This is a genomic window from Jeotgalibacillus alimentarius, assembly GCF_000829445.1.
Classification (GTDB): domain Bacteria; phylum Bacillota; class Bacilli; order Bacillales; family Jeotgalibacillaceae; genus Jeotgalibacillus; species Jeotgalibacillus alimentarius.
Window position 1 is genome coordinate 1 of sequence record NZ_JXRQ01000016.1, and the last position, 57671, is coordinate 57671.

Below are 57671 nucleotides of genomic sequence, written 5' to 3' on the forward strand. Positions count from 1 at the left end.
TGGTAAGATCCCTGAAAGATGATCAGGTAGATAGGTTCGAGGTGGAAGCATGGTGACATGTGCAGCTGACGAATACTAATCGATCGAGGACTTAACCAATTAGGTGATTCTCAGACATCTCCTTACTTTGATGTACGTATCCAGTTTTGAAGGCGCGAGCCTTATGTCTAGTGATGACAGCGAAGAGGTCACACCCGTTCCCATGCCGAACACGGAAGTTAAGCTCTTCAGCGCCGATGGTAGTTGGGGGTTTCCCCCTGTGAGAGTAGGACGTCGCTAGGCACTTTGAAAAAGTCTTTCCTTTAGGAGGAAGGCTTTTTTTGTGCTTGTAAAAAGCGAAGGAAGGGCCAGAGACTTAAATGCATATAGGGCAAAGAGCCGGAGACCTGAAGGCATGGCCAAAGGCTAGAATCCCCAGTGCATCCAAGACAAAGGGCCAGAATCCTAAGGTCATTAACAGAAGAAAGTTTCCATCGAACTCAAGGTTATTTCTTTCATTAGATCAAATCATTCCTTTTCCATACGTACTGTCATTTGAACTAGTCAATAGTGATCGTCTCCTTTACATACACAGGTCTGAAGTGTATTCCTCATCATGGTTCTGAGAGGTGAAAAAATGCTTAATTCGGTATTGAATCGTTTAATGAAGCTCCAAACGGGTATCGTAATAGAGTGAAACAAGATAATATCCATTACTGAAAAGGTGGTATGTCTACAATGAGTAAAAGCGTATTGATGGTATTAACAAACACGAGTGAAATTGATAGTGATCATCCGACGGGCTTATGGCTATCGGAATTTGCTGAACCTTATGTTGAATTTAAGAAAAATGGTTATGATGTAACAGTGGTAAGCCCTAAAGGCGGCGGAATTCCGCTTGATCCGAACAGTCTGGATGACGGTGAGAATCCAACAGAATGGAAGCAGGCTGAAGAAGAGCTGCAGAATACTGAGAAGCTCTCCAGTGTAGTATTTGAAAATTTTGATGGTATCTTCCTGCCGGGTGGACATGGTACAATGTTCGACCTGCCGAATGAACCTCAATTACAGGACGCATTGGCGCACTTTGCAGAGAATAATAAAGCGATCGGTGCTGTATGTCACGGACCGGCCGGCTTTGTGGATGTAGAGTTGTCTGATGGGACTTATCTTGTTAAAGGTAAGAAAATGACAGGCTTCACAGATGAAGAGGAGAAAGAGACTGGTTTAGATTCTCTTATGCCATTTCTTCTTCAGTCAAAGCTTGAAGAGCAGGGCGCTCATTTTGTAGCTCAGGGTAACTGGACAGAGCATGTTCTGACTGATGGTAAGTTTGTTACAGGGCAAAACCCTCAGTCCAGCCAAAAAGCTGCTGAAGCTTTTGTAAAAGTCATCTAATAATAAAGCGCAAATCCTTAATATAGGGTTTGCGCTTTTATGATTATTTAAGAAGTTCTTCAAAAACCATCTGAACAGCAGTTCCTTCTTCAAACGTAATGAGGTTAACAGGATCTCCGTTGATGATTGACTGATGGAAAGATAACAGCAGGGTCTCAGATGCCGATATGGATCTTTCCTGAATCAATTGCAGCGGCTGATCGGCTGTAGCATATTTTAGTTCTGACCACTGATCAAGTGAGAAGACACCTTTTGTTCCGTAGATTCTGTACGTTAAGTCGTCTTTCATGCCAATTCCACTGTGTCCATTGATCAGGAGTGGAACGTGTCCTGCTGTTCCCAGGGCGATGACACTTGTTTCGCTCAGTTCTTCGGTCTCAGGAAAATGTGTTTCATTTGACGTAATGGCGACTTTCCCAAATAACCGTTGGGTCAATTGAATAAAATGAGGTGTGATCTCTCTGATGAATCCGCCCTGTTCACGTTTTGCGATCCAGTCATTTTGCTGCCAGAAGCGTGGCCATGTTTCAAATCTCATGGTCAGTTCAATGCGGACGATTTCACCGATTGAGCTGAGCTTTTCTTTTAAGAGGGCGACTTCAAGACTGTAGTGCAGTGGAAAGTGGATCGCGTTGATCACTTGTGCTTCTTTAACAGTTGCAGACATTTCTTCTGCTTCTTCAGTAGAATTAGCAAGCGGCTTTTCACACAGGATTGCGATTCTGCGCTTTGCGGCAAGCAGAGCATAGTGATGATGGTGTTTTGGCGGTACTGCTATATAGACAGCGTCCAATGAGCCATATTCAATCATCTCTTCAGCATTTATATAATGAATGGCTTTCAGGCCATGTTTTTCACTTGTCTGTTTCATAAGTTCTTTATTGACGTCGCTGATTGCTGAGACGGTAAAGCCTTCGTGCTGTTCAAATGCCGGGATCAGTCGCTGTCCGATTGCGCCCAGTCCTATAATTCCGATGGATAACTCCTGCATGATCTTCACTCCTGTATAAATGATAAGACAATTATATCACTTAGGCACACGAAGTTATGAAAAGTTCACGATTTGAGGCGTAATGTTCTTTACATTTTCTACTGAGCCTAGTAGGATTGCTTTTAGGATTTGAAAATATCGGAAAAGAGGAGAAGTTATTTGCTTGAAAACAGCTTGGTTATGGTAGCGATCATTTTTTCAATTAATATTTTTTATGTATCGTTTTTTACTATTCGCATGATTTTGACATTAAAAGGATATCGCTATTATGCTGCAGGAGTCAGTATGGTGGAGGTTGTGATATATGTAGTCGGATTAGGACTGGTGCTTGATAATCTGAATGAGATACAAAATCTGATTGCCTATGCAGTAGGTTACGGTTTGGGTGTCATTATTGGCATGAAAATTGAAGAGAAGCTTGCACTTGGTTATATTACAGTTAACGTGATTACGACGGATAATGGTCTTGAACTGCCTAGAAAGCTGCGTGAACTTGGTTATGGCGTGACAGACTGGGAAGCGAATGGGCTTGAAGGTGACCGGTTTGCCATGCAGATTCTCACACCAAGGAAATATGAATTAAAGTTGTATGACCGTATAAAAGAAATTGATCCAAAGGCATTTATGATATCATACGAGCCAAAGGCTATTCATGGCGGATTCTGGGTGAAAAGTGTGAGAAGAAGAATGTCGCAGGAGGAGAAGAATGAGCAAAAAGTGGTTTGATGTTGAAGAGAGTGAGTCAATTGGTGACTGCCTTGATCGAATGGCACAGGAAGGTTATACACCTGTGAGAAGAATGGAAGAGCCTGTGTTCAAAGAAGTAAAAGATGGATCTTCTGTAAGACAGGAGCCAATCAGACAGAAAATTAGGTTTCAGGGTCAAAAAAACGAACAATGAAATGTTCAGAAAATACAATGTTCGCTTTTAGTGTTGACGTTCTGATGTCACCTTGTTATGATGATTACGAAATCAATTGAATGAACGGCCTCATATAAAATCGGGAATATGGCCCGAAAGTTTCTACCCTGCACCGTAAATGACAGGACTATGAGGGAAAGAGTCAGGCACACCCGCATATTCTGCAGGTCTCCTGACATTTGTCAGCAGCTTTCCTTCATTAGTAATAATGAAAGAAAGCTGCTGTTTTTTATTTATCTTCATAAGTGATCGCTTTAGTACATGTTTAGATTCAGCTGTTGATTGTAGTGGAGGACGGAGGCTAACCGCCCAGGGCAGGAAAGCGTAGTCCTCCACGGAGATCACCAGCAGTTATAAGAGAAATATACCCGGATGGAGTGAGAGGATGTCAGCACTGGTTAGCGTCATTATGGGAAGTACGTCAGACTGGCCATCAATGAAAAAAGCATGCGAGAAACTTGAAGAACTGCAAGTGCCTTATGAAAAACAGGTCGTAAGCGCTCACCGTACGCCTGACCTCATGTTTTCATTTGCAGAAGAAGCCAGATCACGCGGCATCAAAGTAATTATCGCAGGTGCAGGCGGAGCAGCTCACCTGCCTGGAATGGTCGCAGCAAAAACAACGCTCCCGATCATCGGGGTACCGATTCAGTCAAAAGCGCTGAACGGACTGGATTCGCTTTTATCTATTGCACAAATGCCAGCAGGTGTACCTGTAGCAACCGTAGCGATTGGAGATGTCGGAGCAGCTAATGCCGGTATTCTGGCAGCTCAGATGCTGTCATCATTTGACGAAGCGCTTGCTGAAAGAATTGCTGATATGAGAAAGAAGAGTGAAGAAAAAGTACTTGAAAGCAGTGGTGATCTCGTATGAAGAACATGATCATGCCACCGGCTGTGATCGGTATTATAGGCGGTGGCCAGCTTGGCAGAATGATGGCGATTGCAGCTAAAGAGATGGGTTTTAAAATTGCCGTTTTAGACCCTTCTGAGAATGGTCCGTGTGCCCAGGTCGCAGACTTCACGATTCTGACAGCTTATGATGATGAAAAAGGTCTTGCAAAGCTGGCAGAACTCAGTGATGTCATCACTTATGAATTTGAGAATATAGATTATGAATCTTTGAAAAACCTGTCTAAAAAAGCATATGTTCCGCAGGGAGCAGAGCTGATTAAAGTGACACAGAATCGACAGTTTGAAAAAGATTCTCTAACGAAAGCAAATGTTCCGACTGCTTCTTATAAAATCATAGAAAACGAACAACAATTATATGATATGATAGGAACGTTCGTTTTTCCGATGTTATTGAAGACCATTACAGGTGGTTATGATGGAAAAGGTCAGGTAAAGCTGAATAGCGAGGATGATATGGCGGAAGCAGCTCAGCTGATCCGTCAAAACGGAACATGTATATTAGAAGCATTTGTCGATTTTGAGTGTGAGATCTCTGTCATTGTTCACAGAAACGCACAGGGCGAGACAGTGACACAGCCAATCGCTGAGAATATGCATGAAAGCCAGATCCTACATGCTTCCATTGTTCCGGCAAGAGTGAAAGAAAGCATTAAAGCAGATGCGATCAGGCTTGCAAAGCAGGTAGCTGATCAGCTTCAACTGGTTGGTACGCTTGCTGTTGAGATGTTTGTCGGAAAAGAGGGAGAGCTGTATGTGAATGAGCTCGCTCCGAGACCTCATAATTCGGGGCACTACTCAATTGAAGCAACTTCCGCATCACAGTTCCGTCAGCATATCAGAGCGGTTGTGAACTGGCCGCTGCCTGAATCAGATTTATTGAAGCCCGCAGTGATGGTGAACCTTTTAGGACAGCATGTTGAGCCTGCATTAACAGCAATTGCTGAGTATCCACACTGGTCACTTCATTTGTACGGAAAAGACGAAGCAAAATTGAACAGGAAAATGGGGCATATCACGATATTGACAGACGATCTTGAGAAGACGCTTCAGGAAATTGAAGCATCAGGTGTCTGGACCCCTGCAGTCGAGGAGGCACAACGATGATTGAACGTTATACGCGACCTGAGATGGGTGCGATTTGGACTGAACAAAACCGTTTTGAAGCATGGCTTGAAGTTGAAATTCTGGCTTGTGAAGCATGGTCAGAGCTTGGAGATATTCCAAAAGAGGATGTACAGAAAATACGCGAGAATGCATCTTTTGATGTCGATCGCATTAAAGCTATTGAAGAGGAAACGCGTCATGACGTGGTCGCATTTACAAGAGCGGTTTCTGAAACACTTGGTGATGAAAAGAAGTGGGTACACTACGGCCTGACGTCAACAGACGTTGTTGATACGGCATTATCTTATCTACTGAGACAGGCGAATGAAATCCTGCTTGCTGACCTTGAGCGTTTTGTAGAGATTCTAGCTGAAAAAGCGAAAGAACATAAAGATACAGTCATGATGGGGCGTACACACGGTGTTCACGCTGAACCGACTACATTTGGACTGAAGCTTGCTCTCTGGTATGAAGAGATGAAACGTAACCTGGACCGCTTTAAGCGGGCAGCTGAAGGTGTTGAATTCGGAAAGATGTCAGGTGCTGTAGGTACGTACGCGAACATTGATCCATTTGTTGAATCTTATGTATGTGAAAAGCTTGGCTTAACACCTGCACCGGTTTCAACTCAGACACTGCAGCGTGACCGCCATGCAGATTACATGGCAACTCTTGCACTGATTGCAACTTCAATTGAAAAGTTCGCCGTTGAAGTCCGCAGCCTGCAAAAGAGTGAAACGCGTGAAGTGGAGGAGTTCTTTGCAAAAGGTCAAAAAGGATCTTCTGCTATGCCTCATAAACGAAATCCGATCGGCTCTGAAAACATGACAGGCCTTGCGCGTCTGATCAGAGGATATATGCAGACAGCTTACGAGAACGTACCGCTTTGGCATGAACGAGACATCTCTCATTCATCAGCAGAACGTGTCATTCTGCCGGATGCAACGATCGCACTGAACTATATGCTGAACCGTTTTGGCAACATCGTTAAAAACCTGACAGTGTTCCCTGAAAACATGAAGCGCAACATGGACCGCACGCTCGGCCTGATCTATTCACAGCGCGTATTACTCGCACTGATCGACAAAGGCCTGTCACGCGAAGAAGCGTATGACACAGTCCAGCCAAAAGCGATGGAAGCATGGGAAAAGCAGGTACACTTCCGAGAGCTAGTTGAAGCAGAAGAGAAAATCACTTCAAAACTGTCACCGGCAGAAATCGAAGACTGCTTCGACTATACTTACCACCTGCAGCACGTTGATACTGTTTTTAAGAGAATTGGGCTTATATAAGTAACCCGGCACAGCGGGGACGGAGTTTACTGTGCCACTTTTAGAATCATTCTAAAAGTGAATCACCAAGCTCCGTCCCTCCTGTGACACCTAAATCATGTAAATAACCACTTCGCAACATAAATAATCCCAATATTCCGACATCTGAAAGGAGTTCACTCCCTTGGAAAAACAACAGCTTCTCTATGAAGGTAAGGCAAAAAGGCTTTATCAGACTGATCAAAAAGATATTCTATGGATTGAATATAAGGATTCTGCTACAGCGTTCAACGGTGAAAAGAAGGAGACGATCAGCGGCAAGGGTGTGTTGAATAACCTGATTACGAGTCTTCTGTTTGAAAAGCTGAAAGCAGCAGGCATTGAATCTCATTTTGTTAAAAAGATTTCTGATCACGAGCAGCTGGTAAAGGCTGTAGAGATTATTCCGATTGAAGTCGTCGTGAGAAGCACGGTGGCCGGAACGCTTGCGAAGCGGATTGGTCTGGATGAGGGAACAAAGCTTCCGAAAACAATTGTGGAGTGGTATTACAAGGACGATGATCTCGGTGATCCGCTCATTAACGAAGATCACATTGAAGTACTTGGCCTTGCTTCAGCTGAAGAGCTGACACTTTTAAAAGAAAAAGGACTTCAGGTAAGTGAGGTCATGACAGCATTTTTCAAAGAAATCGGACTTGATCTGATTGACTTTAAGCTTGAATTTGGCCGTGATGAGCATGGCGGCATTCTGCTGGCTGATGAGATTTCACCTGACACGTGCAGACTATGGGATATTGAGACTGGTGAAAAGATGGATAAGGATGTGTTCAGACGTAATCTGGGCAGTCTGACTGAAGCTTATGAAAAGGTATTAAACCGACTGGGAGGCGTCAAATCATGATGAAAGTTAAAGTTCACGTAACGTTAAGAGAAAGTGTACTGGATCCGCAGGGAACAGCTGTTAAAAATTCGCTTCACGCAATGAATTATCATGAAGTGCAGGATGTACGAATCGGGAAGTACCTTGAGCTTCTAATCGAACCGTCTGATCGTCCGATTGAAGAGACAGTGAAGGAAATGTGCGAGAAGCTGCTCGCTAATACAGTTATTGAGAACTATGAGTTTGAAGTGGAGGAGGCCGTTACACAATGAAGTTTGCGGTCATCGTATTTCCGGGATCAAACTGTGACATCGATATGTACCATGCAGTAAAAGATGAGCTGGGCGAGGAAGTGGAATATGTCTGGCATGATGCAACTGACTTAAGTCAGTATGATGGTATTTTACTGCCAGGCGGATTTTCTTATGGAGATTATCTCCGGTCAGGTTCTATTGCACGCTTTTCAAATGTAATGAGTGAAGTTGTGAAGGCTGCTGAAGAAGGTAAACCTGTGCTTGGCGTATGCAATGGATTTCAGATTCTGCTTGAAGCGGGCTTACTGCCTGGTGCAATGCTCCGCAATCAGGGGCTGAAATTTATCTGTCGCCCTGTCGAACTTGAAGTTGTCAATAACGAAACCATGTTTACAACATCCTATCAGTTACATGAGCGCATTACAGTACCGGTTGCTCATGGTGAAGGGAATTATTTCTGCGACGAAGACACATTAAAGCAGCTTGAAAAAAACGGACAGATTGCTTTCCGATACGCAGACGATAATCCGAATGGAAGTCTGCTTTCAATTGCAGGCATTACGAATAAAGAAGGCAATGTACTTGGCATGATGCCGCACCCTGAACGAGCGGTGGATGGGCTGCTTGGCAGTGCAGATGGCCTTAAATTATTTCAATCAATCGTAAAACACTGGAGGGACTCTCATGTCGTTAATGCTTGAACCGGCACAGCAGCAAATCAAGGATGAAAAAATTTACCGGGAGATGGGTCTGACAGATGAAGAGTTCAGTCTGGTTGAGAAGATCCTCGGAAGATTACCTAACTATACAGAGCTTGGATTATTTTCGGTTATGTGGTCAGAGCACTGCAGTTATAAAAATTCAAAGCCTCTTTTAAGGAAATTCCCAGTAACGGGTGAGCAGGTTCTTCAGGGACCGGGAGAAGGAGCTGGAATTGTTGATATTGGAGACGGCCAGGCAGTGGCATTCAAAATCGAGAGTCATAATCACCCATCTGCGATCGAACCTTACCAGGGAGCTGCGACGGGTGTGGGCGGCATTATACGCGACGTATTTTCAATGGGAGCTAGACCCATTGCGATACTCAATTCCCTACGCTTTGGAGAACTGGATTCTCCTCGTGTTCGGTACTTATTTGAGCAGGTAGTCGCTGGTATTGCAGGCTACGGTAACTGTATCGGGATTCCGACTGTCGGCGGGGAAGTGCAATTTGACCGTTCATATGACGGTAATCCGCTTGTAAATGCAATGTGTGTCGGACTGATCAATCATGATAAGATCCAAAAAGGTCAGGCAAAAGGTGTCGGCAACACAGTCATGTATGTAGGCGCAAAAACAGGCCGCGACGGGATCCATGGCGCAACGTTTGCTTCTGAAGAGTTAACTGAGGACTCAGACGAAAAGCGTCCAGCCGTTCAGGTAGGCGATCCATTTATGGAAAAGCTGTTACTTGAAGCGTGTCTTGAACTGATTAAAAATGATGCGCTGATCGGCATTCAGGATATGGGTGCAGCAGGACTGACAAGCTCATCAGCTGAAATGGCAAGTAAAGCAGGTTCAGGTATTGAGATGAACCTTGACCTTGTCCCGCAGCGTGAGACAGGTATGTCAGCGTATGAAATGATGCTCTCTGAATCACAGGAGCGTATGCTGATTGTCATTGAAAAAGGACGTGAAGCAGAAATTCAGGAGCTGTTCCACAAGTACGATCTGGATGCTGTAGCAGTTGGAACGGTTACAGATGATAAGCGTCTCCGCCTTTTACATGAAGGTAACGTCGTAGCGGATGTGCCGGTTGATGCATTGGCAGAAGATGCACCGGTATACAACAAGCCTTCTAAAGAGCCTGCTTACTTCCGTGAATTCCAGGCAATTGAAAACACTGAGCCTGAAGTTGAAAACGTTGAAGAAACGCTGCATGCATTGTTGAAGCAGCCGACCATTGCAAGTAAAGAGTGGGTCTATGATCAATATGATTATCAGGTGCGCACAAACACAGTTGTAACCCCTGGATCTGATGCAGCAGTATTACGTATCCGCGGCACTGAAAAGGCGCTTGCAATGACAACAGACTGCAACTCACGCTATTTGTACCTTGATCCTGAGACAGGCGGAAAGATCGCAGTGGCAGAAGCAGCACGTAACATCGTATGCTCAGGCGGACGTCCGCTTGCGATCACAGACTGCCTGAACTTCGGCAGCCCGGACAAGCCGGAGATTTTCTGGCAGATGGAAAAATCAGTGGATGGCATGAGTGAAGCATGCCGCGTGCTGAATGCACCGGTTATTGGCGGGAACGTGTCTTTATATAACGAAACAAATGGTACAGCAGTCTATCCGACGCCGGTCGTTGGCATGGTTGGGCTGATTGATAAGCTTGATCATATTACGACTCAGGCTTTCAAAGAAGCAGGAGACGCAGTTTATCTGATCGGTGATACAAAAACTGAATTCGGTGGAAGTGAGCTGCAAAAGCTGACTGCCGGAGAGATATCAGGAAAAGCACCGGACCTTGATTTATCAGTGGAACAAGCCAGACAGGAAAAGCTGTTAACTGCGATCCGTCAGGGACTTGTCGCATCAGCTCACGACCTTGCTGAAGGAGGCCTTGCTGTTGCATTGGCTGAATCTGCATTCGGAACGGGACTTGGTGTAACAGCAGAAACAGACGGGTCAGCCGTCACAGCCCTATTCAGTGAAACACAGTCAAGATTTCTTGTATCAGTGAAACCTGAACACGAACAGGCATTTCAAGAAATAACAGGCGCAAAGAAAATCGGAGAAGTAACTGCACAACCTGTGTTAAAAGTTGTGCATAACGGTACAGCTGTTATCGACCAGCCGGTTGATAAATTCGAGGAAAGCTGGAGAGGAGCAATCCCATGCTTGCTGAGCTAAAAGGATTAAATGAGGAATGCGGCGTATTTGGTGTCTGGGGCCACGATCAGGCGGCCCAGATGACTTATTACGCGCTGCAGAGCCTTCAGCACCGTGGTCAGGAGGGAGCGGGAATCGCTTCTTCTGACGGAAAAACGGTCAATTTTGCAAAAGGTGAAGGGCTTGTAACGGAAGTATTTAATCAGGAAATGCTTGATGAACTAAAAGGTCACGGCGCAATCGGCCATGTCCGCTATGCAACAGCCGGCGGTGGAGGCTATGAAAATGTTCAACCACTTGTCTTCCGTTCACAAAGCGGAACACTGACACTTGCACATAACGGTAACCTGGTTAACGCCAATCAGTTAAAGCATCAGCTTGAGCGCCAGGGCAGCATTCTTCAGACAACCTCTGATACAGAAGTACTTGCCCATCTGATTAAAAGAAGCGGCTATGCTTCACTTGAGGAACGTGTGAAAAATGCCCTTACTATGTTAAAAGGGGCGTATGCTTTTGTCATTATGACAGAGACGGAATTAATGGTTGCGTTAGATCCGCACGGCTTAAGACCACTGACGCTTGCAAAAGTCGGTAACGGTTACGCAGTGGCATCTGAGACATGTGCATTTGATATTATCGGAGCAGAAGTGATCCGTTCAGTTGAACCGGGTGAGCTATTGATTATCAATGATGAAGGCATCCGCTCAGAGCGTTTTTCTTACGCCACGAATCGTGCGATCTGCTCAATGGAATATATCTATTTCTCACGTCCTGACAGTGACATTGACGGAATTAATATTCACTCTGCAAGAAAACGTCTCGGCAGACAGCTTGCACTTGAGTTTCCGATTGAAGCAGATGTTGTGACAGGTGTACCTGATTCCAGTATCTCAGCAGCGATCGGTTACGCAGAGGAAGCTTCTATCCCTTATGAAATGGGATTAATCAAGAACCGTTATATCGGACGTACCTTTATTCAGCCTTCACAGGAACTGCGTGAACAGGGTGTAAAAATGAAGCTGTCTCCTGTACGCGGTGTTGTAGAAGGGAAGCGCGTTGTCATGGTGGACGATTCGATTGTACGCGGCACAACCAGCCGCCGGATCGTGAAGATGTTAAAAGAAGCTGGTGCAACTGAAGTACATGTTGTCATCAGTTCGCCGCCGATTAAAAATCCGTGTTTCTACGGTATCGATACCAGTACGCATGAAGAACTGATTGCATCTAAGCACTCAGTCGAAGAGATCAGAGAGCAGATTGGCGCTGATTCCCTGTCATTTTTAAGCGTAGAAGGGCTTGTTCAGGCAATTGGCCGCAGTGATGAGGGCGAGAATCGAGGACACTGTCTTGCATGCTTCACGGGTAAATACCCGACAGAGATCTATCCTGATACGCTTCACCCATACGAAAAAGAACTGGCGCACTAAGCGCATTCAAGGAGGAACATTCATGTCTGATGCCTACAAACAGGCCGGTGTTAATATTGAAGCCGGATATGAAGCAGTAGAACGAATGAAAAAGCATGTGCAGCGCACTGAACGGGCAGGAATCATGGGTACGTTCGGGGGATTTGGCGGTATGTTCGATCTGTCAGCGCTAAATTATAAAGAGCCCGTACTTATTTCCGGAACAGACGGTGTCGGCACGAAGCTGAAGCTGGCGTTTGCGATGGATAAGCACGATACGATCGGAATTGACTGCGTTGCCATGTGCGTCAATGATATCGCTGCCCAGGGAGCAGAGCCGCTGTATTTCCTTGATTACCTCGCAGTGGGAAAAGCAGAGCCTGAAAAAATTGAACAGCTTGTAAAAGGCATTGCAGATGCATGTGTGGATTCGGGATGCGCATTAATCGGTGGTGAAACAGCTGAAATGCCTGGTATGTACGAAGAAGATGAGTATGATATGGCCGGGTTCGCAGTTGGTGCAGCTGAAAAGAGCAGGATCATTACAGGTGAGGCGATACAGCCTGGTGATGTATTAATAGGTCTGCCATCAAGCGGTATTCACAGCAATGGCTTTTCACTTGTGAGAAAAGTACTCCTTGAAGAGAATCAGATGAAGCTCAAAGATCAGCCGGCAGGCTTTGATATGACACTTGGAGAGCTGCTGCTGACGCCTACACGCCTTTATCCAAAAGCCGTACAGACTGCACTTGCAGCGGGTGAAATCACCGGCATGGCTCATGTAACAGGAGGCGGATTCTATGAAAATCTTCCGCGCATGCTGCCTGAGGGAACGTCCATTGAAGTGAACAATTACAGCTGGCCGGTGCTGCGGGTATTTGATCTGATTCAGGAGGCCGGAAAGCTTTCAGACGATGAAATGTTCAGCGTATTTAATATGGGTATCGGTTTTGTATTTGCAGTGAGACCTGATTATGCAGCAGCTGTTCAGAGAAAGCTTGCAGATTCCGGTGAGGAAAGCTATGAGATTGGCCGGGTAACTGCTGAGGATGGAAAGAAGGTACGTTTTATATGAGCGGAATTAAATTTGCAGTCTTTGCATCTGGAAGCGGATCGAACTTTGAAGCCATTGCTCAGGCTGTGCGTGACGGCAGGCTTCAGGGGGAGCTGGTCCTGCTTGTAACTGACAAGCCCGGTGCCTACGCAGTCAAACGCGCAGAAGCACTCGGAATCAAGGTTTGTGCACACAATCCGAAAGATTTCACATCAAAATCAGCATATGAGACAGCAATTCTTGAAATGCTTCATCAAAAAGAAGTAGAATGGCTGGTATTAGCAGGGTATATGAGACTCATCGGCACAGTCCTTCTTCAGGCCTATCCGAAGCGGATCGTGAATATCCATCCGTCACTGCTGCCTGCATTCCCGGGGAAAGATGCCCTCGGTCAGGCAATCGAAAGTGGCATGAAGGTAACGGGTGTGACAATTCATTATGTAGATGAAGGCATGGATACAGGACCTGTTATTGTTCAGGAGCCATTTAAAATTCCGGATGGCTGGGAGCGGGATGAGATTGAACAGGTGATTCATAGCATTGAACACCGTCTGTACCCTGAAACACTTAACAGGCTTTTTGCTGAAGCATTGGAGGAATCAAAATGACAAAACGTGCATTAATCAGTGTGTCTGACAAAGCAGGCATCGTGGAATTCGCAGAACAGCTTCAAACACTTGGATATGAAATTCTATCTACAGGCGGTACAAAAACGCTGCTTGCTGATAACGGAGTGGAAGTGAAGGCAGTTGAAGAGGTTACAGGCTTTCCTGAGATTCTTGAAGGCCGCGTAAAAACACTTCACCCATCTATTCATGGCGGGCTTCTTGCAAAACAGGATCAGCCTGACCATCAGCGCCAGCTTGAAGAACAGGGGATTGAGACGATTGACCTTGTCTGTGTCAATCTCTATCCGTTCCAGCAGACGATCGCAAAACCGAACGTATCATTTGAAGATGCAGTTGAAAATATTGATATCGGTGGTCCTACAATGCTTCGCGCAGCTGCCAAGAACCATGCATACTTAACGGTTGTAGTTGACTCAGAGGATTATGAAAAAGTAATAGAAGAACTGAAAGCAGGCGAAGTGTCATCCACATTCAGAAAACGCCTTGCAGCGAAAGTGTTCAGACACACTGCAGCGTATGATGCGTACATTGCACAATATCTCACTGAAGAATCCGGTGAGGAAAATCCGGAAAGAATTACAGTCACCTATGAGCGTAAGCAGGATCTGCGCTACGGTGAAAATCCTCACCAGAAAGCGGCATTCTACCGTAATCCGCTCGGGTCTGAGTTTTCTATTGCACATGCAAGACAGCACCACGGAAAAGAACTTTCCTACAACAATATCAAAGATGCGGATGCTGCACTTCAGATTGTAAAAGATTTTGATGAAGCAGCTGCTGTTGCAGTTAAGCACATGAACCCATGCGGCGTTGGAACAGGAGACAGCCCGCAGGAAGCATTCCAGCGTGCATTTGAAGCTGACTCCACGTCAATCTTTGGCGGGATTGTTGCTTTTAACCGAGGAGTGAATAAAGAAACTGCAGAAAAGCTTTCAGAAATTTTTCTTGAAATCGTCATCGCACCGGCCTTTTCAGACGATGCGCTTGAAATTCTGACGAAAAAGAAAAATATTAGACTGCTGACTGTGCCTTTTGACCGTCACCTGAAGCATGAATACATCTATACCTCAGTTGAAGGCGGACTGCTTGTACAGGATCAGGATCGTTACACGCTTGACGATGCGAACCTGAAAACTGTGACAAAGCGCGAGCCGACTGAAGAAGAGTGGGCAGCAATGAAAACAGCCTGGAAGGTGGTGAAGCACGTTAAGTCGAACGCAATTGTCGTTGCTGAACCCCATATGACACTGGGCATCGGTGCAGGACAGATGAACCGTGTCGGAGCAGCCAAAATCGCGCTTGAACAGGCAGGCGAACGCGCGAAGGGAGCTTCGCTTGCTTCAGACGCTTTCTTCCCGATGAATGACACAGTTGAGGCAGCCGCTAAAGCTGGTATCACTGCGATTATTCAGACGGGTGGGTCGATTAAGGATGAAGAATCGATTCAGAAAGCTGACGAATACGGCATCGCGATGGTTATGACCGGAGTACGTCACTTTAAGCATTAATCTTTGTAATTAACTTCTCTATTTACGTAAGAGGTCCATGTCAAAGCCGCTTACAGAATATATTTAAGCCGGCTTCTCAATGGGGCCGGCTCTTTTTAAAATTTAGCTATGTTAAAGTTAAACGTTGTATGCGCACAACTGGTGATTGCAGCGGAAATCACCAGTCCCCTTTAACAGAGCCTTTAAATATAGTATCAGGAGGAATCATCATGAATGTACTGGTTATCGGACGTGGTGGGCGCGAGCATGCGCTTTGTTATAAATTTTCGAAGGATGCTTCAGTCGATAAAGTGTTCTGTGCACCGGGGAATGCCGGTATAGCAGAACATGCGACATGTGTAGATATTAAGGAAACTGATCAGCATGCGCTTGTGGAGTTTGCGAAAAGTAACGATATTGCACTGACAGTGATCGGTCCTGAGCAGCCGCTCTCAGAAGGGTTGGCTGATGCATTCGCAGCTGCTGAATTAAAAGTTTTTGGCCCTTCCCAAAAAGCGTCTGCAATAGAAGGCAGTAAAGCTTTCGCAAAAGAACTGATGAAAAAATATGATATACCAACAGCCGGTTACGAAACGTTTACTGACTTTGCGGAAGCATCTGTCTACATAAAGCAAAAAGGTGCGCCAATTGTGATAAAAGCTGATGGTCTGGCAGCGGGTAAAGGTGTCGTTGTAGCCATGAATGTAAAAGAAGCGCTTCAGGCAGCAGAAGATATGCTTGAACATAACCGTTTCGGTGCATCCTCTGCGAAAGTGGTTGTAGAAGACTTCCTTGATGGTGAAGAATTCTCATTTATGTGTCTGGTGAACGGGAACAGGATTATTCCGCTTGCACTCGCGCAGGATCATAAGCGAGCGTATGACAATGATGAAGGGCCTAATACAGGCGGTATGGGTGCTTATTCACCTGTTACCCATCTTCCGGCTGAAACTGAGGAAACGGCAATGAAGGAGATCATCAAGCCGGTTGTAGAAGCGATGGAGAAAGAACAGCTTGATTTTACAGGTGTATTGTATGCAGGACTGATTCTGACTTCAGAGGGGCCAAAAGTGATTGAGTTTAATGCGCGCTTTGGAGACCCTGAAACCCAGGTGGTACTGCACAGGTTAAAATCTGATCTGGCACACCTTTTATTAAGTCTCTTAGATGGTGAAGACGGCAGTACAGAATGGTCAGATGAAACAGTAGTCGGAGTGGTCATTGCATCTGAAGGGTATCCAGGTGACTACCAGAAAGAACAGCCGCTTGCATCAATATTAAAAGCAGATACATTCTTTTACCATGCCGGAACGAAAATGTCAGATGATGAAATCGTTTCTGATGGGGGAAGGGTGCTCCTTGCAGCTGGAGCGGGAGCTAATGTGGAAGCTGCACAAACGCAGGTTTATCAGGCATTGCAGAGCGTTCACTCAGACCATTTCTTTTATAGAACAGACATAGGTAATAAAGCATTAAAGAGAAGTTAGAATATTCTAATTTAATGACTTAAACGGAGTAATTGAAAGGAATTACCTGTAAAACATTCTTTTTGCACCTGTAACCGGGGTTTTTAACACTTGCTTCATCACGTTCTTGGATTATAATGAGAATACGATAATTCTCTATAAAGAACAAAAAGAGGTGATCACATGGTGCGAAAAGAATGTCCTAAGTGTACGCGTTCCTCTTATAGCAGCGGTACGCGTGAAGTCTGGAACTGTCCGGTCTGCGGAGAAGATCTGACAGCCTATCCTTCATTGAGAGCAATCTCTTATTACGAGCTGAATCAGTCGATTCGTCAATCTGCGTACCACCATTCTCCAAAATAACCCAAAAGAGTATTGTAACACAAATTTAATGTTGAAAAAGTCAGAATATTTAGGTATATATGACTATTTATTTGCTGGGAAACGGGTGCTAATATATATTAATAGCACATATAATTTTATTTATCAAACTTTTAACCCGATGTTTAGCCCAATGCTGCAATCGCTTTGAGAGAACAGAAAAAGGCAAACCACCTGAAAAGATGGGACGCAAAGCTAACGGGTCTAAGGCCAATATAAAGAAAAAGGGAGCTATGACGGCTGAGCCGCCTGAAGTACTGTAGAAAGTATTTTAGGAGGGGAATGTGATGGGTCGGAAAAACGAAGTTGATGTCGAGTGGATGGCGCTGATTGAGGAAGCTGTACAGGCAGGTATTTCGCCCGAGGAAATTAAGAAATTTCTTGAAGGGGCAAGCATGAACAGCTGGGGAAGGAATGATTTAGTTGTTGGTTGAACCGGATTTAAGACGATAAAATAGCCTGTGCATCAGCAATGTGCTGCACAGGCTATTTTTGATTGATCCGCCATTTATTAAATTCAATAAACTCTTTGAATTGTTCTTTTGAAATCCCTGATTCCATTGCAGTCTTTGCAAGGTTAACCCATTCACTGTCTACGTTTTTCTCACCACTATCAGGATCCAGCAGAGAATTTACCGTGACTCCCAGGACCGGAGCGATCTTTTCCAGAAATTGAATGGATGGATTTTTTTGAAGATTTCTTTCCAGAGAACTGATATATGATTTTGCTACTCCTGCCTGGTCAGCCAGTTCAGTCAGCGACATTTTTTTTTCTTTTCTTAAAGACTTAACGCGATCTCCAATCATCCCAATCACTCTCTTTGCTCAAATATTCTTGTTTTTATCATATCATACAAATGAAAAAAGACCACTGATAACTGAAAGGTGAGCACTCTATATTTCTGAATATTTTGTTTTATTTATTAGAATCCCCTTACTTCCTCAAATTGAAACACCATTTAAATATTTTTGTCAACATATCGATTTTTATATCATAAAACAGGAATCATATATACTTTCTTAAAATAATGTTCAATTATGCACATTATCATGAAAAAATCACATTTCTTTTGTGCGGTGACGCGTAAAATATGGTAAGATGAATGAAACTTTTGAGGATATTATTGGAGTGATGAGAGTGGAACAGAGATTCCCATGGAAGATCAGTCATTTGAGGGACCATTCTGCTATTCTGGATGGGACAGCATCACCTGATCTCGTATTGACAGACGCACATTATCTGAATTCATCTCTTCATCAGTGGATGAAGGGTAACATATGGATTTACCAGGACAGAATTGTCTATGCAGGAAGCAGCATGCCTGAAAAAATGAATGGTACTGAAATCATTCAGCTGAAAGATAAATGGATCGTGCCGGGCTATATTGAACCGCACGTGCATCCGTTTCAGCTGTATAATCCGCAAAGCTTCAGCGAGTATGCAGCTACGCGTGGAACAACAACATTTATTCAGGATAATCTTATGCTGCTATTATTATGCGACAAAAAGAAAGCGCTTCCTTTTATGCAGCAGTTCAAAGCTTCGCCGCTTAATTATTACTGGTGGAGCAGACTGGATTCACAGACTGAGCTGAGGAATGAAGAAGATGTTTTTACCAATGGTGAGGTTTTATCATGGCTGGATGATCCAAGTGTCCTGCTTGCAGGTGAGCTGACTGCATGGCCGAAGCTTGCTGAAGGGGATGACCTTCTTTTGAGCTGGGTCCAGGAAGCACGCCTTCGCTATAAAAGAGTAGAGGGACATCTGCCGGGAGCATCTGAGAAGACAATCGCTAAAATGACCCTTTTTGGTGTGACGGGTGATCATGAGTCAATGACAGGTGATGACGTCTGGAAGCGTCTTGAACAGGGGCTTGCAGCGACATTGAGACATTCATCAATCAGACCGGACCTTGCAAAGCTGATTCGCGAGCTGAAGGAGAAGCAGTTACATTCATTCGACTCGCTGATGATGACAACTGATGGCTCAAGTCCATCATTTTATGAAAGCGGTGTCATGGATCAGCTGATCAAAATTGCAATCGATGAGGGTGTTGAACCGATTGAGGCATACCATATGGCAACATATGCAGTGGCGAAATATTACCGGCTTGATTATATGCAGGGAATGATTGCTACTGGCAGACTTGCTACATTAAATATTTTGAGCGATCCTGAAAACCCTGTTCCTGAATCAGTCATGTCTAAAGGGAAATGGATCAAAAAAGATGACGTAGTACAGAAGCAGGAATTCGAGCCTGACTGGTCTTCCATCAAGCCTCTTGATATTAACTGGGATATTGATCATGATGACCTGCAATTTTCTATGCCATGTGGAATGAATATGGTGAACAACGTCATTACAAAGCCTTATTCTGTATCAATTGATGCCAGTGTGAACGAATTGTCCAGGGATCATGATGAAAGTTTTCTGATGCTGCTCGACCGGCATGGTGAATGGAAAATCTGTACGCTGATCAAAGGCTTTGCATCTGATCTAGGCGGCCTGGCTTCATCATTTTCAAATACAGGAGATATTCTGCTCATCGGTAAAAGCAAGCAGGATCTGATAGACGCCTTTAACAGAATGAAAGAAATTGGTGGGGGAATCGTACTCACGGACAAAGGGAAAAGGCTCCATGAAATCCCGCTGGCACTTGGCGGTGTCATGTCAGATCAGCCTATGGAAACGCTGATAGAACAGGAGAAGAAGCTGAGGAGCGTATTGAATGATTGCGGGTATGATTTTGATGATCCGGTATATACATTACTGTTTCTGAGCTCGACTCATCTGCCTTATTTAAGGGTGACTCAGCGGGGAATATATGATGTAAAGAAGAAAACGGTACTCTTTCCAACGATAATGCGTTAAAATGTAAAAGAGTCCTAATTTCAGCTGAGCACACGTTTGCTCTTACAATACTTTTAAAAGGAGCTGTATCTGTCTGATGCAAATCGATAAATTAAGAGGGAAGGAACTGGACCAGCTATGTGAAGCCGTCCTTTCACTTAAAGACAAAGACGAAGCCTACCGATTCTTTGATGACTTGTGCACAATAAATGAAATACAATCTCTTGCTCAGCGCCTTGAAGTAGCACGGATGCTGCGTGATGGGAATACCTATCATAAAATAGAAACACAAACAGGTGCAAGCACCGCAACCATCTCACGTGTCAAACGCTGCCTGAATTACGGCAATGATACGTACGCAATGGTGCTTGAACGCGTTCATCACAATGATGACAGCGGAGAAGAGAAAGAATAAGTCAGTCCAAAGCCCCCTGAAATCAGGGGGCTTTTTGATTCGTTCAGAACTTCCTGCCCACTTCTCTTTTAGAGACCGTTTTTCGGTGCTATAATAGGACGGATAATGAGTGTTCGAATGGAGGATTTGGCATGTACGATGTCCGGGAATGGAAACATGTTTTTAAACTGGACCCTAATAAAGAAATATCAGATGAGGCGCTTGAGCAGATCTGTGAATCCGGAACAGATGCAGTGATGGTTGGCGGATCTGATGGCGTGACACTTGAAAATGTACTTGATCTCATGGCGCGCGTGCGCAGATATACAGTTCCCTGTGTACTCGAAGTATCTGCACTCGAAGCAATCACGCCAGGCTATGATTTATATTTTATCCCAACCGTGTTAAATACAAATGATCCAAAATGGTTTAAAGGGCTGCATCATGAAGCAGTAAAAGAGCATGGGGATCTGATGAACTGGGAAGAAATTCTCGCAGAAGGCTACTGTATCCTGAATCCCGACTGCAAAGCAGCCGCACTTACGGGAGCAGATGCAGCGATCAGTGATGAAGAAGTGATTGCCTATGCACGAATGGCTGAACATCTGTTTTCACTTCCGGTTTTTTATATGGAGTACAGCGGAACCTATGGAGACCCTTCACTTGTGAAAAAAGTCAGCGGTGAACTGGGCGATACCGTTTTATTTTACGGAGGCGGCATCAAAAGCGAAAAAGATGCACGCGAAATGGCAGCTTTTGCAGATGTCATCGTAGTTGGCAACATTATTTATGATGATTTAAAAGAAGCGCTGAAAACAGTTTTAGATTAAAGCTTTAATAAAGTCCGATATTATTTTATTACAGCTGGTGATTGTAGCGGAAGGGGGACGACTCCAGCAGGAGAAGCGTGACAGGTGAGACCCCACAGCGCAAAGCGCGAGGAGGCTCACCGCACGCCCTGCGGAAAGCGTTCCCCCTGGAGCGGAAATCATCAGCCAACTTCAACAGAGCTTAGATTAAAGTTGTCCGGTAACTGAATTCCGGTCTATAATAAGAACAAACGTTCGAGGTGGTGCGACAATGCAATTTTTAACAGACCGTCTGCTTAATGGAATGAATCCGGAGCAGGCAAGAGCAATTAAAGCGACAGATGGACCTCTGCTGATTATGGCAGGAGCGGGTTCAGGGAAGACTAGAGTACTGACACACCGGATCGCGTATCTGATGATTGAAAAGGGTATTGCGCCATATAACATTCTGGCCATTACCTTTACGAACAAAGCTGCGCGTGAAATGAAAGACCGTGTAGGAAACATACTTGGCGGAGCAGCTGAGGATGTATGGATTTCGACGTTTCACTCCATGTGTGTGAGGATTTTAAGAAGAGATATAGACAGAATCGGTTATAACCGTAATTTTACAATCCTTGACTCAACTGATCAGCAGTCTGTCATTAAGCGGATTTTAAAAGACAAAAATCTTGACCCTAAGAAATTTGATCCGCGCGCAATTTTGTCTGTCATCAGCTCAGCAAAAAATGAGCTGACAACGCCTGAGCAATATGCCAAGGATGCGGGCAGTTACTACGATCAGACAATCAGTGTAGTGTTTACTGAATATCAAAAGAGACTGAGAAAAAACTCGGCGCTTGATTTTGACGATCTGATTATGCAGACGATCCACTTATTTGAGCGTGTACCTGAAGTGCTGGAGAACTATCAGCGCAAATTTCAGTATATCCACGTGGATGAGTATCAGGATACAAACCGTGCGCAGTACCTGTTAGTCAAACAGCTGGCGTCACGCTTTAAAAACCTGTGCGTTGTCGGTGACTCTGACCAGTCGATCTATCGCTGGAGAGGTGCGGATATTACAAATATCCTCTCTTTTGAAAAAGACTATCCAAACGCTACAGTCATTTTACTTGAGCAAAACTACCGTTCAACTGAGAAAATTCTTGATGCAGCAAATGCTGTGATCCAGAACAATCCGAACCGTAAAGCGAAAAATCTGTGGACGGATAAAAAAGGCGGACAGAAAATTACGTATGTCCGCGCTGACAGTGAACAGGGAGAAGGGCAGTTTGTCGCCGGAACAATTAATGAAATGGTCCGATCCGGTAAGAGAAAACCATCTGACTTTGCGATCCTTTACAGAACGAACGCACAATCCCGTGTAATGGAGGAAGTACTCATGAAGTCTAACATTGAGTACAACATAGTCGGCGGGACAAAGTTCTATGACAGAAAAGAAATCAAGGATATCCTTGCTTATCTTCGTCTCGTGGCGAACCCTGATGATGATATCAGTCTGATCAGAATCATTAACGTGCCAAAGCGCGGAGTAGGTTCCACCTCTCTTGATAAAATTGCAAACTATGCACGTGATAATGAGATGTCTATGTATAATGCACTTGAACTTGCGGATTTCATTGGACTGAGCGGAAGAGCAGCTAAAACAGTGCTTAAATTCCGTGATTTCATTAAGAACTTCACTCAAATGCAGGAATACCTATCAGTTACGGAATTAGTAGAAGATATTATCGATAAGTCCGGTTACCGTGAGTCGCTTCAGGCGGAAAAAACAATTGAAGCACAGAGCCGCCTTGAGAATATTGATGAATTTCTATCTGTGACAAAAGAGTTTGAAAAAGCAAGTGACGATAAGAGCCTGATTGCTTTCTTAACGGACCTTGCACTGGTTGCAGATATTGATCAGCTTGATAAGGACGATGCACCAGCAGATGCTGTGACATTAATGACGCTTCACTCTGCAAAGGGACTTGAATATCCGGTTGTCTTCTTAATGGGACTTGAAGAAGGTGTCTTCCCGCACAGCCGTTCACTGATGGAAGAAGCTGAAATGGAAGAAGAAAGACGACTTGCCTATGTAGGTATTACACGTGCAGAAGAAGAGCTTTTTATTACGAATGCACAAATGCGTACGCTGTTTGGGCGGACGAATATGAATCCGGTATCCCGTTTTATCGCGGAAATTCCGGCAGAACTGCTTGAAGAACCACTGCAGAAAGAATCTGTTTCTCCTGGCAGAAGCTTTGGCTCACCTGCAAAACCAAGCCCGAGAAAAGCACCTGTCAGACGGCCGGCTGCGCGTAACACAGGCGGCAGTGATATGGGATGGAGCGTGGGTGACAAAGCGCAGCATGGCAAGTGGGGTACAGGAACAGTTGTCAGTGTGAAAGGAGAAGGAGATTCGATGGAACTTGATATCGCATTTCCAAGTCCAACCGGTGTGAAAAGACTGCTGGCAAAATTCGCACCTGTGAATAAAGTCACTTAAGGAGATGAAGTTGTGAGTGAGTCTGTTGATAATAGAGTACAGGAGCTGCATGATCTGCTGAACCAGTACAATTATGAATATCATGTACTGGACAAGCCTTCTGTACCTGATGCTGAATACGATCAATTATTAAATGAATTAAAACAAATAGAAGCAGAACATCCTGAACTTGCTACTTCAGATTCGCCGACCCAGCGTGTAGGGGGTGCAGTGCTTGAGCAGTTTTCAAAAGTAACGCACCGCACATCCATGCTCAGTCTTGGCAATGCTTTTAACGAAGAAGATCTGAAAGATTTTGACCGGAAAGTAAGAGAGGTAGCGGGTGACGGAGCAATGTACAGCTGTGAACTGAAAATTGATGGCCTGGCCGTATCCCTGCGCTATGAAGATGGATTGTTTGTGCAGGGTGCTACAAGAGGGGATGGATCGGTTGGGGAAGATATTACAGCTAACCTGAAAACGATCAGGTCTATCCCGCTGCGTCTGAAAAAGCCGTTATCAATAGAAGTACGCGGCGAAGCATTTATGCCGAAATCCTCATTTTTAAAACTGAATGAAGAGCGTGAGAGAAAAGAAGAAGCGTTATTTGCTAATCCGAGAAACGCCGCTGCAGGATCACTCAGACAACTCGATCCGCGCATTGCGGCTTCAAGAAATCTGGATATCTTTTTGTATGCGATAGGTGATCCCGGAGATACAGGTGTCAGATCTCAAAGCGAAGGCATGAAGCTGCTTGATGAGATGGGGCTTAAAACAAATCCGGAACGCAGAATGTGTAAGTCTATTGATGAAGTCATGAACTATATTCACGAGTGGACTGAAAAAAGAGCGGATCTCTCTTATGATATTGACGGAATTGTCATTAAAGTGGATTCACTGGATCATCAGGAAGAGCTTGGTTTTACAGCCAAAAGTCCACGTTGGGCAATTGCTTACAAATTTCCTGCTGAAGAAGTCGTAACAGTGCTGCATGATATTGAATTAAGTATTGGCAGAACAGGGGTAGTCACGCCAACTGCACTGCTTGAGCCGGTCAGAGTAGCCGGGACTACAGTTCAGCGTGCGTCACTGCATAATGAAGATCTCATCCGTGAAAAAGATATCCGGATCGGGGATCATGTTGTGATTAAAAAAGCCGGGGATATTATTCCGGAAGTCGTCAGTGTGATCACTGAAAAGCGCACAGGTGAAGAAAAAGAGTTCAATATGCCAACCCATTGTCCTGCATGTGACAGTGAGCTCGAGCGGCTCGAAGGCGAGGTAGCACTCAGATGCCTTAACCCGAAATGTCCGGCACAGCTTCAGGAAGGTCTGACTCACTTTGTATCCCGGAACGCAATGAATATCGATGGACTTGGCGAAAAGGTTATTGCCCAGCTCTATCAGAGTGAATTAATCCGGGACGTTGCGGATTTGTACACCTTAACAAGGGAGCAGTTGATCGGTCTTGACAGAATGGGAGAGAAATCAGCTGACAATCTGCTAAAAGCGATTGAAGCATCCAAGGAAAACTCAATGGAAAAGTTGCTCTTTGGTCTTGGCATCCGCCACGTTGGTGCTAAAGCTGCGAGAACTATTGCTGAACATTTCCATTCATTTGATGCGTTAAAAGAAGCAACAGCTGAAGAATTGTGTCAGATTGATGAAATTGGTAACAAAATGGCCGATGCAATCGTCACATACTTTGAGAACGAAGAAGTCCTTGAGTTAATTGAAGAACTTAGGGAAAACGGTGTTAACCTTGCTTATACTGGACCTGTAAAGAAAAAAGCAGAAGAAATTGATTCAGCTTTTTCAGGTAAAACAATTGTCTTAACAGGGAAATTAGCTCAATTGACACGTGGTGATGCGAAAGAGAAAATAGAACTGTTGGGCGGAAAAGTAACCGGCAGTGTCAGCAAGAAGACAGATCTGCTGATTGCCGGAGAAGATGCCGGGTCCAAACTGACGAAAGCACAGGATTTAAATATCCCTGTGTGGGATGAAGACAGACTGGTCGAAGAAATAAGAAAACAAGAGGTGTAGCAGTTAAAATGAAAAAATGGTTAGCCGCTGTGACGGGTACTGCACTGCTGATGAGCGGCTGTATGCCGTCTTTTCAACAGGAAGATGAAGTCGTGCAGGAAAATGCCCCGGAAGACAGTGAAGAGCAGACGGTGATTATCCCTAATTTCCAGATTTCTGATGAGTATTACCGTACATTGCTTCCATATGAACCTTCTCCTTCAAGGGGAATGGTTGTTAATAACCTGAACACAAATTACGATATTGCTGAGTTTGAAAATGGATTGATGCGTGTAGCGCAGCAGAATTTTTCACCTGAAGAGTATTTTTTCCAGGCTGGACAATTCCTCGAGAGTGACACAATCTCCAGCTGGCTCAATCGTGAATTTACTGAAGAGCAATTGACAGAATACGGTATGGAGCCTGAAGAGAATATTGGGTTGAATCCTCTGGATAACGGTGAAGGATCCCGTGCTGAACGTGCAGAAAGAAGTCCAATTCTGCTCGCACATATTCTTGAACATAATTATTTTGTCAAATCATCAGAAGATGAATCAAAAGTCAGATTAGGCGGCATAGTCATCGGCCTTGCCATGAACTCTGTTTATTATTACAACAATGATGGCGACCCGTATGGTCCTACCTTTGAGGAAAACATTCCTCAAAGCAGACTGGAAGAAGAGGGAAAGGCGATCGCTGCTGAAGTCGTGTCGAGAATCCGTGAAATCGCAGCAAATGATCCTGAAAAAGCAGAGCTGGCTGATGTACCTGTGACTGTAGCCCTATTTAAACAGGAACCGAAAAGCACAGTGATTCCGGGGAACTTTTTTGGATTCGCCACTGCTGAAGCCGGCAGTAATGAACTTGGCGGATGGAATGCAATGAACGAGAATTACGTTCTGTTCCCTTCAGAAGAAGCACGCGACAGCTACCGGAATGATGAAACAGCCTTTTTGAATTTCAAACAGGATATCGAAACGTACTTCCCGAATTTTAACAGCGTAATCGGAACAGGGCTGTATCGTGGCGATCAGCTTTCACATTTAAAGATTGATATTCCGATACAATTTTACGGAAAGTCAGAGATCGTCGGCTTTACACAATATATTGCCGGGAGATTAATAGATTTATTCCCTGAGTACTTTGATATTGAAGTGAGTATCACATCAATCAACGGACCTGAGGCATTGATTATTAAAGAACCTGAAGACACTGAACCATTTGTTCATATTTATGAGCAGTAAGCTGTGGAAGTCACTGTTTATAGTGCAATGAAAAAAGACTGAGACAAGTTGTCTCAGTCTTTTTTATGAGATACTGCTGTCAGAGCTGAACGAGCGCCTTACGCTTTTCAATAGATCCAGCTTCAGCAGGCAGCTCCTCGGGTCTTAAGCCACCCTGAGAAAATGGGGAAGGTCGCCCATTTCTCCCAGGTAGTCTTATGCCTGTCGGAGCTAACCGCCTGCTTACGCTTTTCATGCTACAACCCCCAAATTTCATCTGCATACTGCCTGATCGTCCGGTCGCTTGAAAAATATCCGGAGCGGGCGATGTTGTGAATACTTGAATTCAGCCAGCGTTTTTTATCCTGATAAGCTTCAGCAGCTTTCTCCTGCGCCCGTACGTATGCATCAAAGTCTTTTAACAGGAAATACTGGTCATTTTCCATCAGCAGGGAATCAGAGATCATTTCAAAATCATAGAACGTATCCGGGAAAAATCCGGAAGTGAACTGGTCGATGATTTTCTTCAATCTTGGATCACCGTGGTAATAATCATATGAATGATATCCGCCGTGCTTTTCATACTTCATCACTTCCTGAGCCGTCAGTCCGAAGATGAAGATATGTTCAGGACCTGTCAGCTCCTCAATCTCAACATTGGCACCATCAAGCGTGCCGAGTGTTAATGCCCCGTTCATCATGAACTTCATATTCCCGGTTCCTGACGCTTCTTTACTTGCAGTAGAGATCTGTTCACTTATATTTGTAGCCGGAATGATCTTTTCAGCAAGTGATACTCGGTAGTTCTCGAGAAAGACAACGGTTAAGTAATCCTTTGAAACCGGATCGTAATTAACCAGGTTTGCAACAGAATGAATCAGCTTAATTACTTTCTTAGCGTAATGGTAGCCGGGTGCAGCTTTTGCACCAAAAATAAATGTTTGAGGATGAGGCTTAAATGAGCTGTCCTCTTTCATTTTGTTGTAAAGGTGCATGACATGCATAATATTTAACAGCTGTCTTTTATATGCATGAAGTCTCTTGATCTGAACATCAAAGATCGAGTCAGGGTTGACCTGAATCCCGTTTTTCTCCTGAATCAGATCAGCCAGTATACGCTTTTTATCGTGCTTGATCTGGTCAATCTTATATTGGAAAGCAGCATCATCTGCGTGCTTCACAAGGTCATTCAGCTTTTCAGTATCCTTCACCCATCCTGTCCCGATTGTCTCGTTGATCAGGGATGTTAATTCAGGATTAGCCTGCAGAAGCCATCTTCTATGTGTGATCCCGTTCGTTTTATTGTTAAAACGGTCCGGGTAAAATTCATGGAAGTTTTTCATCTCACGCATTTTCAGAATTTCAGTATGCAGTCTCGCCACACCATTAATGCTGTGGCTGCCGACGATTGAGAGGTGGGCCATTTTAACAAATCCATGTGCGATCACAGCCATTGATTCTATTCGGTCCCAGTCACCCGGATAAGCCTCCCACAGATCTTCACAAAATCTTCTGTTGATCTCTTCAATAATCAGGAAGATACGGGGGAAGAGCGGTCTGAATAAATCTACTGACCACTTTTCGAGCGCTTCTGATAAAATCGTATGGTTCGTATAAGAGATAGTTCCGGTGACAATACTCCACGCTTCTTCCCAGCCCATACCTTCTTCATCCATTAGAATTCTCATTAATTCAGGGATTGCGAGGGCAGGGTGTGTATCATTGATATGAATAGCGACGTGCTCATGAAGCTCCGTCAAATCATCATGATCCTCTTTATAATCACGCAGTATACTTTCAAGACTTGATCTGACAAGAAAATACTGCTGTTTTAATCTGAGAATCTTTCCTTCATCCGACATATCGTCAGGATAAAGAAACTCTGAAATCTGCTCAGTATCCCGCTTATACTGCATAAAGTCTTTATGTGGCGGGAAGTGCTTTGCAGGTTCGGCGCCCCATAGACGAAGCGTATTCACACGTTCGGTATCAAAGCCGATGACCGGCATATCAAAAGGCACAGCAAGCACGGTTTCTGCTTTCTCATGGGTAAAGATCATCCGGCCGTCTTTTTCAGTCCATTTAACTTCGCCCCAATAAGGAACTTCGACTGCAAGATCAGCCTTCCTGATCTCCCATACATTCCCGTTTCTCAGCCATTGTTCAGGGAGCTCCACCTGATACCCGTTTACAATCTTCTGTTCAAATAACCCATGTTTGTAGCGGATACCATGTCCGTGACCTGCAAGTGATAATGAAGCCATTGAATCAAGAAAACATGCAGCCAGACGGCCGAGACCGCCATTACCAAGGCCTGCATCAGCTTCAGCCTCTTCAAGTTCACTTAAGTTAATACCCAGATCAGACAGACCATCTTCAACCAGGTCTTTAACACCCAGATTCACCAGGGAGCTGACAAGCAGCCTGCCAAGAAGGAACTCAATTGATAAATAATAGACTTCCTTATGGTCGCCTTTACGTGATTCTTCATTCGATGCAATCCAGTTCGTGCTGACATGTTCCCGCACCATCATACCGAGAGTCTGATACTGATGCTGGAGTGTTGAGTGTTCGAATGATAATCCGCTTGATTGCTCAAGCCGTTGTAAAAAGGCTGCTTTAAATGCTTTTTTGTCTGTAAACATGCACTATTTCCTCCTCTGGAGTCCCTCATAAAGGCTGTAATATTCCTCAGCTGATTTAGCCCAGCTGTAATCGCCTGACATTGCGTTTTTCTGAAGAAGTGGCCATACTTCCTTATTACTATAATGCGATAGCGCACGTTCAACTGTATGTTTCATATCATGTGCATTATAAGCGCTGAAAGTGAATCCATTTCCTGTATGTTCCGTTTCATGCCATGAATGGACAGTATCGTTCAGTCCGCCTGTTTCCCGTGCAATCGGAATGGTCCCGTACTGCAGTGAAATCAGCTGGCTGAGTCCGCACGGTTCAAACATTGAAGGCATTAAGAAGAAATCAGCTCCTGCATAGATGCGGTGCGCGAGCGCTTCGCTGAATCCGATATAGACGCCGGTTTTCTCAGGATAGGCACCTGCTAAATAGTTAAAATAGCTTTCAAATTCAGGATCGCCGCTTCCGAGTACAATCAGCTGCATATTTTGTTCATTTAATAACTCATGCATCACTCTTTTTACGAGAGAGAGCCCTTTTTGCTCTGTCAGCCTGGTTACCATGGCAACAACCGGAATATGGTCAGAGACAGGCAGATTGAATTCTTTTTGCAGCGCAGCTTTGTTTTTCTTCTTATCTTTAAGCGTTTTAAATGAATACGTTTTTTCAATATACGTATCTTTTTCAGGATGATAGGCATCTGTATCAATTCCATTCAAAATCCCGCTCAGTTTAAAGGATTGGTCTCGCAGCAGCCCATCAAGCTTTTCACCGAAGAACGGTGTCTGAATTTCATCTTTATAAGTAGGGCTTACAGTTGTCAGCGCATTGGCACTCAACAGGGCACCCTTCATAAAGCTGACAGCCCCGTAGAATTCCAGTTCGCCTGAAGTAAAGTAGCGGTGATCAAGGTTCAGCAGGTCACCCAACACACTCTCAGGAAAGAGCCCCTGAAATTGAAGATTATGAATCGTAAAGACCGTTTTAATATTTTTATAAAATGGATAAGTTCTGTACTGGCGGTCGAGAAGGAAAGGGACCATCCCTGTATGCCAGTCATGCGCATGGATCACATCAGGCTTAAATGGAATGAGCGGCAGCGCATCAAGCGCGGCTCTGCTGAAAAAGGCGAAGCGCTCTCCATCATCAAAATCCCCATACAGTGCATTTCTTTTAAAATAATATTCGTTATCGAGCAGATAGTAAGTCACACCGTCATGCTTTAGCGTTTCAATTCCGCAGTACTGTCTTCTCCAGCCGACATTGACGTAAAATGTTTTAATTTTTTTGGCTTTAAAAAGAAGCTCTTCTGAGATCGTTGAGTACTTCGGCAGCATTACCCGGACATCTGCACCGAGTTTGATTAACTCTTTAGGAAGAGCCCCGGCGACATCGCCGAGGCCTCCTGATTTTGCAAATGGCGCACATTCAGAAACTGTAAACAATACCTTCATGATTTCACCATTGCTGCTTCACGTACGCTTCCTTTACGTAGTACAAGCGGCTGTTCAGCAGTTCCTTTTAATGAAGTGCCGTCAAGCACTCTTACGTCTTTATCGAGGATGACATATTCCAGTGAACAGTCATTTCCGATATGCGATTTCTGCATCACGACGCAATTTTTAACCTTTGAGCCTTTACCGATTTTAGCTGCTCTTGATACAATGCTATTTTCAACGCTTCCACGGATATCAGCGCCATTAGCAATCATGGAATTACTGACTTGTGCAGTAGAACTGTATTTTGTAGGCGGCTCATCTTTTACTTTTGTATAAATCGGGCGGTCCTGAGTGAACAGACGGCTCCAGACATCGTGACGCAACAGGTCCATTGAATGGTTAAGATAAGCAGGGATTGAATCAATAATGGCTGTATAATCCTTATGATCATAGGCACCGATTTTGAAGTTGTGAAGCGGCTGTTTCACAACATCAGATACGCTAATGAACTGTGAACTGCGTCTGCCTTCGATCAGTTCGATCAGCAGTGCTTTACTGATCACGTAGATCTCAAGAGACTTTCCATTATGCTGAACCTCAGTAATATCATAGTCATGGATTAAATGTTCTGCCAGTGCTTCTTCAAAATCAATATTCGCAATTACATAGCTGCTTGCAATGACGACATAATCCTGATGACTGCGTTTGAAAAATTCAATGTGCTGCTCAAGTCTTGAAAATGATCCGATACTTGTCGTTTCATTTGGCTCAAAGTTAGGAGGGAAGAAGAAGAGACCGTCTCTTTTACGGTCAAGATCCCAATTCTTTCCTGAACCGATATGGTCCATCAGTGAACGGTACTGATGCTTTGGAAAAATGGCTACACTGTCCACTCCTGAGTTCACCATGTTAGATAGTACAAAATCAATAAAACGGTATCGTCCTGCAAAAGGAATGGAAGCAACAGAGCGGTTCAATGTCAGATCCTGAAGTCCTCCCATTACTGTGGCTGCATCAATGACTCCTAATAAACGGCTCATGCTGTCACATCCTTTCTCAATTTCTCAACTAATTCTTTCGTGACAAGGATGATTTCCTCGTTTCCGTCTTCCGGTGTAATCGTGACACCATCAGGAACCGTGATATCACCTGGAACGATGGCTTTCGTAATGGTTACATTTTTCCCAATCACTGCGTCAGGCATAACGACTGATTCATGTACAGAAGCACCTGCCCCGATGGAGACGCCCTGGAAAATGACTGAGCGTGAGACTTTCCCTTCAATCACACATCCTTCATTAATGAGAGAATCCGTCACTTCAGATGAAGCGGCAAGATACTGAGGCGGCTGATTCGGGTTTCTTGAATAGATTCTCCATGAGTGCTCGAACAGGTTCAGACCCGGGTTTTCTTCAAGTAGATCCATATTCGCTTCCCACAGGCTTTTAACTGTTCCAACGTCTTTCCAGTAGCCTTCAAACGGATATGCCATCAGACGTTTACCTTCATTCAGGAATAACGGAATGATATCCTTCCCGAAGTCATGAGAGGACTCTTCATTCAGGTTGTCCTGATCAAGGTATTTCTGCAGTGATTTCCAGTTGAAGATATAGATTCCCATTGAAGCCAGATTGTTCTTTGGCTCAGCAGGCTTTTCATCAAACTCCAGAATTTCAAGGTCCTCATTTGTGTTCATGATGCCAAATCGGCTGGCTTCATCCCAAGGAACTTCAATGACAGAAATCGTTGCTTCAGCTTCATTCTGGATATGATAATCAAGCATCTCTGAATAATCCATTTTATAAATGTGATCTCCTGAAAGTACGAGCACATATTCAGGATCATATTGTTCAATATAGTTCAGATTCTGATAGATCGCGTTGGCAGTTCCACTGTACCATTTAACACCGCTTGCTTCTGTGTAAGGAGGGAGAACGGTTACCCCGCCATTACGGCGGTCAAGATCCCATGCGCTGCCGATGCCGATATATGAATTCAGCACGAGCGGCTGATACTGCGTCAGCACTCCGACCGTATTAATTCCTGAATTCGTGCAGTTACTAAGCGTGAAATCGATAATACGGTATTTACCGCCAAACGGCACAGCCGGTTTGGCAATCTTCGTTGTCAGGGAATGAAGGCGGCTTCCTTGTCCTCCTGCTAATAACATTGCTACACATTTCTTCTTTACCATAATGCCACGCTCCTCTTTATTTTTTTGCCGGCTTCCAGATTGTTACGCCAAAAGGTGGAATCTTTACAGTGAGAGACTGTTTTCTATTATGAAGAGGCTTTTCTACAGTTGTTGCTGACTGATTTAACAGGTTTGTACCACCAAACTGCTGAAGATCACTTGAAAATACTTCTTCCCATTTACCTTCAAAAGGTGCACCAAGCTCAAAGTGATCGTAGGTGACATTTGTAAAATTACAGATAACCATTAATGTGTCGCTTTTTCGTTTCCCTTTTCTGATAAAGGAATAGATACTTTGTTCGGCATTGTCTGCATCAATCCATTCAAACCCTTGAGGATCGTGATCAAACTCATGTAGTGCTTTATGATTTGTATAAAAGTCCATCAACTCTTTTGAGAAATGATCGGCCTGATGATGTGAATCATAATCTTTCAGGAACCAATCAAGCCCCTGGACATATTTCCATTCGTCGAACTGTGCGAATTCACCGCCCATGAACAACAGCTTTTTCCCTGGATGAGTGATCAGATAACTGAGAAGTAATCGCCACTGCGCGAATTTCTCCCAATATTCCCCAGGCATCTTGTGAAGAAGAGACCTTTTCCCATGTACCACTTCATCATGTGAAAGCGGGAGAATATAATTCTCTGAATATGCATACACAAGTGAAAAAGTGAGCTTGTGATGATGATGTCTCCGTTCAAATGGATGGTATTCCATATAATCAAGCACATCGTTCATCCATCCCATGTTCCATTTATAATTAAAACCAAGACCGCCTTCGTGCACAGGCTTTGTGACACCCGGCCAGTCTGTGGAATCCTCTGCCATCATGAGAAAACGCGGATTTTCCTTAAAGACTGCTTTATTTAACTCCTGAAGAAACTCCGTGGCATAAGGGTTAGCTGTCTCAGGTTCACTGTTGGCCCAATAAATAATATTAGCCACAGCATCGACTCTTAACCCATCAATTCTATAAAAATGCATCCAGTAAAGCGCATTTGAAATTAAAAAGCTCCTGACTTCGCCTTTCGCCAGGTTAAAATTTGCTGTTCCCCATTCGTGATTTTCGCGGTCGTTGAAGGAATCATATTCATATAAAGGTTCTCCATCAAACATATATAAGCCATGCGAATCCTTGCAAAAATGCCCGGGTACCCAATCCATCAAAACGCCTATGTCCTCCTGATGACAGCGGTCAATCAGGTACATCAGGTCATGAGGTGTACCAAAACGGCTGGTAGGGGAGAAGTATCCTGTACCCTGATATCCCCACGAGGCATCAAGGGGATGTTCTGTTAAGGGAAGTAACTCAATATGAGTGAATCCATGTTCTTTTACATATGGAATTAATTCATCAGCGTACTCTCTATAAGTAAAGTAAGATCCATCTTCTTTTTGTTTCCAGGAGTTCAGGTGCAACTCATATATTGAGAGTGGCCTCTCATAGATGGGTCTGCGCTTTCTGACGCGCTGCCGGTATAACTGATCACCCCATTTATATCCTGAGAGGTCGTAAACGACTGAAGCTGTCTGAGGTCTCAATTCAGAATGAAAAGCATAAGGATCAGATTTCAGAACCAGGTCACCGGAAGCAGTTGTAATCGCGTATTTATACATTTCCCCTGTCAGGTCCCGGTCTATTGTACATGTCCAGATTCCTTCCTGATTTACACGTGTCATTTCATATTTTCCTGTCTCCCAGTTAGTGAAGCTGCCGGTTACAGATACAGCCTGTGCATGGGGAGCCCACACAGTAAATCGTGTACCCGTTACTTTCTTTTTCTGCTTTTCCAGATGTGCGCCGAAAGTATGATGAGCGTTATAAAGGGTTCCTTCATGGAAGAGGTGAATATCAAAATCACTGATTGTTTGATCCATGTGCGCCATCCTTTCTATATTCGTGTCTATACAATTTCAACATTAACACAATAAAGTCCTTGTGGAATCTGAATTTTCGATAAAATTTTTGAAAATTCTGAAGTAAGCGTTTGCATTTGCATATCTTTGTTAAAGACGGATGGCTGACTTTATGAGATGAAAGAAAGTCAGTCAAAGCTTTAGATTGTGATCATCTGTAATCAAAAAACATCTTGCTTAAGTGAAGCTCAACAACGAAGTGTGATATGTAAACAGTGTACAAAATTAACAGCCAGTGGAACGATATTGGTCAATAATGAAATTTTCCCCAATCAAATGCAGTTGAAACAATTCTGCAGAAATTCTCTGTAATAAAAAAAGGCTGGTCCGAAGACCAGCCTTTTTAATCAAACTTATTTATTAGATTCTACTTCATGTACCTTTTCAAACTTATCGAAGCCTTCACGAACAGGTTCGCGAGAGTTAGATGAGATCAAGCTGACAACTACGATTGCAATTGTACTCAGAATAAATCCTGGGATCATTTCATATAGCCATCCACTTAGTCCTAGCACGTATACCCAAAGGATAACTGTAATCGCACCAGTAAGCATACCGGCAAGAGCGCCCCAGCGAGTCATACGCTTCCAGTAAAGAGAAAGCAGGATTGCGGGACCAAATGCAGAACCGAATCCAGCCCATGCATTACTTACGATATCAAGAATCGTGCTGTCAGAATCGAGTGACAGGATAATCGCGATTAATGCTACTAATAGCACTGAGATACGTCCAACAAGAACAAGCTCTTTATCAGAAGCACTGCGCTTCAGGAACGTATTGTAGAAATCCTCTGTCAGCGCACTTGAAGTTACAAGCAGCTGAGAAGATACTGTACTCATAATTGCAGCAAGGATTGCCGCAAGTAAGAAACCTGAAATTAACGGGTGGAACAATACTTGTGAGAAGAACACAAAGATTGTTTCGGGGTTAGCAAGCTCTCCACCAGTGCTTTCAATATACGCAACACCAGTTAAACCAGTGAATAGTGCACCGATAATTGCAACGATCATCCAAGTCATACCGATACGGCGTGCACTTTTAAGAGATTTTACATCACGGATCGCCATAAAACGAACGATAATGTGCGGTTGACCGAAGTAACCAAGCCCCCAGGCCATTAATCCGATAAAGCCTAAGAAAGTTGTACCTTCAAAGAAAGAAGTTAGCTGTGGGTCGATTCCGTTTAGTGTATCAAACGTAGGTCCGACTCCTCCAAGTTCCATAAACGCAACAATTGGCACAAGAATAAGTGCTACAAACATGATGACACCCTGTACAAAGTCAGTAATACTAACTGCCAGGAAACCACCGAATAGTGTATAAGCAAGTACAACACCTGCTGTTACAAATAGACCAACTGTGTAATCCATTCCAAATGCACTTTCAAATAATACTCCACCAGAAACCATACCTGAAGATGTATAAACAGTGAAGAAAATAATGATGACAATTGCGGATACGAAACGCAAAATCTTTGTATCATCTACAAAGCGATTCTCAAAAAAGTCAGGGATTGTAATTGAATCGTTTGCCACTTCCGTATAAGTTCTTAAACGAGGTGCTACAAAAAGATAATTTAAATATGCCCCAATGGATAAACCAACCGCAATCCACATGCCCGAGAGTCCGGATACATAGATCGAGCCTGGTAGACCAAGCAGCATCCACCCACTCATGTCAGATGCGCCGGCTGATAATGCTGTTACACCTGGTCCGAGTGTTCTGCCACCCAGCATGTACTCTGATAAGTTACCGGTCGATTTTCTATAAGCATAATAGCCAATCGCCAGCATACCGATGAAATATAATGCGAGAGATATATAAACCTCAAAGCCAATCTCTACAGCTTCCACCAAATCTCCTCCTTGTAAAATGAATTTTTTGTGTCAAATGTTGCATGACGCTTACAGTTGACTAACCTAACAAAAATTTTACGACTGTTCAAGTGATATAAACTGCATCATATCAGCATAAAACGTCGTCACCCTATTAAGCACAAGGGTTAGGGGATGATTTCAAAAACATTAAAGTAAAATAATTCTGAAAATTAAATCATACTTTATTTTAATCTGTAACTTGAAAATTTGGCAAGTAAAATCCCCTGAATCGTTGATACATAAACGTTAAAGAATGGAATAATCATCCTGTAAAGGAAATGTAATATGTAAAAGAATGTGAATAGATACACAAATAGATGATTTGAAAAGCATAATTTTGTACAATAGAATCATGATAAACGAAAGGGTGAGAGTATGGCACAGGGTAAGAGTGTTGACGATTATATTCAGGAAGGAATATATGGTGCCAGAGAAACTTTGCCGGATGAAAGAAGGATGTTTTTAACTTCGATCAGAGAACGGATCGAATTTGCGCTCCTCCAAAATCAGGTGCGTGAATCTGATGTGTACCCGGAGATAGAGCAGGCACTGAAGAAACACCGCGATCTGAAAATGTTTTTAAACGGAAATATGAACTACAGATTCTTATCAAAATATATTCAGCTCGCTGACCGTTACAAAGCTTCCTATCAGGTGGTAACGAATAAAGAACACAACTCTGAATATGGACTCGTATTAGCGCATGCAGAAGCAGTGGATAAAGAAAAAATTACACTGCCTAAAAGACATGCAGATAACGGGGCAGCCCCGTCATTCTGGGACCGGTTATTCCGCTCTTAACCGCTTTCTTCTATTTTAATATGGGCGGGATGAACAGTTTAAGAAAAAAATGTGTTTGTTATTTAAATTAAAGGCTATGTTAATCCTGTTTTTGTTTTTGCACAGCTGGTGATTGGAGCGGAAGGGGGACGACTCCAGCAGGAGAAGCGTGACAGGTGAGACCCCGCAAGCGCCCCGCGCTGAGGAGGGCCGATTGAACCGGAGCCAAAAGACGGCTCATGCGGAAAGCGTTCCCCCTGGAGCGGAAATCATTAGCCAACCTTATCAGAGCTAAATTTAAAAGGCAGGGGATTCAGGTAAAGTTGCCTGAACTCCTGCCTTTTTGGTATGATAAACAGTATTGTGAGTGTTCGAACATACACGGAGGTGAGTCACAATGACGAAAATTACAAAAGATGAAGTAAAACACGTAGCTCATTTAGCAAGACTGAATATTGACGAACAGGAAGCTGAAAAGTTTGCTGAGCAGCTTGGCTCAATCATTACATTCGCTGAACAGCTGAATGAACTCGACACAGAGAATGTTGAACCGACAACGCATGTTCTTGATATGAAAAATATTTTACGCGACGATAAGCCGGTTGACGGTCTGCCGCGTGAACAAGTACTGAAAAACGCACCGGATCACCAGGATGGACAGGTGAAGGTGCCGACGATTCTAGAGTAGGAGGGCAAAAAGATGTCTTTATTCGATCACAAACTGGCGGATCTGCATGATCTTTTACATAAAAAAGAGATTACAATTGCTGATCTTGTCCGTGAATCATATAAACGTATTGAAGAAGTCGATGGTAAGGTACAAGCCTTTCTGACACTTGATGAAGAGCGTGCGCTTGCGCGTGCAGAAGAGCTTCAGCAAAAGCTTGGCAGCGACGAAGGTCTTCTATTTGGTATGCCAATCGGTGTGAAAGATAACATCGTTACAAAAGAACTCCGCACAACAGCTGCAAGTAAAATCCTTGGCAATTTTGATCCGATCTATAATGCAACAGTTGCAGATAAACTGCACTCAGCTGATGCCATTACAATCGGTAAGCTGAACATGGATGAATTCGCGATGGGATCTTCAACTGAGAACTCACATTTTGCAAAAACGAAAAATCCCTGGAATCTTGAAACTGTACCAGGTGGCTCTTCAGGTGGATCTGCTGCAGCGGTTGCAGCCGGGGAAGTACCATTCTCACTTGGTTCAGATACAGGTGGATCAATCCGTCAGCCTGCGTCATTCTGTGGTGTAGTCGGATTAAAACCGACTTATGGCCGCGTATCACGCTTTGGACTGATTGCATTCGCATCTTCACTGGATCAGATTGGACCAATCACAACAAACGTTGAAGATAATGCTTATCTGCTTGAAGCAATCGCAGGACTTGATCCAAACGATTCCACTTCAGCTAATGTGAACGTTCCAAACTACCGCAGCGCACTGACAGGTGATATTAAAGGCCTGAAGGTTGCTGTGCCAAAAGAATACCTTGGTGACGGTGTAAGTGAAGAAGTACGTCAGTCAGTCCGCGAAGCGCTTAAAGTGCTTGAAGGACTTGGTGCGACAATTGATGAAGTATCACTGCCGCATTCAAAATATGGTGTAGCAACATATTACCTGCTTTCTTCATCTGAAGCATCAGCGAACCTCGCACGCTTTGACGGCATCCGTTACGGTTACCGCGCTGACAACGCTGAAAACCTGATTGACCTTTATAAGAAAACACGTGCTGAAGGCTTCGGTGATGAAGTCAAGCGCCGTATCATGCTTGGCACATATGCACTAAGCTCAGGTTACTACGATGCATACTACAAAAAGGCGCAAAAAGTCCGTACATTGATTAAGCAGGACTTTGAAAAAGTGTTTGAGGACTATGACGTAATCGTTGGTCCTACTACGCCAACACCTGCCTTTAAGATTGGTGAGCAGATTGATGACCCGCTTACAATGTATGCAAATGATATCCTGACGATCCCAGTGAACCTTGCAGGCGTACCGGGTATCTCAGTACCTGCAGGCCTTTCAGAAATCGGTCTGCCGCTTGGTCTGCAGATTATCGGAAAGCACTTTGATGAAAGCACAGTTTACCGTGTTGCCCACGCTTATGAGCAGGCAGCAAATCATAATATGAAGCCGGAACTGTAGGAGGGAGAAGACATGACTAACTTTGAAACGATTATTGGACTTGAAGTACACGTAGAGCTGAAAACTGATTCAAAAATGTTCTCTCCTGCACCTGCTCATTTCGGTGCGGAGCCGAACACGAATACAAACGTCGTTGACCTTGGCTACCCAGGCGTTCTGCCGGTTATTAACCGCCGTGCTGTCGACTGGGGTATGAAGGCTGCAATGGCCCTTAACTGTGAAATTGCAGAACACACAAAATTTGACCGTAAAAACTATTTCTATCCGGATAACCCGAAAGCGTATCAGATCTCACAGTTTGATCAGCCGATCGGTGAACACGGATGGATTGAAATTGAAGTAGACGGCTATAAAAAGAGAATCGGAATTACACGTCTTCATTTAGAAGAAGATGCAGGTAAGCTGACGCACACTGATCAGGGGTATTCTCTTGTAGACTACAACCGTCAGGGAACACCGCTGATTGAGATCGTATCTGAGCCTGACTTAAGAACGCCGGCTGAAGCCTATGCGTATCTTGAGAAGATTAAGTCGATCATCCAGTATACGGGCGTCTCTGACTGTAAAATGGAAGAAGGATCTCTTCGCTGTGATGCAAACATCTCACTCCGTCCAGTCGGCCGTGAAGAGTTCGGTACAAAAACCGAGCTGAAAAACCTGAACTCATTTAACTTCGTTAAAAAGGGTCTTGAGTTTGAAGAAAAGCGTCAGGAAGAAGTCCTGCTTTCAGGCGGAGAGATTCAGCAGGAATCACGCCGCTTTGATGAGTCAACAGGTAAAACGCTTCTGATGCGTGTGAAAGAAGGGTCTGATGACTACCGCTACTTCCCTGAGCCTGACCTTGTGTCAATGGTGATTGATGAAGAGTGGAAAGAGCGCGTGCGCCAGACAATTCCTGAGCTTCCGGATGCGCGTAAAAAGCGTTATGTAGAAGACCTGGGACTGCCTGCATATGATGCAATGGTACTGACACTGACAAAAGAAATGTCTGATTTCTTTGAGTTAACACTGAAGCAGGGGGCAGATGCAAAACTTGCTTCTAACTGGCTCATGGGTGAAGTATCTGCCTACTTGAATGCAGAGCAAAAAGAACTGAGTGATACAGCACTGACATCTGAAGGCCTTGCAGGTATGATTAAGCTGATTGAAGATGGCACGATCTCATCTAAAATCGCGAAAAAAGTCTTCAAGGAACTGATTGAAAAAGGCGGAGATCCAAACAAGATTGTAAAAGAAAAAGGTCTTGTACAGATTTCTGATGAAGGTCAGCTGCTTGGCTTTGTAACAGAAGCACTTGATAACAACCCTCAGTCGATTGAGGACTTCAAGAATGGTAAAGACCGTGCGATCGGATTCCTTGTCGGCCAGATTATGAAGGCATCGAAGGGACAGGCAAATCCTCCGATGGTCAATAAGCTGCTGATGCAGGAGATTAAGAAGCGATAAAAAATGAGGCTTGTTTTTGGGGGAACGCACTTTTGTGGTGCGTTTCTTTTTTTTGTCTAGCTGATGTGGGGGGGTCAGTGGGGGGCTGATGGTGGTGCGCAGTCATGATTGCTTCATCTTTCCGGATATATCTATCAGCTTTCTGGTTAATTCTATGAGCAATCCGGGTTATTCGTTCTGCGGTTAGTTGGTACTGGATGATTCGATCACCTTTTGTAATAATTCTATCGGCTCCGGCATTTTATCTTACTCCTTTTAAACTATTCAGCCACCTTATCCGCCCCGTACCAGCATGTCTGAAACCGGCACATCCCATAAGCAACTCACTCGAATAAAAACCCCTACTATGAGATGCTTAAAAATGAGGTGATTAAAATGACGAACTTAAATGAATGGTTTGATAAAGGATTAACGGCTGAAGCTTACAAGGATCAGATGGAGTCTCATAAGGAAAATATGGTATCTGTCTATGAGCAGTTCACGTTACCGGAAGATGAGACATTTTTCGAAAAGCTGAAGGAGCAGAAGTTGCGTGCAATTGTGATTACTGAAGACTGGTGCGGGGATGCGATGATGAATAATCCGGTTCTGCTAAAACTCGCTGAACGTTCCGGGATCGATGTAAGGTTCATTCTGCGGGACAGCAACATTGAATTGATGGATCAGTATTTAACGAACGGGAAGTCGCGGGCGATTCCGATCTTTATTTTCATCGATCAAAACGGCAAAGAATTAGCTAAATGGGGACCGAGAGCCAAAAAAGTTCAGGCATTTGTGGATGAAGCAAGGTCTAATCTCCCGGCAAAAGAAGATCCGGCCTTTAAGGATGGTCAACAGTTGATGATTAAACAGCTGACGGCTGCTTATACTGAAAGAGAGGACTTCTGGAATGAAGTCTATCGCGAGTTAAAAGATCAGCTCACTATGGTAAAATCCGCTAATTAACGATATGATTAGGACAAGCCGATGGAAGGGCTTGTTCTTTTTTGTTTACATAAACTTAAAAGTGATTATAATCTTATAGTATGCTTAATTTATAAAAGGCAGGCTGAATAGAATGAAACGAGCTAGAATTATTTATAATCCGACTTCAGGACGTGAGATTTTCAGAAGGCACCTGCCTGAAGTATTAATGAAACTTGAGCAGGCGGGATATGAGACATCCTGTCATGCGACTACCTGCGCGGGTGATGCTTCTGTTGCTGCAGCGTCAGCAGCTGAGCGCGGCTTCGATCTGATTATCGCCTCAGGCGGGGACGGCACGTTGAATGAAGTCGTCAACGGTCTCGCAGAAAAACCGAACCGTCCGAGACTTGGCTTAATTCCGACTGGGACAACGAATGATTTCGCACGTGCACTTCATATCCCAAGAGACATTGAAGATGCGCTTGATATCATTATTAAAGGTGATACGATCCCGGTTGATGTCGGTAGAATGAATGATAAATATTTTATTAACATTGCCGGCGGCGGACGGATTACCGAGCTGACGTATGAAGTGCCAAGTAAGCTGAAAACAGTTCTTGGACAGCTGGCTTATTACTTAAAAGGGATTGAAATGCTGCCTTCCTTCAAGCCGACGAATGTCCGCATTGAGTATGATGGGAAGGTGTTTGAAGGGGAAGTGATGCTGTTTTTAATCGGTCTGACCAATTCGGTTGGCGGGTTTGAGAAGCTGGCACCGGACTCTTCTATTAACGACGGACTGTTTACGCTGATGTTCCTGAAAAAAACCAATATGGCGGAAACGATCCGGGTGATCTCACTGGCACTGCGCGGTGAACATCTCCACGATCCGCATCTTGAATATGTAAAAGCAAATCATATAAAAGTGACCTCGCAGGATACGGTTCAGCTGAATCTTGATGGGGAGTTCGGCGGGCTGCTTCCTGCTGAATTTCAGAACCTTTACAGGCATTTGAATGTCTGCGCTCCGCTTGATAAGCTTCGTAAAGAGGATCGGGTCGACGCAGATCATAACGTTGTATTGAAAAACAGTCTGATTGATGAAGAAGATGAGATCAGAAGCGATCAGTAAACAAAAAAAGCCTCGGCATGTGCCGGGCTTTTTTATACTTCGTTCAGCCACTCTACAGCATTGTCCATGTCAGCTGCAAGCTGCGAAGCTTCTTCAAGTGGACGCCATTCAAACTGGAACTTGAATCCATCATCTTTACCATTACTTTCTACTGTATATTCCCACTCATTTTCCACTGGACGTTTCAGAGCAAGGTGGAAGAAGTTGCGCTCATAATATCTGGAGCGGTCCTCAGAATAATACATATGCTTATGAAGCTTACCCTGAAGCTGAAGTTCATCTCTCTTCAATCCGGTTTCTTCCTCAATTTCACGATAAAGTGCATCAATCAGCAGTTCATCGTCTTCAACGCCGCCACCTGGTACCTGGAGGCCAGCCTGTGGACGTCCTTTTTGTGAAAAGACAAGCAGTTCAGTCTTTCCATCATTCTCCCGCGTGATATAAGCGAGTACTTTTTGTTTTACGATAGGTGATTGTCCCATTACGCTTCCTCCTTAGTTAGAATTTTAAGAATAGTTCCTCTATTCTACACACCATTAAATAAAAAATCAAGGTTATTTAGGTAATTATATATATACCCCTTGTAGGGTATGGATAAACATACTTAACACATTATAAATTATATGGAAACTTTTTAGTGTGAACCGCTGAACCTTTCCGTGGCGAACTGCGCTTTCCGCGGACGAACGCCCGAGCCTCCTCAGGCAGAAAACCACTGCCCTGCGGGGTCTCGAACGATCGTTTTTCCGCAGGAGTCTCCGTTCGCCACTACAAGTTTCAGCTGAGTGATCGGATTTTAAATAAAGATACTATTATTAAACTTTTGAGTAACGATGATTAAAATATGCTACAATAATGGGCAGCGATTCTAACGAAGAGGGCGATAAAAAGATGACGAAAAAGCAGGCATTACCTGTTAAGAAGAATGATACAGTAACAGTGACAATAGAGGATTTAACACATGAAGGGCACGGTGTCGGGAAGGTGGATGGTTATCCGCTGTTTATTCCGATGACGCTGCCTGATGAAGAAGTAAAAGTGAAGGTCTTGAAAACGACAAAGAACTTCGGTTTCGGAAAGCTTGAAGAGATGGTACAGGCAAGTGAAGACAGAACTGAACCGCCATGCCCTGTCTATGACCGCTGCGGAGGGTGTCAGCTTCAGCACTTCAGTTATGAAGGCCAGCTGAAGGCAAAGCAAAAGCAGGTGAAGGATGTGCTTGAGCGGATCGGGAAGATTAAAGATGTACCCGTTCATCCGACGCTTGGGATGGAAGACCCGTGGCGTTACCGTAATAAAAGTCAGATCCCTGTTGGCAGTGAAAGTGGCCGGATCATTGCGGGATTTTATGCAACGAGAAGTCACCGGATTGTGGATACGGATGTATGTCTGATCCAGGAGGAAATCAGTGACCGCGTCATGAACATAGTGAAGCAGGAAGCTGACCGTTTTGGTATTCAGCCCTATGATGAAGAGAGACACAAGGGTGTGCTGCGACACGTCGTTGTTCGCTACGGCCGTACGTCAGGGGAAGTAATGGTTGTCCTGGTGACGCGGACGAAGCACCTGCCGCATGCTGAAGATCTGATCGCTGTATTGCGTGAAAAAGTACCTGGATTAAAATCAGTCGTTCATAATATTAATGATCAGCGGACGAATGTCATTCTTGGCAATAAAGGACAGACAATCTGGGGCAGTGATGTGATTTATGATTCCATCGGCGAAGTAAAGTTTACCATCTCTGCACGAAGCTTTTACCAGATCAATCCTGTGCAAACAGAAGTGCTCTATCAAAAAGCACTTGAATACGCGCAGCTGACTGGAGAAGAATCAGTGATTGATGCATACTGCGGTATTGGTACGATCTCACTCTTTTTAGCACAAAAAGCGAAAAAGGTATTTGGCGTTGAGATCATCAGACAGGCCATTGAAGATGCAAAAGCAAATGCAGAGCTGAATGGATTTAACAATACTGAATTTGAAGCGGGACCGGCTGAAGAAGTTATTCCTGCATGGCATAAAAAAGGCAATCAGGCAGACGTCATCGTAGTCGATCCCCCGAGAAAGGGCTGTGATCAGGAGCTGCTTGATACAATGCTTGCGATGAAGCCGAAGCGGATTGTGTATGTATCGTGTAATCCGGCTACACTGGCAAGAGATTTGAGAATTCTTGAAGACGGCGGGTATCAGACGCAGGAAGTGCAGCCTGTGGATATGTTTCCGCAGACGAGTCATGTGGAGTGTGTGGCATGGCTGGAACTAGCTTAAAATAACTTATTTCTAAAGCATTCACTTCATATAGTGGATGCTTTTTTGAATTTCATGTAATCGTACATACAAGACCGTGAAGCACCATAAATTTTATAAGTGTGACTAAAAGAGTATCTTTCAGGAAGGTGATCTGTTGAAAAAGCTGAATCCGGAAAAGTTAACTGTTGAATTCAGCACTGGTGTAACAAAGACTGAACCGGTAATAGGGCGTAAGTATACATTAACGCATTCCGACATCACTGCAGACCTGTTTCTCACGATCGGTCTGCAGTTTGCATTTGAAAAAATTACTGCTTTGAGAGATGAAGTTCTTGCGGAATGGAAAATGTCTGAGGGATTTCCATTTCTATATGTATATGTTTATGTCGATGGAGTGTTTGGTCCGGCAGTTACTGCTGTGCGGGATACAATTTTCAGGCGGGAGCTGCCTTTAGCTTTAGAGGCAATCAGATATGGTGATCGAACATTCTTTGCAGCGCATCCAGCGTTAGAGAGTGCACCAATATGGATTCATTTTGATTCTACAAATCCACTGTACAACAGGTTTGAGAACTGGTGCACTCCTGGTGATTATAAATAACACGCAATCCAATGATTTTCCTTTAGGATCGTGCGAACTTTCACAATATATAATCTTTATGATTTTATATTGTGTAAAAGTTCTACCTCATGATAAAGTGTCAAAACTAACTTCATATGAATTCCTTATATAACTATGGTGATATGGACCATAAGTCTCTACCTGGCAGCCTTAAATTGCCGGACTATAAGGAAAGTCATTCTATGCATGAAAAGTGTATGGGGCTTTCTTTATATTGGGAGAAGGTCACATACGCTTTTTTATTTTTTTCTTAAAGTGGTCTGACATCGTATGACTAAATAGAGATATAAGCAATAATTGAAGTGAACATATCACTGGGAGGTATTTTGCTTTGAGTTTTATTTACGGCGTTTTTTCTTTAATGGGAGTCCTGTTTTTGGCCTGGCTATGGAGCAGTAAGCGCTCAGCGATTAATTGGCGTACGGTCGTAATAGGGATTGTGCTTGAATTTTTGCTTGTTATGTTTGTTTTGAAGGTTCCTTTTGGACAAGCCATGTTGAATAATGCGGCGCTCGGTGTTCAGAAGGTCATTGATTATAGCACGGAAGGAATCATGTTCGTCTTCGGAGGTTTTTATGAGGAAGGGACCAATATTACTTTCGTCTTTGCCATTAATGTTCTGGGTGCGATCGTTTTTATTTCGGCAATCATTTCTGCTCTCTATTATTTACGACTCATTCCCTTTTTTGTTAAATATATCGGAATTGGACTTGGCAGGATTTTAGGTACAACAAAGGTGGAATCGTTCAATGCGATCGGAAACTCTTTTCTGGGCTTGGTGGAAGCTCCGCTATTGATCAAACCTTATCTGATTAAGCTGACCCGCTCAGAGGTTTTTGCTGTGATGGTTGGAGGAACAGCGTCGGCAAGTGGCGACTGCTGCTATTCAGGATTTTCTTGCTGCTCACGATATAAAAGTAATGCTGGTTATATTTGATCAGGAGGCATTTAACATCAGTCAGGAACTGCTTGGATCTGTTGAAAGTTATATTGACGAGTATTATGTTGATAGGAGCGAATTCAATAGAAGAGACTTACTCCATGATGAACAGGAACTTTTATATAAGTCACTGCAGCGTCCGAGTGATCATCATGATACTGATTTTAAAGAATTACATATGCCAATTGAAGATTTTGTTGATCATCTTGATGAGCCGTTTTCGACTTCACTCATGCGGCTGATTGATCTAAAAGGAAAGACGGATGTTGAAGTGTATAAACGTGCAAACCTTGATAGAAGGCTGTTTTCGAAAATCAGAACAGCTAAAGGCTATGAACCGAGTAAGCGCACAGCTGTGGCTCTCGCGATTGCATTAGAGTTGTCAGTTGAAGAAACAGCTGACCTTTTAAAGCGGGCTGGCTATGCACTGTCACGCAGTCAAAAATTTGACGTGATTATCGAATATTTTATAGTGAATGGAAAATATGATATTTTCGAGATTAATGAGGTCCTTTTTAAGTATGAACAGCCTTTACTCGGAGGATAATTGAACCAGTCAGTATACAAACATCTTAATTTGTCGCTTCCAAAGCGACCATTGCTGTCACTTGACCCGCTATCCTTAAGTTAATACGAAACTTGAGGAGGACATCATGATGAAAAAGGGCTTAACAGAATTAGTATTTATACTGGATAAAAGCGGATCGATGAGCGGGTTGGAATCTGATACAATAGGCGGGTACAACTCAATGCTTGAGAAGCAGATAATGATTAAAGGAGATTGTAATATCACAACTATATTATTTGATCATACGTATGAGTTGCTTCATGACCGCATGGATATAAGAGAGGTCAGCCCACTGAAAGAAAAGGATTACCAGATCGGCGGATCAACGGCGCTTCTTGATGCAGTAGGCAGAACGCTGCACAAAATGATCAATGTGCAAAAGGTTGCTGAAACTGATGCCCGTACTGAGAAGGTGATGTTTGTTATGATTACTGATGGAGAGGAGAATTCAAGCCGCGAGTATTCAGCCGGAACGATCAAAGCGCTTATCGAACAACAAAAGACAGAGTACGGTTGGGAATTCGTTTTTCTTGGAGCAAACCTGGATGCAGTCAAAACTGCTGATAGATATGGAATCTCATCTGACAGAGCGATAGATTATCTTGCTGATCAGAGGGGCACGCAATTAAACTATAAAGTAATGGCACAGGCTGTCGCATCATTCCGGGAAGCAGGGGTGGTAGATGAGACCTGTTTTGAAGAAATCCGTAAAGATGTAAAACAGCGCAGGAAGAAAAAATCTTAAGACATTTCCCCGGCCGGAATTTGCAGAGCCAGGGAACTAAAGGGTTAAACAAGGAGATCTAAATGAACAACTACAAGCTAACGATTCAATATGACGGCGGCCGCTACAAGGGCTGGCAACGCCTTGGTAATAGTGACAATACGATTCAGGGGAAGATTGAAAACGTGTTGACAGAGCTCGCAGGAGAAAAGATTGAAATCATTGGATCCGGCAGAACGGATGCAGGGGTACATGCGCTTTCTCAGATTGCTAACTTTAAGATGCGTAAGGAAGCAACTGAAGATGAGGTAATGAAGTATTTGAACAGATATCTTCCGCATGATATCAGTGTTACTGATGTGAAGCTTATGCATGACCGCTTTCACTCACGCTATAATGCGAAAGATAAAACGTATTTGTATAAGATTTGGAATGAGCAGTATACACATCCCTTCATGCGCAAATACAGTATGCATGTGGATGAAAAACTTGATATTGAAAAGATGAAAGATGCATCTCAGCATTTTCTCGGTAAACATGATTTTACATCTTACTCGAACGCGAAGTCGAAGAAGAAGTCTATGGTACGTGAAATATACTCACTTGAGATGTCTGAAGATGCAGGATTTATTGAAATCAGCATTCGTGGTAACGGCTTCCTTTACAACATGGTGAGAAAAATAGTCGGAAGCCTTATTGAAGTCGGATTGGGAGAAATGGATGCAGCTGCAATCCCCGGCATTCTCGAATCCAAAGAAAGAATACAGACTGGCCGTATGGCTGATGGAGAAGGATTGTATTTGAAGAAGGTTGGTTTTTAGATATTTCCCTGCTGAAAGACATATAGAACAGAGGCAGCATTCACTTAAATAGGTGGATGCTGTTTTGTATATTATGGGACTTAATGCCGTTAAACCTTTAACAGATTAATTGACTAAACATTTTTAAGGATGTATATTTTGTTAAACGAATTATTTATTATGCAAATTGTCGTATAGATAAAAAGAACAATATCCTTAGAGGAAATGCACGATTCATGTAATAAATACTTTCGTTATCAGGTTAAAAAGTCAAAAGAGGTGATAGGTTGTTAAAGAACGTTATACCTGCTGTTCGTAATATGAAAGATTTTGAATACGCGTTAGGAAAAGATCATGAAACAATCATTTTACTGGAGACGCGTCTTTCGCAAATTGAGAGCGTTGTCAGGTATGCAAAGCAGCATAATAAAAAAGTGTTCATGCATGCCGACCTGATCCAGGGGCTGAAAGTAGACGAGTATGGACTTGAATACTTAATTCATAATGTTAAAGTTGATGGTATTATTTCAACAAAGTCATCGGTTATTGCTTTTGCGAAAAAATATAATGTGATGGGTATTCAGCGTTTATTTGCACTCGATAGTCATGCGCTTGATCATAACTTAAACGCGTGTAAAAAAATCCAGCCTGACTATATCGAAGTTTTACCCGGTATCATTCCGGATATTTTGAAAGAAATTAGCGAAGAGACTGGTATTCCGTTGATTGCTGGCGGACTTATTCGTACAAAAGAAGATGTTGAGAATTCGTTGAACAATGGTGCTACAGCTGTTACAACTTCAGACAGGAATCTGTGGTAGCAGAGAATTTGAATGTGATGTTTTATAAATTTATTTTGCAATCATTATAGAAAAATAACTAAACAATATTGACAACGCTTTCATAACTTTATATACTCTTATAAAGTTAATATTTTGTGACGAGATGAGGAGACACGTTATTTTGCCTGGACATCTGTTCCGGGCGATTTAATGTGTCTTTTTTATGCTCAAAATGTCAGAGAAGCTTCATGGGGGTGAGTTCTTATACATATTTTAATCAAACGGAAGTAATTGAATGCTGGGGGATTGGAGTTGGGTTTATATTTTTTAATAACATAAAGGGGATGGGATGATGAGAAAGAAGCCTATTATATTTTTAGTGCTTTCATTATTATTAATTTTTGCCGGGAGTTTTGTCGCGTCGTTATTTAACAGTTCGAGCGGAGATGTTGATGTTTCAAGAATTTATTTTGAGACCCCAAGAGGTGAATTGTCAGGACTTCTCTATAAACCGGATGATGCTGATCAGGAAGCAAAGCCAACCGTCATCGCCACACATGGATATCTTAACTCAGCCGAAATGCAGGATGCCCAGGCGATTGAAATGTCAAAAAGAGGGTATGTTGTGCTGGCGTTGGATCAATATGACCATGGCCATTCAACGAATACAACGGAAAAGCCGGTTCCTTTCTTTTCATTCTGGCCACATGCTATATACGATGCTGTTCAGTATATGTATGATCAGGAATATGTGTTAAAGGACGATGAAGGAAATGGTGTCATCGCAGTATCGGGGCATTCAATGGGAGGTTTCTCTTCTACCCATGCGGTGATGCTCGATGAAGTCGATTTTCAAGAAAGCGGTATTAGAAAAATCTTTGCATCCCTCACGATGGGATCAGATTATCAATGGATTAAGACACTAGGGTTTACAGATGAAGAAATCAATGGATCTTATGGACCAAGATTTTCAGGTAAAATTGCAGGTCAGTACGATGAATTTTTCTTTGATGCTGCAGCGACAGGCGCCGGTGAACCGGTTGTAAAGAAAAATTATGTGGCTACAGAAGAAGGAATGGGCTTTTTAGGTAACCCTGAGACGGCCTCAGCAGGTACTGTCTATGATGTGGATGGAGGAAAACGAATCATCTATCAGCCAAATGAAACTCATCCGTGGAATCATTTTTCTGAGACTTCTACAGCACATGCGATTGATTTTTATGACATGACATTTGCCGATTATGATGAACTTGTAACAGTCGGACAGGATGATCAGACATGGGTATGGAAAGAATGGTTTTCATTTGTAGCGTTAATCGGTTTCTTTTTATTCTTTATTCCGTTCATCAATTTATTAGGAAAGTTACCGTTTTTCAAAAACATTTATACAACCAGACCAGCTTCACTTCCTGAACCAAAGACAAATGGCGGTAAGCTTGCTGGGCTATTACTGATTGTTTTTGGCGCATTGTTCCCAGCCATATTCTTCTCTGCATATTACGGTGGAGACTTTTATGGAATGCGCCTGCTAAGACAGGTTAGTATGATCTTTATTGCATTATCAGCGATCGTTCTGATTGTCTCCTTCGTTAAGAATGCAGAAAAAAGTATTAAATCATGTTCGTTTATTGTGCTGGTATTAAGCGTCATTCAGTATTTCTTTTTAAGAAATCAGGCTGATTTAATTGCGACAACAGAATTCTTTGGTGCACCGACAGTGAATCCGGTTCTATACTGGGCACTTAACGTGGCACTTGTAACGCTTATTATCATGGTTTGTTATCATTTCGTTTCGAAAAAACCTGATGGGGCGACAGTTCAGAATTACGGTATAAAAGCAGGCTTTAAAACAATCAGTGCCTCACTATTGATTGCGATTTTAGCAGCAGTGGCTGGATATGGGCTGCTCTTTATTGTAGATAGCCTGTTTAAAACCGATTTCCGTCTGTGGACATTTGCGGTTAAAACATTTGAAGCTCAGCATTTAGTTGCTTTACTTAAATATGCACCACTATTCTTCATCTATTATTTTGTAGTGGGTCTGTCTGTAAATATGAATACAGCTACTGTAAAATACGATGGCTATAAAGGTTATGTTATATCAATATTTCACTTTGTGGGTGGTCTGGCTCTGTACCTCATTTATCATTACGGTCTGTTATTCTTAACTGGAACAGCAGGATACCCAAGTCAGTCACTATCTTCAATTATTGTCATTGGGCTCGTTCCGGTTCTAACAATTGCAGCTGTCTTTAATCGTTATTTGTATAGAAAAACAGGTAATGTTTATGTAGCAGCATTTCTTAACACACTATTAATGACCATGATCACGATTGCAAATACTGCGCTATATACAATTATCTAAAATGTTAGATACTGAAAAACAAAAGTAAAAAACCTTCAATTAAAAGTCCTCTGTAGAGTAGACAGTTTTACTGGTCTGCACTACAGGGGACTTTTTTATTTTTAGCTTTGTTAAAGACCAATGTTGTTTTAGCACAGCTGGTGATTGCAGCGGAAGGGGGACGACTCCAGCAGGAGAAGCGTGACAGGTGAGACCCCGCAGACGCGCAGCGTCGAGGAGGCTCACCGCGCGCCCTGCGGAAAGCGTTCCCCCTGCAGCGGAAATCAACCGCCAGATTTAACGGAGCCTTATTTTTAAAGAAGAGTATGAATTTAAATAGTAATATACTCCCAATAATTGATTGCTGCATAGAATTTTATTGATTATCAATAAAAATTTATTTATAATCATAATTAATTCAATTTAAATTGAAAGGTGAGAAATCATGAATCAATTAGCAGACATTTCACATATAGCAATTATTATGGATGGCAACGGACGCTGGGCAGAGAGAAGAGGTCTGTCGCGGACGGATGGTCATGTTGAGGGCGTGTCGACTGTAGTGAAAATCGTTAAAAGAGCGGCTGAAAGAGACGTGAAGTTCCTGACGCTTTATACATTCTCGAGTGAAAACTGGAAAAGGCCTCAGAAAGAAGTTGAGTTTATTTTACAGCTGCCTAAGAAATTTTTGTTTCAATATCTTCCGGAACTGATGAGGAACAATGTAAAAATTAATATACTCGGAGACATCCGGCAGCTTCCCTACAGTACACGTGAAGCCCTTAAGCACGCTGTAAGGAAAACTGCTAAGAACGATGGACTCCAGCTGAATTTTGCGCTGAATTATGGGGGAAGGCAGGAGCTTCTCAAAGCATTTGAGGAGATGAAAGCTGCAGGAGAGGACGTAACTGAAGATCACCTTGAGAAGTATCTTTATACTGCGGGTATGCCGGATCCGGATCTGCTGATCAGAACAGGCGGGGAGAAGCGGTTAAGTAATTTCCTGCTGTGGCAGATGGCATATACAGAGTTCAGTTTTTCAGATTCACTCTGGCCTGACTTTTCAGCAGAAGAGTTTGATGCTGCGATAGATGAGTTTGCCATACGTCACAGACGCTTTGGCGGGCTGTGAAATTATGATAAGCACTAATGTAATGACGAGCAAAGACTGAGACGCAATTGTCCCAGTCTTTTTTAGTTGGCTTTGTTAAAACCCAATGTTGTATTAGCACAGCTGGTGATTGTAGCGGAAGGGGAACGACTCCAGCAGGAGAAGCGTGACAGGTGAGACCCCACAGAAGCGTAGCTTCGAGGAGGGATGATTGAACCGGAGCCAAAAACCGGCTCATGCGGAAAGCGTTCCCCCTGAAGCGGAAATCAACAGCCGACTTTAACAGAGCTTTTTAGTTAAATTAATTATCGGAAAGTTCTCAATTGAGAAAATATTCCGTTGACAAAGATGAAAAAAGTAGGATAATAAAATGAAAAAGAGATATAAAGGGGTCTATTACTCACTACTTTTATAGAGGCGGGAGAGGGATATGGATTATCTGGTGCAGTTTCAGTTAAATGTTTTTGCCTTAGTCGCGCTGGTCATTCTCTATGCAATTATTAAGATGAGGTCAAAAATTGAAACCTTCAGTAAGAAGATGCTCAAAGCATTGATGCTTACGAGTGGAATTGCAATGATTCTGGAACCGCTGACGTGGATTTTTGATGGCATGCTATTTCCGGGCGCTTACTTCCTGGAATACAGCACAAACTTTTTTCTGTTTCTCATTGGACCTGTCCTTGGCGGATTGATGCTGTCTTATGTGGATTATCATATTTTTAAAGATCCAAAACGAATCTATAAAAAAGGCTTTTATCAGCATTTAAGTGTTCTGACGTTTGCAGTATTAATTGTCAATCTCGCTTATCCCGTTTATTTTCAGGTAGATCCACTCTCTAACAAATTCAGCAGTGGTGATTTTAAGGACATTCATTACGTTGTATTAGCTTCACTGTACCTATACATGATTTTCTTTTTGCTTAAAAACCATAAAAAAACACATACCTATATCATTAATATATTTATTGGATTTTTCACACTTCCGATTGTCGGAATGATTGTGCAGCTTTTCGATTCCAAGCTTTATTTTTCCTGGACTTCAGGTGTACTGGCTATACTGGTTGCTTATATCTTCTTAGAATCCACTACTGCAGAGGAAGATTTCCTCACAAAACTCTATAACCGTCACAGCTATGAAGTGTACCAGAAACACTTGATAGAAGCAGGCAAACCTTTTGGGATTATGCTGATTGATCTGAACTATTTTAAAGAAATTAATGATGAGCACGGTCACCAGCGCGGTGATCAGGTGTTAATCGGGTTTTCCCAGACGCTCAAGAAAAGCTTCGATCAAAAGGGATTGATTGCGAGACTTGGCGGCGATGAATTTATCATTGTTTTCGAAGGAGGTCAGAAAAACCCGGATGAGATTGCCGGGAAAATTGACCGGCTCTTAAGAAAGCATGAAGATCCACTGATTAAGCAGCTGAGTTTCAGTTACGGCTGTGAATTCTATCACCACCATCAGTCTGCCGATCAAATGTATACAACAGCTGATGAGAAAATGTATCAATATAAACGAACAAGTAAATCAATGCAGCAACAGAGTGAAATGATCTGATATAAAAGAGGCCCCGTCACCGGAGGCCTCTTTATATTGCACGTATTATCTGATTGCAGAAAATCCATCCATCAGCTCAGCAAGGTTTTTCTCATAATCATCGGTTTTTCTGACATTTTTGATCACAAGTCTGCTGTTCGGGAATGTCGGCATTCTTTCCATACTGAATGACAGGTCCTGCTCAGGTACATCATAGGTAAGGTTCTTAGCAAAGAAGTCAAAGAATGAGCTCATCACGATCACCGTCAGCCACTCGCCTGCGCATCGGTGTCCCGTATGATGATCTCCGCCGCCCTGTGGAATAAAAGAAAACGGACTGCCTTTCCAGCCGTCAAATCTTTCAGGGATAAATGTGTCAGCGTTTTCCCAGGAATCAGGGTGACGGTTCGTACCGAAAATATCGAGAACCACAAGCGTATCTTTCTTGAATTTATAACCTTTGAACGTAAAGTTTTTCTTCACTTTCGCAACCATAGCAGGTACAAAAGGATAATAACGCCGCGTTTCCTGTGCAAACATATGACTGTACTTAGCGTTGTTCTTCAATTTCTCAACAGTCTCCGGATGCTCATGCATCGCAAGTACGCCGAATGTCAGAAAATAAGCAGTTGCAAGGAGTGGTCTGAATGCGTTACTTAACTCCACAGCAGCAATCTCTTTATCAAATCTTTTCCCGTTATTTTCACGGTGGTGGGACATGATATAAGCTGCCGTATTAGGTTTTGGGCTCATCTTTCCTTTCCTTACACCTTTAATAATATCCTGAAGCCAGGCTTCATGACTGTTTCTCGCTTTTTTGCCATCTTTAAATCTTGAAAGCGATCCGCCAAATGAATCAATCATATCGATCATTTCGCGGGTGCGCTGCTTCACTTCCTCTTCTTCAAGCGGAACGCCTGCCCACTCGCATCCTGCTCTGGCTAAGATCTCCTGCATCTCATCAAAGATGACCACATCATCAGCATGTTCCCACTCACTTACTTTTTCATCTAAATGTTTAATTGCCATCCTTTTCAGGTCCTCAACTCTGTCTGGTGTGAACATAGAAAGTAATGTGCGCTTTCTGTTCAGATGCGCTTCGCCGTCCATTCCGTGAAGGCTGCCTTCACCAAATAGTGACATTTTAAATGGCTTTGGCATGGCACCTTCACGTTTGAACTTTTCAGTATCATAAAACATTTCAGAAGCTTCTACTCCGGCTATACAGACTGCTTTTTTGCCAAGCAGCCTTGTCTCAAAAATATCTGAACCGAGTTCCTGCCGCTGATTCGGTAAAAAGTGAAAGCCTTCTTTTATAAAATTAAGAGAATTGTCTATGCCTTTTGCACGGGGTACAGGCTTTTTCACATCCATTTATCGCAACTCCTTTATATGTATCGTGTTAATTACAACGTACCCTGAGCCCTTGTAAATAAACGCAGCTTTATAAGGAGTATGAAATTTTTGAAACCATCATGATAGCTGTCTGGTAGTATAGTTATAGAGATATATTGAAAGCAGGTGATCATTGATGTCATCCATACTCACAAAAATATATGAAGGCTTCATGATCATACTCGTAATTTTTACAATTACTACACTATGGAGCGACCAGCCTTACAGCTCAATCACTAACTGGATTGTCTGGCTGATCTTTTTTATCGATTTTGCTGTCAGATTATATAGAGCGGATTCCAAATGGGGATTCTTTAAGAAGCATCCATTTTTAACGATTGCCATTATTCCGTTTGACCAGTTTTTTCAGGCTGCCCGTATTGTAAGAATCATTTACCTGTTCAGGACAAAAACCATTACAAAACACTACGTCCAGCCATTTATTGATAAGCTCACGAACGCTTCAAAAGCAATTATTCTGCTGAGCATCCTGGGATTATTTTTCCTGGAGTCTCTTGTGATCTGGCAGCTGCCGAATGTCATTACAACTTATACTGAAGCCCTTACTTTTATCTTCAGTCAGCTATTATTTTTTGGGCGGAGGATCTATGAGATTGAATCAACATTGATGCATACATTCGTCATTGTGAACTCGATCATCGGTGTGATCCTTCACGGAATCGCACTGCAGTGGATTTTCAATAGGTTTGAAAATACATTTAGTTCTTTTATAAAGTTTGTAAAGAATAAGGTATCTTCTTCATGACGTTTAGATTTTGTTCAGTTGGGAAAAAGCGGGATATAACTTGATATTCAGGAGGAACCCGACATGACAAAGACAATCTTTATTACTGGAGCAGGAACAGGTCTTGGCCGCGGGGCGGCACTTGGACTTGCAAAAAAAGGACATCGCGTCATTGCAACAACGGAGCTGACAGCGCAAAAAACTGATCTCCTGAGAGAAGCAGATGAACAGGGGCTTGATATGGAAATCTTCAAGCTTGATATTACAAACCAGCGTGACCTGGCTGAAATTGCAAAGCACGATTTTGATATTTTTGTTGCAAATGCTGCAATTAATGAAGGCGGCCCGCTTGGTGAAGTGCCGATGGACAGATTCCGTGCATTATTTGAAGTGAATGTATTTGCCACACTCGAATCAGCACAGCTTGCTGCACAAAAGCTTGTGAAGAAAGGAAGCGGCAAAATCATTTTCATGAGCTCAATGGCTGGCATTTCAGCCACGCCATATGTTGGACCTTATACTGCAACAAAGCATGCGCTTGAAGGCATTGCCCAGACGATGAAAGCTGAACTTGAAGAATTCG

At 43.3% G+C, this 57671-nt stretch carries 51 protein-coding genes, 2 rRNA genes and 3 riboswitches (1 of these 56 running past the window's edge); of the genes, 43 read left to right on the forward strand and 10 right to left on the reverse strand.

Annotation, left to right across the window (positions count from 1 at the left end; genetic code table 11):
* The 3 genes from KP77_RS06365 to KP77_RS06375 form a co-directional block, all read left to right on the forward strand.
* Positions 1–99, forward strand: a 23S ribosomal RNA gene (locus KP77_RS06365); the annotation flags it as partial.
* A gap of 67 nt (positions 100–166) precedes the next feature.
* Positions 167–282: ribosomal RNA gene (rrf, locus tag KP77_RS06370) — 5S ribosomal RNA — on the forward strand.
* Positions 283–717: 435 nt separating this feature from the next.
* Entirely contained in the window at positions 718–1377 is a 660-nt protein-coding gene (locus KP77_RS06375) for a type 1 glutamine amidotransferase domain-containing protein (protein WP_041121908.1), read from the forward strand.
* Between the two features lie 43 nt (positions 1378–1420).
* Here the strand turns inward: KP77_RS06375 and KP77_RS06380 are convergent, their stop codons facing one another.
* On the reverse strand, positions 1421–2368 hold the full coding sequence (locus KP77_RS06380) for a Gfo/Idh/MocA family protein (RefSeq protein ID WP_041121909.1): 948 nt from the start codon (positions 2366–2368) through the stop codon (positions 1421–1423).
* A gap of 159 nt (positions 2369–2527) precedes the next feature.
* Here KP77_RS06380 and KP77_RS06385 point away from each other — a divergent pair, with 159 nt between their 5' ends.
* From KP77_RS06385 to KP77_RS17815, 16 genes are all read left to right on the forward strand, one after another.
* Positions 2528–3094 carry a DUF2179 domain-containing protein gene (locus tag KP77_RS06385; protein WP_041121910.1) on the forward strand — a complete coding sequence of 189 codons (567 nt, stop codon included), beginning with the start codon at positions 2528–2530 and terminating at the stop codon, positions 3092–3094.
* On the forward strand, positions 3075–3269 hold the full coding sequence (locus KP77_RS06390) for an NETI motif-containing protein (protein ID WP_041121911.1): 195 nt from the start codon (positions 3075–3077) through the stop codon (positions 3267–3269). Before KP77_RS06385 ends, KP77_RS06390 begins: the two co-directional genes overlap by 20 nt.
* Positions 3270–3339: 70 nt before the next feature.
* A riboswitch (purine riboswitch) is annotated at positions 3340–3440 on the forward strand.
* Between the two features lie 235 nt (positions 3441–3675).
* Complete coding sequence (gene purE, locus KP77_RS06395; protein WP_041121912.1) at positions 3676–4164, forward strand: 5-(carboxyamino)imidazole ribonucleotide mutase; 489 nt, start codon at positions 3676–3678, stop codon at positions 4162–4164.
* Positions 4161–5309, forward strand: coding sequence for a 5-(carboxyamino)imidazole ribonucleotide synthase (gene purK / locus KP77_RS06400; protein WP_041121913.1), 1149 nt, complete (start codon positions 4161–4163; stop codon positions 5307–5309). Before purE ends, purK begins: the two co-directional genes overlap by 4 nt.
* Positions 5306–6601 carry an adenylosuccinate lyase gene (gene purB / locus KP77_RS06405; protein ID WP_041121914.1) on the forward strand — a complete coding sequence of 432 codons (1296 nt, stop codon included), beginning with the start codon at positions 5306–5308 and terminating at the stop codon, positions 6599–6601. The genes purK and purB overlap by 4 nt, the downstream gene beginning before the upstream one ends.
* 163 nt (positions 6602–6764) lie before the next feature.
* A complete protein-coding gene (gene purC / locus KP77_RS06410) occupies positions 6765–7481 on the forward strand; it encodes a phosphoribosylaminoimidazolesuccinocarboxamide synthase (protein WP_041121915.1) in 717 nt (238 codons plus the stop codon).
* Positions 7478–7732, forward strand: coding sequence for a phosphoribosylformylglycinamidine synthase subunit PurS (purS, locus tag KP77_RS06415; protein WP_041121916.1), 255 nt, complete (start codon positions 7478–7480; stop codon positions 7730–7732). The genes purC and purS overlap by 4 nt, the downstream gene beginning before the upstream one ends.
* Positions 7729–8415 carry a phosphoribosylformylglycinamidine synthase subunit PurQ gene (gene purQ / locus KP77_RS06420; RefSeq protein ID WP_041121917.1) on the forward strand — a complete coding sequence of 229 codons (687 nt, stop codon included), beginning with the start codon at positions 7729–7731 and terminating at the stop codon, positions 8413–8415. The genes purS and purQ overlap by 4 nt, the downstream gene beginning before the upstream one ends.
* A complete protein-coding gene (gene purL, locus KP77_RS06425; protein ID WP_041121918.1) occupies positions 8399–10612 on the forward strand; it encodes a phosphoribosylformylglycinamidine synthase subunit PurL in 2214 nt (737 codons plus the stop codon). Before purQ ends, purL begins: the two co-directional genes overlap by 17 nt.
* Positions 10597–12018: an amidophosphoribosyltransferase gene (gene purF, locus KP77_RS06430; protein WP_041122039.1), complete on the forward strand. Its 1422-nt coding sequence runs from the start codon at positions 10597–10599 to the stop codon at positions 12016–12018. Before purL ends, purF begins: the two co-directional genes overlap by 16 nt.
* Before the next feature lie 22 nt (positions 12019–12040).
* Positions 12041–13072 (forward strand): phosphoribosylformylglycinamidine cyclo-ligase, encoded by a 1032-nt coding sequence (gene purM / locus KP77_RS06435; RefSeq protein WP_041121919.1) that lies wholly within the window; start codon positions 12041–12043, stop codon positions 13070–13072.
* Positions 13069–13659 carry a phosphoribosylglycinamide formyltransferase gene (purN, locus tag KP77_RS06440; RefSeq protein ID WP_041121920.1) on the forward strand — a complete coding sequence of 197 codons (591 nt, stop codon included), beginning with the start codon at positions 13069–13071 and terminating at the stop codon, positions 13657–13659. The genes purM and purN overlap by 4 nt, the downstream gene beginning before the upstream one ends.
* Positions 13656–15188, forward strand: a complete 1533-nt coding sequence (gene purH, locus KP77_RS06445) for a bifunctional phosphoribosylaminoimidazolecarboxamide formyltransferase/IMP cyclohydrolase (RefSeq protein ID WP_041121921.1) — start codon at positions 13656–13658, stop codon at positions 15186–15188. Before purN ends, purH begins: the two co-directional genes overlap by 4 nt.
* 209 nt (positions 15189–15397) lie before the next feature.
* On the forward strand, positions 15398–16654 hold the full coding sequence (gene purD / locus KP77_RS06450; RefSeq protein WP_041121922.1) for a phosphoribosylamine--glycine ligase: 1257 nt from the start codon (positions 15398–15400) through the stop codon (positions 16652–16654).
* A 162-nt stretch (positions 16655–16816) separates the two neighbouring features.
* Positions 16817–16996, forward strand: a complete 180-nt coding sequence (locus KP77_RS17945) for a hypothetical protein (RefSeq protein ID WP_152614685.1) — start codon at positions 16817–16819, stop codon at positions 16994–16996.
* Positions 16997–17168: 172 nt separating this feature from the next.
* Positions 17169–17267, forward strand: a riboswitch (cyclic di-GMP riboswitch).
* Between the two features lie 34 nt (positions 17268–17301).
* A complete protein-coding gene (locus tag KP77_RS17815; protein ID WP_084218621.1) occupies positions 17302–17448 on the forward strand; it encodes an anti-repressor SinI family protein in 147 nt (48 codons plus the stop codon).
* Positions 17449–17500: 52 nt separating this feature from the next.
* On the opposite strand, the gene KP77_RS06455 is transcribed toward KP77_RS17815, so the two are convergent.
* On the reverse strand, positions 17501–17821 hold the full coding sequence (locus KP77_RS06455) for a helix-turn-helix domain-containing protein (RefSeq protein ID WP_041121923.1): 321 nt from the start codon (positions 17819–17821) through the stop codon (positions 17501–17503).
* Positions 17822–18146: 325 nt separating this feature from the next.
* On the opposite strand from KP77_RS06455, the gene KP77_RS06460 reads away from it, so the two are divergent.
* The 6 genes from KP77_RS06460 to KP77_RS06485 all read left to right on the forward strand — a co-directional run bounded on the left by KP77_RS06460 (position 18147) and on the right by KP77_RS06485 (position 26807).
* Positions 18147–19886 (forward strand): adenine deaminase C-terminal domain-containing protein, encoded by a 1740-nt coding sequence (locus KP77_RS06460; RefSeq protein WP_041122040.1) that lies wholly within the window; start codon positions 18147–18149, stop codon positions 19884–19886.
* 76 nt (positions 19887–19962) lie between these two features.
* Positions 19963–20280 (forward strand): YerC/YecD family TrpR-related protein, encoded by a 318-nt coding sequence (locus KP77_RS06465; RefSeq protein ID WP_041121924.1) that lies wholly within the window; start codon positions 19963–19965, stop codon positions 20278–20280.
* A 131-nt stretch (positions 20281–20411) separates the two neighbouring features.
* Positions 20412–21089, forward strand: coding sequence for a heptaprenylglyceryl phosphate synthase (gene pcrB / locus KP77_RS06470; protein WP_041121925.1), 678 nt, complete (start codon positions 20412–20414; stop codon positions 21087–21089).
* A 250-nt stretch (positions 21090–21339) separates the two neighbouring features.
* Positions 21340–23559 (forward strand): DNA helicase PcrA, encoded by a 2220-nt coding sequence (gene pcrA, locus KP77_RS06475; RefSeq protein WP_041121926.1) that lies wholly within the window; start codon positions 21340–21342, stop codon positions 23557–23559.
* A 12-nt stretch (positions 23560–23571) separates the two neighbouring features.
* Positions 23572–25584: an NAD-dependent DNA ligase LigA gene (gene ligA / locus KP77_RS06480; protein WP_041121927.1), complete on the forward strand. Its 2013-nt coding sequence runs from the start codon at positions 23572–23574 to the stop codon at positions 25582–25584.
* Between the two features lie 8 nt (positions 25585–25592).
* Positions 25593–26807 (forward strand): CamS family sex pheromone protein, encoded by a 1215-nt coding sequence (locus KP77_RS06485; RefSeq protein ID WP_041121928.1) that lies wholly within the window; start codon positions 25593–25595, stop codon positions 26805–26807.
* 236 nt (positions 26808–27043) lie between these two features.
* On the opposite strand, the gene KP77_RS06490 is transcribed toward KP77_RS06485, so the two are convergent.
* The 6 genes from KP77_RS06490 to putP all read right to left on the reverse strand — a co-directional run bounded on the left by KP77_RS06490 (position 27044) and on the right by putP (position 36767).
* Positions 27044–29431 (reverse strand): glycogen/starch/alpha-glucan phosphorylase, encoded by a 2388-nt coding sequence (locus KP77_RS06490; protein ID WP_041121929.1) that lies wholly within the window; start codon positions 29429–29431, stop codon positions 27044–27046.
* A 3-nt stretch (positions 29432–29434) separates the two neighbouring features.
* Complete coding sequence (glgA, locus tag KP77_RS06495; RefSeq protein ID WP_041121930.1) at positions 29435–30874, reverse strand: glycogen synthase GlgA; 1440 nt, start codon at positions 30872–30874, stop codon at positions 29435–29437.
* Entirely contained in the window at positions 30871–31899 is a 1029-nt protein-coding gene (locus tag KP77_RS06500) for a GlgC family sugar phosphate nucleotidyltransferase (protein WP_041121931.1), read from the reverse strand. The genes glgA and KP77_RS06500 overlap by 4 nt, the downstream gene beginning before the upstream one ends.
* Positions 31896–33053, reverse strand: coding sequence for a glucose-1-phosphate adenylyltransferase (locus KP77_RS06505; RefSeq protein ID WP_041121932.1), 1158 nt, complete (start codon positions 33051–33053; stop codon positions 31896–31898). Before KP77_RS06505 ends, KP77_RS06500 begins: the two co-directional genes overlap by 4 nt.
* 16 nt (positions 33054–33069) lie before the next feature.
* Positions 33070–34935 carry a 1,4-alpha-glucan branching enzyme gene (glgB, locus tag KP77_RS06510; RefSeq protein WP_235420684.1) on the reverse strand — a complete coding sequence of 622 codons (1866 nt, stop codon included), beginning with the start codon at positions 34933–34935 and terminating at the stop codon, positions 33070–33072.
* A gap of 392 nt (positions 34936–35327) precedes the next feature.
* Positions 35328–36767, reverse strand: coding sequence for a sodium/proline symporter PutP (gene putP / locus KP77_RS06515; RefSeq protein ID WP_052474022.1), 1440 nt, complete (start codon positions 36765–36767; stop codon positions 35328–35330).
* A 459-nt stretch (positions 36768–37226) separates the two neighbouring features.
* Here putP and KP77_RS06520 point away from each other — a divergent pair, with 459 nt between their 5' ends.
* The 6 genes from KP77_RS06520 to KP77_RS06545 all read left to right on the forward strand — a co-directional run bounded on the left by KP77_RS06520 (position 37227) and on the right by KP77_RS06545 (position 43267).
* On the forward strand, positions 37227–37652 hold the full coding sequence (locus tag KP77_RS06520) for a YueI family protein (protein ID WP_041121935.1): 426 nt from the start codon (positions 37227–37229) through the stop codon (positions 37650–37652).
* 376 nt (positions 37653–38028) lie between these two features.
* A complete protein-coding gene (gene gatC, locus KP77_RS06525) occupies positions 38029–38319 on the forward strand; it encodes an Asp-tRNA(Asn)/Glu-tRNA(Gln) amidotransferase subunit GatC (RefSeq protein WP_041121936.1) in 291 nt (96 codons plus the stop codon).
* A gap of 12 nt (positions 38320–38331) precedes the next feature.
* Entirely contained in the window at positions 38332–39783 is a 1452-nt protein-coding gene (gatA, locus tag KP77_RS06530) for an Asp-tRNA(Asn)/Glu-tRNA(Gln) amidotransferase subunit GatA (RefSeq protein ID WP_041121937.1), read from the forward strand.
* 12 nt (positions 39784–39795) lie between these two features.
* Positions 39796–41229 carry an Asp-tRNA(Asn)/Glu-tRNA(Gln) amidotransferase subunit GatB gene (gene gatB, locus KP77_RS06535; RefSeq protein WP_041121938.1) on the forward strand — a complete coding sequence of 478 codons (1434 nt, stop codon included), beginning with the start codon at positions 39796–39798 and terminating at the stop codon, positions 41227–41229.
* A 375-nt stretch (positions 41230–41604) separates the two neighbouring features.
* On the forward strand, positions 41605–42174 hold the full coding sequence (locus tag KP77_RS06540) for a thioredoxin family protein (protein WP_041121939.1): 570 nt from the start codon (positions 41605–41607) through the stop codon (positions 42172–42174).
* 112 nt (positions 42175–42286) lie between these two features.
* Positions 42287–43267 carry a diacylglycerol kinase gene (locus KP77_RS06545; RefSeq protein WP_052474005.1) on the forward strand — a complete coding sequence of 327 codons (981 nt, stop codon included), beginning with the start codon at positions 42287–42289 and terminating at the stop codon, positions 43265–43267.
* 32 nt (positions 43268–43299) lie between these two features.
* On the opposite strand, the gene KP77_RS06550 is transcribed toward KP77_RS06545, so the two are convergent.
* On the reverse strand, positions 43300–43749 hold the full coding sequence (locus KP77_RS06550; protein ID WP_041121940.1) for an NUDIX hydrolase: 450 nt from the start codon (positions 43747–43749) through the stop codon (positions 43300–43302).
* Between the two features lie 409 nt (positions 43750–44158).
* Here KP77_RS06550 and rlmD point away from each other — a divergent pair, with 409 nt between their 5' ends.
* The 10 genes from rlmD to KP77_RS06600 all read left to right on the forward strand — a co-directional run bounded on the left by rlmD (position 44159) and on the right by KP77_RS06600 (position 54969).
* Complete coding sequence (gene rlmD / locus KP77_RS06555) at positions 44159–45535, forward strand: 23S rRNA (uracil(1939)-C(5))-methyltransferase RlmD (RefSeq protein WP_041121941.1); 1377 nt, start codon at positions 44159–44161, stop codon at positions 45533–45535.
* Between the two features lie 136 nt (positions 45536–45671).
* Positions 45672–46118 (forward strand): staygreen family protein, encoded by a 447-nt coding sequence (locus KP77_RS06560; RefSeq protein ID WP_041121942.1) that lies wholly within the window; start codon positions 45672–45674, stop codon positions 46116–46118.
* Between the two features lie 105 nt (positions 46119–46223).
* Positions 46224–46325, forward strand: a riboswitch (purine riboswitch).
* A gap of 145 nt (positions 46326–46470) precedes the next feature.
* Entirely contained in the window at positions 46471–47076 is a 606-nt protein-coding gene (locus KP77_RS06565) for a Na+ dependent nucleoside transporter N-terminal domain-containing protein (RefSeq protein WP_052474006.1), read from the forward strand.
* Entirely contained in the window at positions 47009–47626 is a 618-nt protein-coding gene (locus KP77_RS06570; protein ID WP_152614686.1) for a hypothetical protein, read from the forward strand. Before KP77_RS06565 ends, KP77_RS06570 begins: the two co-directional genes overlap by 68 nt.
* Before the next feature lie 106 nt (positions 47627–47732).
* Positions 47733–48392: a vWA domain-containing protein gene (locus KP77_RS06575; protein ID WP_235420685.1), complete on the forward strand. Its 660-nt coding sequence runs from the start codon at positions 47733–47735 to the stop codon at positions 48390–48392.
* 62 nt (positions 48393–48454) lie between these two features.
* A complete protein-coding gene (truA, locus tag KP77_RS06580; protein ID WP_041121944.1) occupies positions 48455–49192 on the forward strand; it encodes a tRNA pseudouridine(38-40) synthase TruA in 738 nt (245 codons plus the stop codon).
* Positions 49193–49458: 266 nt separating this feature from the next.
* Positions 49459–49992, forward strand: coding sequence for a glycerol-3-phosphate responsive antiterminator (locus tag KP77_RS06585; protein ID WP_041121945.1), 534 nt, complete (start codon positions 49459–49461; stop codon positions 49990–49992).
* Positions 49993–50305: 313 nt separating this feature from the next.
* Positions 50306–52318, forward strand: coding sequence for an alpha/beta fold hydrolase (locus KP77_RS06590; protein ID WP_235420686.1), 2013 nt, complete (start codon positions 50306–50308; stop codon positions 52316–52318).
* A gap of 424 nt (positions 52319–52742) precedes the next feature.
* Positions 52743–53429 carry an isoprenyl transferase gene (locus KP77_RS06595; RefSeq protein WP_052474008.1) on the forward strand — a complete coding sequence of 229 codons (687 nt, stop codon included), beginning with the start codon at positions 52743–52745 and terminating at the stop codon, positions 53427–53429.
* Positions 53430–53838: 409 nt separating this feature from the next.
* Entirely contained in the window at positions 53839–54969 is a 1131-nt protein-coding gene (locus tag KP77_RS06600) for a GGDEF domain-containing protein (protein ID WP_041121947.1), read from the forward strand.
* Between the two features lie 45 nt (positions 54970–55014).
* On the opposite strand, the gene KP77_RS06605 is transcribed toward KP77_RS06600, so the two are convergent.
* Complete coding sequence (locus KP77_RS06605; protein WP_041121948.1) at positions 55015–56322, reverse strand: cytochrome P450; 1308 nt, start codon at positions 56320–56322, stop codon at positions 55015–55017.
* Between the two features lie 157 nt (positions 56323–56479).
* Here KP77_RS06605 and KP77_RS06610 point away from each other — a divergent pair, with 157 nt between their 5' ends.
* Positions 56480–57109, forward strand: a complete 630-nt coding sequence (locus tag KP77_RS06610; protein WP_041121949.1) for a hypothetical protein — start codon at positions 56480–56482, stop codon at positions 57107–57109.
* 63 nt (positions 57110–57172) lie between these two features.
* On the forward strand, positions 57173–57671 hold the 5' portion of the coding sequence (locus KP77_RS06615) for an SDR family oxidoreductase (RefSeq protein WP_041121950.1). It continues 284 nt past the right edge of the window; the window shows 499 of its 783 coding nt (coding positions 1–499); the start codon lies at positions 57173–57175; its stop codon lies beyond the right edge, outside the window.

Coding starts and splice junctions, on each gene's coding strand:
- purH (WP_041121921.1), top strand. CDS start 13,656: ATGACAAAACGTGCATTAATCAGTGTGTCTGACAAAGCAGGCATCGTG.
- KP77_RS06575 (WP_235420685.1), top strand. CDS start 47,733: ATGATGAAAAAGGGCTTAACAGAATTAGTATTTATACTGGATAAAAGC.
- KP77_RS06545 (WP_052474005.1), top strand. CDS start 42,287: ATGAAACGAGCTAGAATTATTTATAATCCGACTTCAGGACGTGAGATT.
- KP77_RS06375 (WP_041121908.1), top strand. CDS start 718: ATGAGTAAAAGCGTATTGATGGTATTAACAAACACGAGTGAAATTGAT.
- pcrB (WP_041121925.1), top strand. CDS start 20,412: ATGTACGATGTCCGGGAATGGAAACATGTTTTTAAACTGGACCCTAAT.
- purD (WP_041121922.1), top strand. CDS start 15,398: ATGAATGTACTGGTTATCGGACGTGGTGGGCGCGAGCATGCGCTTTGT.
- purL (WP_041121918.1), top strand. CDS start 8,399: ATGTCGTTAATGCTTGAACCGGCACAGCAGCAAATCAAGGATGAAAAA.
- purS (WP_041121916.1), top strand. CDS start 7,478: ATGATGAAAGTTAAAGTTCACGTAACGTTAAGAGAAAGTGTACTGGAT.
- KP77_RS06600 (WP_041121947.1), top strand. CDS start 53,839: ATGGATTATCTGGTGCAGTTTCAGTTAAATGTTTTTGCCTTAGTCGCG.
- gatC (WP_041121936.1), top strand. CDS start 38,029: ATGACGAAAATTACAAAAGATGAAGTAAAACACGTAGCTCATTTAGCA.
- KP77_RS06485 (WP_041121928.1), top strand. CDS start 25,593: ATGAAAAAATGGTTAGCCGCTGTGACGGGTACTGCACTGCTGATGAGC.
- KP77_RS06505 (WP_041121932.1), bottom strand. CDS start 33,053: ATGGTAAAGAAGAAATGTGTAGCAATGTTATTAGCAGGAGGACAAGGA.
- purQ (WP_041121917.1), top strand. CDS start 7,729: ATGAAGTTTGCGGTCATCGTATTTCCGGGATCAAACTGTGACATCGAT.
- KP77_RS06540 (WP_041121939.1), top strand. CDS start 41,605: ATGACGAACTTAAATGAATGGTTTGATAAAGGATTAACGGCTGAAGCT.
- purB (WP_041121914.1), top strand. CDS start 5,306: ATGATTGAACGTTATACGCGACCTGAGATGGGTGCGATTTGGACTGAA.
- KP77_RS06380 (WP_041121909.1), bottom strand. CDS start 2,368: ATGCAGGAGTTATCCATCGGAATTATAGGACTGGGCGCAATCGGACAG.
- gatA (WP_041121937.1), top strand. CDS start 38,332: ATGTCTTTATTCGATCACAAACTGGCGGATCTGCATGATCTTTTACAT.
- glgB (WP_235420684.1), bottom strand. CDS start 34,935: ATGGATCAAACAATCAGTGATTTTGATATTCACCTCTTCCATGAAGGA.
- KP77_RS17815 (WP_084218621.1), top strand. CDS start 17,302: ATGGGTCGGAAAAACGAAGTTGATGTCGAGTGGATGGCGCTGATTGAG.
- KP77_RS06490 (WP_041121929.1), bottom strand. CDS start 29,431: ATGTTTACAGACAAAAAAGCATTTAAAGCAGCCTTTTTACAACGGCTT.
- KP77_RS06550 (WP_041121940.1), bottom strand. CDS start 43,749: ATGGGACAATCACCTATCGTAAAACAAAAAGTACTCGCTTATATCACG.
- KP77_RS06595 (WP_052474008.1), top strand. CDS start 52,743: ATGAATCAATTAGCAGACATTTCACATATAGCAATTATTATGGATGGC.
- KP77_RS06465 (WP_041121924.1), top strand. CDS start 19,963: ATGCAAATCGATAAATTAAGAGGGAAGGAACTGGACCAGCTATGTGAA.
- pcrA (WP_041121926.1), top strand. CDS start 21,340: ATGCAATTTTTAACAGACCGTCTGCTTAATGGAATGAATCCGGAGCAG.
- purN (WP_041121920.1), top strand. CDS start 13,069: ATGAGCGGAATTAAATTTGCAGTCTTTGCATCTGGAAGCGGATCGAAC.
- gatB (WP_041121938.1), top strand. CDS start 39,796: ATGACTAACTTTGAAACGATTATTGGACTTGAAGTACACGTAGAGCTG.
- purF (WP_041122039.1), top strand. CDS start 10,597: ATGCTTGCTGAGCTAAAAGGATTAAATGAGGAATGCGGCGTATTTGGT.
- KP77_RS06605 (WP_041121948.1), bottom strand. CDS start 56,322: ATGGATGTGAAAAAGCCTGTACCCCGTGCAAAAGGCATAGACAATTCT.
- truA (WP_041121944.1), top strand. CDS start 48,455: ATGAACAACTACAAGCTAACGATTCAATATGACGGCGGCCGCTACAAG.
- KP77_RS06390 (WP_041121911.1), top strand. CDS start 3,075: ATGAGCAAAAAGTGGTTTGATGTTGAAGAGAGTGAGTCAATTGGTGAC.
- KP77_RS06590 (WP_235420686.1), top strand. CDS start 50,306: ATGAGAAAGAAGCCTATTATATTTTTAGTGCTTTCATTATTATTAATT.
- KP77_RS06610 (WP_041121949.1), top strand. CDS start 56,480: ATGTCATCCATACTCACAAAAATATATGAAGGCTTCATGATCATACTC.
- rlmD (WP_041121941.1), top strand. CDS start 44,159: ATGACGAAAAAGCAGGCATTACCTGTTAAGAAGAATGATACAGTAACA.
- purK (WP_041121913.1), top strand. CDS start 4,161: ATGAAGAACATGATCATGCCACCGGCTGTGATCGGTATTATAGGCGGT.
- KP77_RS06460 (WP_041122040.1), top strand. CDS start 18,147: ATGAGAGTGGAACAGAGATTCCCATGGAAGATCAGTCATTTGAGGGAC.
- glgA (WP_041121930.1), bottom strand. CDS start 30,874: ATGAAGGTATTGTTTACAGTTTCTGAATGTGCGCCATTTGCAAAATCA.
- KP77_RS06520 (WP_041121935.1), top strand. CDS start 37,227: ATGGCACAGGGTAAGAGTGTTGACGATTATATTCAGGAAGGAATATAT.
- KP77_RS06455 (WP_041121923.1), bottom strand. CDS start 17,821: ATGATTGGAGATCGCGTTAAGTCTTTAAGAAAAGAAAAAAAAATGTCG.
- putP (WP_052474022.1), bottom strand. CDS start 36,767: ATGCTGGCGATTGGCTATTATGCTTATAGAAAATCGACCGGTAACTTA.
- purE (WP_041121912.1), top strand. CDS start 3,676: ATGTCAGCACTGGTTAGCGTCATTATGGGAAGTACGTCAGACTGGCCA.
- KP77_RS06500 (WP_041121931.1), bottom strand. CDS start 31,899: ATGAGCCGTTTATTAGGAGTCATTGATGCAGCCACAGTAATGGGAGGA.
- KP77_RS17945 (WP_152614685.1), top strand. CDS start 16,817: ATGGTGCGAAAAGAATGTCCTAAGTGTACGCGTTCCTCTTATAGCAGC.
- purM (WP_041121919.1), top strand. CDS start 12,041: ATGTCTGATGCCTACAAACAGGCCGGTGTTAATATTGAAGCCGGATAT.